The sequence below is a fragment of the Labrenzia sp. THAF82 genome (assembly GCF_009363435.1).
Classification (GTDB): domain Bacteria; phylum Pseudomonadota; class Alphaproteobacteria; order Rhizobiales; family Stappiaceae; genus Roseibium; species Roseibium porphyridii.
The window spans coordinates 4,362,537-4,420,207 of sequence record NZ_CP045354.1 but is presented as its reverse complement, the minus strand read 5'-3'; the positions used below and the strand labels follow the sequence as shown (position 1 = coordinate 4,420,207).

Genomic DNA, 57,671 nt, shown 5'->3' with positions numbered 1-57,671 from the left:
CCGCCCCAGCATGATCGGCTGCATCTCGCCACAGCGCACTGCGGCCAGAAGATTGATTTTCTCGGTGATCGGTGCGCAGCCGGCAACGAAACTCAACGTGTCCTGACCCACCTGATAAGAGGACGGGCACAGAATGTTTCGAAAGCCCTGTGCTTCCGCTGTCTTCACAATCGAGGAGCAATGCTCCCACGAAGAACGCAGATCGCCCTCCGGCACTCCCAGAAACTGATAGTCGTCGGAGCAAAGTGCGGCAAACCAGGAAACTTCCGCTGCATCAAGGTCCGGCGAAGTGACTGGGACTACGGTCATAAAGTGCCTCCCTGGGACTGACCATTTCAACCCTCGGATCCTGCCTTCAAGCGGTTACCGGGGTGTTTTCGTTTGTTTTCGAATGGCTTCATTTTGCCTTCGATTTCTTCTTGCATATCACTCGGTTTGATGTAAATCAATAGTGTATCAATTTTGAAAATCAGGCAACAAAAACGTCATGCCAACTGACTCGCAAACGTCCGGAGCGCTGCCGCTTTATGTGCAGATCAGCGAGCTTTTGATTAGGGATATCGCTGCTGGGCGGCTGATCGATGGAGAGCGGTTGCCACCAGAGCGAGACATGGCGGAAGAGCTTGGGATATCCATCGGCACCTTGCGAAAAGCGTTGGCGGACCTTACGGATAAAGGCTTACTTGAGCGAATTCAGGGCTCGGGGAATTACGTACGTCAAGGAGGCACACAGGAAAGCGTCTATGCGATGTTCCGCCTGGAGCTTTTGTCCGGAGGCGGATTGCCGCGCGCCGACATCCTCACGGTCGACCGCATGCCCAAGCCGGATGAGCTACCAACCTTTGGCACAAGCCGTGAAGGCACGCGCATTCGTAGGCTCCGCTACCTGAATGAGGTCATGATTGCTGTGGAGGAAATCTGGCTTGATGGTGACTGTGGCACGGTGCGACAGGATCTGCTTTCAGACTCTCTCTATCGCTTCTACCAGAAGCATCTTGGATTTTGGATTGTTCGCGCCGAAGACAGGGTGACGATCGGAAAGGTACCGGAGTGGGCTCCGGACGTTTTTTCAAAAACACCTGGAACACTCACTGGATATATTGAGCGTTTCAGCTGGTCCGATAGAGCCAGGCCGGTCGAGTATTCACGAACTTGGTTTGATACGGACAAGGCGCATTACGTACAACGGTTGAAATAGGCGGACGGCAAGAAGCCGCCGGAATTAGGAGAAGGAAATGCCTGCAAAGGTAAGATACGGGGTTATTGGCTGCGGAATGATGGGCCAGGAGCATTTGCGCAATATCGCCCTGCTTGCCGACACGGAAGTGACCGTGGTGTTTGAGCCGGATGCTGATATGGCTCGCGAGGCCGCAGCGTTTGCACCTGGTGCAAAGTTTGTCGGATCCGTTGCCGAGCTTTTGGAAGTGGAAGAGCTTGATTGCATCCTGATCGCGAGCCCCAACCACTGCCACGTGCCCCAGATGGAGGAGATTCGCAAGAAGCGGCCGCTACCATTGCTCGTCGAAAAGCCGCTTTTCACCGACCCGAAAGATCTGGCGGAATTGGAGACCTTCAAGTCGGCCTATCCCGCGCCTGTTTGGGTCGCCATGGAATACCGCTATATGCCGCCGATTGCAGCGCTGATTGAACAGGCTGAGGAAGCGACCGGTGGGATCAAGATGTTGACCATTCGCGAACATCGGTTTCCGTTTCTCGACAAGGTTGGTGCCTGGAACAGGTTCAACAAGTATTCCGGGGGCACCTTCGTTGAAAAATGTTGCCATTTTTTCGATCTGATGCGCCTGATCATGAAAAGCGAACCTGTTCGTGTGATGGCCTCAGCTGGCCAGGACGCCAATCACAAGGACGAGACTTATGACGGCGAACAGCCTGACATACTGGACAACGGCTATGTGATTGTTGATTTCGAAAATGGCTCACGTGCCATGCTCGAACTTTGCATGTTTGCAGAGGGTTCGCGGTACCAGGAAGAAGTGGTTGCGATCGGATCTGAAGGAAAGATCGAAGCATTCGTTCCAGGTCCAGGGCGTTTCTGGCCATCGGATCTTGGCGATCCGCCAGTGCCTCAATTGGTTGTGTCTCCGCGGCAGCCCAAAGGACCGCGCCAGATAGACATTCCAGTGGATCCGACAATTCTCGACGCTGGAGATCACAACGGCTCAACCTTCTATCAGCACGAAGGGTTCGTTGCCGTAGTAAGGGGTGAAAAACAGGCTCCTGAAGTAACGTTGGAAGACGGTCGCCGCGCTGTTGAGATGGGTCTTGCGGCCCAACAGTCAGCGCGAACCGGCCAGGCTGTCCTTCTCATGAGCAACAAGCTTTCCTCGGTCGCCTGTTGATTTAAAGGTGTTTCCTCCGGGGTAACTGCCGGCGTGACGCTGTCACGCCGGCATTTTTATGGATCACCAGCGCGTTGCCGGCAGGTGATCGATGGTCGCGTCTGTACTGAAGCCGTCCCGGCCCCTGCGCATGTTGAGTGCGCGAATCGGCACCTTGTATTCCCTTCCTGTATCCGTTTGCCGGCATTGTTGCTTCCGATAGGCGATGTTTTCCGGAACACCTTTGGTGTTTTGCACCAATACGCAGAAAAGGTCATATCGGCCATTGATCGCGATTTCGCGGCGAGCGCCCTGAGCGACAATGATCTGGCGGTGGCGTGTGAAGCCATTGTCGAACAACAGAAAATTACAGTACTTGGCCGAACCGGCCGGTGTACGCGTGCTCTGGCAAAAGAAGATCTCTGCCTGAGCAGTTGAAGAGGTAAACGGCCAGAATGCGGAGAAACCAAGAAGCGTCAGCAGGAAAACCAACGATCTCTTCAGGTTCTGCATGTCGATACACTCCGTTCGTTTAGTGAGGTCATGTGTTTGAAACGCATCAATTTTAGCTTTCAGACTATGGTCCGCTTCATTGTGCTGTTGTGACGAGCTGGACATTTGGCTCAAGCGATGTGCAGGATAACTATTGGACCGGGTTGCAAAATCTATATTGGCAACTTTGACAATGTGATCTTGTATACCGGTTCCTGCATATTTCGCATTTTGGAGGGCCCTATGCGCAAGTCCTTATCCGTTCTTTTATCTTCTGCATTGGTATTTCAGACGGTTTTCATAAATGGTGTTTTTGCAGCTCCGGCCGTGACCACGGCGAACGTGAACTTTCGCCAGGGCCCTGGAACCAATTTCGGATCATTGGGAACATTACCAAATGGCGCGGAAGTCGATCTTCAAAACTGCGACGACAATGGAGCATGGTGTTCGGTAAGCTATAACGGGCAGAACGGTTTTGTCAGCGGGCAATATCTTCAGCTGAGTGAATCTGAAGACACAACAGGGTGGCCAAGATCGTTTCAAACAGATGCCGGTGCAACGTTGGTCCTTTATCAGCCTCAGTTCACCGAGTGGGACAATTTCAAAACCTTGAAGGCGCTTGTTGCAGCCGAATACATTAAAGATAAAGACGCAACGCCCGTTTTTGGTGTGATCGGTGTCAATGGTGATACGGTTGCAGACCCTGAAAAGGGTGTCGTCGATGTCAGCAACATTCAGGTCACCCAGCTGGACTTTTCAGCGCTTGATCGAAGTTCGCTTGGTGACCTTTCGCTGCAGATCGGCAAGATCATGCCAACCGGGACGATCACGGTCAAAGAAGATCGCATTACCGCGGGTCTCGCCGAGTATCAGCGAATGGACGACGTTCAGGGGCTGAACTCGGAAGCTCCACCGATTTTCATATCCAATGAACCGGCCATTCTGGTTCAAACCGAAGGCGAACCAATTTTTGCGCCGGTTAAGGGCGATAAGGGCCTCAGCTTCGTCGTCAACACCAATTGGGACATTTTGCAGATCGACGAAACGAAAGAGCTTTACCTGCGTGATGAAAAATCCTGGTTGAAGACCATGGACGTTTCAGCCGGATGGGAAGCCGCTTCAGAACTTCCGGAATTGATCAAAGCCCTACCGGATGACGACAACTGGAAGGAGACGCGTGAAGCCATTCCCGGTGAAGCGTTTGCGGACAACAAACCGCCAAAGGTAGTTTATTCCGACAAGCCCGCGGAAATGATCGTGTTTGACGGTGAACCGAAACTGGAGCCGGTCGAGGGAACGGATCTTGAATGGGCCTCCAACACCGACAGTGATGTCTTTTTCCTGAAATCCACATCCACCTGGTACATCCTGGTTTCAGGCCGCTGGTTCAAGTCCGCGTCCCTTGATGGGCCGTGGACTTTTACCACTCAGGACATGCCTTCCGATTTTCAGAACATTCCGGAAAATGCGCCTTACTACTCCGTGCGGTCTTCAATCCCAGGCACTTCGGAAGCCTCCCAGGCACGGCTGAAGGCCAGCATTCCGACGACTGCGCGTGTCGAAGTGGGTTCGGTGAGTGCGGATGTCGCCTACGCGGGAGACCCTGAGTTTGAGCCGATCGAAGGCACATCCATGTCTTATGCGGTCAACACCAACGAACAGGTGATCCAGGTCGGTGCCAAGTATTATGTGCTGCAAAACGGTGTCTGGTTTGTCAGCGATAATCCCGATGGCCCATTTGTCGTTGCAACTGCCGTTCCAGATGAAATCTACACAATTCCGCCTTCCTCGCCGGTTTATAACGTGACTTATGTTCGGGTCTATGAAAGTGAACCCAACGCGGTGTGGTACGGCTACACTATGGGATACCTGACGGGCTTTCTTGCCTGGGGCGTCTTCGTTTACGGAACAGGGTATTACTACCGTCCATGGTGGCGCCCGGGCGTACGCCCCATTTATTTCCCACGACCGGTTACCTACGGAATTGGTGCGTTTTACAATCCGGTACGCGGGACCTTCGGGCGCTACGGCTATGCGTATGGACCACGCCGGGGCATTGCCGGAGGCGGGATCTACAATCCGCGCACTGGAGGTTATATCCGGGGCGGCGCCATCAGTGGCCCCCGCGGCAGCGCCGGTTTCATAAGCGCCTATAATCCACGCACCGGTAACCGGATTGTTGCCGGTGGCGCCAGGGGAATATACGGCTCTTGGGGCGGTGCGGTCGTCTCGGGACCGCAATGGTCACGGACACGAGACCTCCAGGCAAACGCCGCCCAGCGCTGGAAGCAGGACGGCAATCTTGGCCGGGCCGCCAGTTTCGACAGGCGCAGCGATGTGTTTGCCGGGCGCGACGGGTCGGTCTATCGGCGCGATGGAGAGAACTGGAAGAAGTTCGAAGGCGGCCGCTGGGGTGATGTTGCTGCACCGTCACGCGAAAACTTGCAGGACAGGCTTGGAGACCTCGGCGCTGGAGCTGCTATCGGTGCCGGTGCGGGCGCAGCGATAGCAAACCGACCTGCTGGCGACAGGCTCCAGAACCGCCCTAATGCGGGCAATCGCCCCAACGTCCAAAGACCCGCCAACCTTCCCGCAGGACAAAGACCGAATGTCCAACGGCCTGCCCAGCAGCCCAATGTTCAAAGGCCGGCCCAAAGACCCAATGTCCAGCGTCCCGCGCAGCGGCCTCAGCAGAGACCTGCTACGCGCCCGGCGCAAAGGCCTCAGCAGGCACCGGCGCACCTGAACCGGGATCGCCGAGCGAGAGATGCGGGCAACCGACAGGTCAATCGCCAACGCAATGTGCAACGGTCCAGGCCGCAGCAGGCGCGTCCGCAACAGGCGCGCCCGCAGCGCGGTGGCGGCGGACATCGCCGTGGCGGAGGTGGCCGTCGTCGTTAAGGCGATCCTGGTTGAAATGAAGCAGCCGATGTTCTCCGGGACGTCGGCTGTTTGCGTTCGTGTTGCCATTACAAAGACTTAATTTGCTTACGTAACGTAGCATGCCCACCTCATGCGCACAGGCAGTTTACTGGACGCAAGAGAGGAGCGGAGAAATGGCGGAGCCTGCCAGAGCAACGCACGGCATGATTGACTACGACTTGAATTCCGTCGATCAGATCAAAAACATCGAAGAGCACGAGACGCTGCTGCGAGAATACGCAGGCAAGACGCAATCCTTGAACGAAGTGCCCGCCATTGCCGACTTTGGCTGTGGGCCCGGATTGGGGTCTCTTCGCACTGTGCGTCCCGTTCTTGATGTGTGGCGAAAAGCGCCACCTGCGCAACGGGTTTCAGCCTGTTTTGTAGATCTGCCCGGCAATGACTGGTCGGCGTTGAGAAGCCGATTGTTTGGGCAAGACGGCATAGTTTCCAAGCCAAATCCGCCGCAAATTCAGCTCGTTGCGCGTGACTTCTACAAGGAGATTTTTCCAAAAAACGCGCTCTCACTATCGACTGCGTTTTACGCGACACACTGGCTCAGCAGGCCTCAAACAACTTTTTCGCCGGGCACTTTGTGGTTTCATGAGTTGCCTGCGCTGGCCTATGCGGATCTGAGACAGAAAGCCCTGAACGACTTTGCCCATTTCGTGAAAAACCGAATGCACGAACTTGCGACAGGTGGTCGCCTGATCGTGTCAACGATGGGATCGGTTGCCGACAGGAACACCAGGAATGGGGTTGCTCCTTCGAGAAGCATCCTAATGCCCTTCGCAACCGAAACGGCCTACGCGATGGTCAAGGATGGTCTTCTCGAGCAGTCTCTGGTCGATAATTTCGTCGTAGCGGTCTGGTTCCTGACGGCAGATGATGCCCGTTCGGCTATTCATCAGGCTATGTCGCAGGGAACGGCTTGTGACATTGAGCATCTGGACATCAAGTTCAGCGATGGTCAGGATGCCGATCCCTTAGGCGGTCTTTTGATGACACCGCACCTTTATGCTCGAAAAAAGACCAAGGCTGCGCGCGCCGTACTTCACAGCACGTTGAAGGCGCATTTGTTCACGCCGTCGAGCGACACGCCTCTTGAAGCGGCTCAACTGGCGGAGATCTTTTACGAGCGCATGGAAAGGGCTATCTGGGCCGACGCTTGCAGAGGGCCAAATCGACGGCACCTTGAGAAAAAAACCATCCTGACCGTCGTCTTGAAGAAAACCGAACACTCCTGACGGGCCAGAGAACGACTAAATCGGAAGATCGCGGGCGTCCGCGATCGCTTCCATGGTCATGTAAGATGTGACGGTGTCGAGATCGATCTTGTCGATAAGGCGTTGATAGATTCGGTCGAAGGCATTCATGTCCTCCGCAACCACTTTCAGCATGTAGTCGTAGTCCCCGGCGATTCGATAGAAATCGATCACGTTCGGGATCGACGCGACTTCATCGCGGAAGGTCTTTAGCCATTCCTTGGAATGGTGACGTGTTCGGATCATCACGAACACAGTAAGATTGAGACCAAGCCGGGCAGGGTTCAGACGCACGGTATGCCCTTCGATAAGTCCGCTCTCGTGCAAGGCCTTCAGTCGGCGCCAGCAGGCATTTTGGGAAAGGCCAACCTCGTCAGCAAGTTCCCTTTGCGAAAGACGCGCTTCACGCTGCAATGCCCTGACGAGCGCACGATCAATTTGATCTAATTTTTTCTCCATATCGGGTCAATTGACACAAATTTGGCAGAATAACAATCTCATTAGGTGAAGAAAACAAACCTTGATGGGTCGTATGATCTGAGAAATCGGATTCGGAGCACATAATGACCCAAACAAGCGAAACAGCGCTCGATTGCTTCAAGAACGAACTCAAGGGTGACGACCTCATGGATCGGCTTCGGGCCGGTCTGATTGGCGAAGGGACAACCATTTCAGGCCCGTTCGGCGAACGGGAAATGATCTATGCAGACTATGTCGCGTCCGGGCGCGCTCTGCGTCAGATCGAGGATTTCGTCCTTGAAGAGATACTGCCTGTCTATGCCAATTCTCATACAGAAGCGTCTTATTGTGGCAGTGCCATGACGCGTATGCGTGGTGCAGCACGCTCTGAAATCGCAAGGATTTGTGGCGCGAACGAACACTATGCCACTGTTTTTTGCGGTTCGGGTGCAACGGCCGGTTTGAACAGGCTGGTCCATCTTCTTGGCGTGTCGGCTGCAGTCGAAGAAGGTCATCGTCCGCTGGTCGTCATCGGCCCCTATGAACATCACTCAGACATTTTGCCTTGGCGCGAAAGCGGAGCCGAGGTGGTCGAGGTTTCTGAAGCTGAAGATGGCGGTCCGGACCTCCATGACCTGGAAACCTTGCTGAAAAACGCGGGACCGGACCGGTTGATTGTCGGTGCCTTTTCAATGATGTCGAATGTCACCGGTATTGTGACCGATAGCGACGCGGTCACACGCGTCCTAAAGAAATACGGCGCGCTCAGTGTCTGGGACTGCGCAGGTTCAGGACCTTACCTTCCGATCGACGTCAATGCCGGGCAGGAAACGCAGATAGACGCCTTGGTGGTCTCACCACATAAATTCATTGGTGGCCCCGCAGCCTCTGGTGTGATGATCGTGCGCAAGGCTGCAGTCTCGCTGGGCACGCCTGTTTTTCCAGGTGGCGGTACGGTCCGTTTCGTATCTCCCTGGCAACACGATTACTGCGAGGAAATTGCCGTCCGCGAAGAAGCCGGAACGCCCAACGTGGTGGGAGACATTCGCGCCGCACTTGCATTTCTCGTCAAAGAGGCAATCGGGCAAAGCTGCATGGATGAGCGCAATGCGGTGGCGCGCGCGAAAGCGCTTTCGGCCTGGCGGCACAATTCGGCGATTGAAATTCTGGGGAATCCGAACGCTAGGCACGCGCTTCCAATTTTTTCCTTCCGCATCAGGGATACCGAACGTGGTGGCTACATCCACCAGCAACTGGTTACAAGGATGCTGTCTGATCTTTACGGTATTCAGGCACGTGGGGGCTGCGCGTGCGCCGGACCTTATGCCCACCGCCTTCTGGGCATAGACAGGGACGAGTCGGAATTGCTGAGAGCAGGTATTCTGTCCGGTGAAGAACTCAAAAAGCCCGGCTGGACAAGACTCAACTTTTCCGTGCTGATGAGTGACAAAAAGACTGACGCAATCATCGCAGCAGTTGAGGAACTGGCACTCAATCCTTACCCGGCCGCTGACTCTTACAACTGTGATACGACCACCGCGCGCTTTAAGGCTGTGCGGGACGCTGCATAAAGGAGACCATATGTGCCGCTGGGCCGCCTGGAGTGGAGTTCCCAAATATCTGGAGGAAGTGATTTGCGACCCGCAGCATTCCCTCATCGACCAAAGCCGGAATGCGCTTTCCTGTAAGACGGCAGTCAATGCGGACGGGTTCGGAGTCGCCTGGTATGGCGACCGTGAAACGCCATGCCTCTACAAGGATGTGCGCCCGGCCTGGTCGGATCCGAACCTTCTCCAGATCGCCCGTCACGTTCGCTCCGGACACTTTCTGGCGCATGTGCGTGCGTCTACAGGTACCGCAACAACGCGCGACAATTGCCATCCCTATACCTTCGAGCACTGGACATTCATGCACAATGGCCAGGTTGGCGGATACGACACCGTTCGGCGACGCCTGGACAACATGATCCCGGATGATCTTTACCGCCACAGGGCAGGGGGCACGGACAGTGAAAGTCTGTTTTTGATCGCTTTGGCCTATGGTTTGAAACTGCATCCTCGGGCCGCAATGGCGCGAACGGTGAGCGAAGCCGAAGCCGTCTCCAAATATGCCGGAACCGCGCCGCACATGCGATTTGCATCGGCCTGGTCGAATGGCGAGACCCTTTATGCAGCGCGCTATGCATCGGATCGATTTGCCCCGACGCTCTATTACCGGGAGTTTTCAGACGGCGTCATGGTTGTGTCCGAACCGCTCGATGAAGCACCAAATTGCTGGGTGGAAGTCCAGCAAGGTCACATGATCGAGGTAAAAAATGGGACGGTTACTGAGATGGCGTTTGTAAGTGACGAGGAACTTGCCGAAGTTGCCGCCGTTTAGCTTTCTATCCAATGCCAGGCGATTTCAATTTCATTTCTGTCAAAGTGTTTTTCCTCGATCCCGACCAGCTTTGCAAAAGTCGCATCGACGGCAACCAGGGTTGCCAGCATCTTGCTGTCAGTCACGATAGCAATCTTGTTGAGATGCGCCAGGTGAGTGAGCATCCATCTGATGTCGGCAGCCGCCGCCTCAAATGACGTGCCAACATGGTCACCGAGCGTGACAAGTATGCTGATCTTGTCATGTGCCTCGATCAGCTCTTCAGCCTTGGCGATCAGCTCTTTTTCTTGAGCGATGTCTACTTTTCCGGATATCTCGACACCAAGGACAGGGCCCAGGCTGCGGGGCAATACTGAATACATGTCGTTTTCTCCGGATGTGATGGTCAATCGATCCTTTCACATCAGCTTAAGGGTCCACAATCCGGTTGTCCAAGACCCAGAAATGCATGTGTTCGCTTCACGAAGTCTTCTCGCCACGGAATTGCATTCAGGTCCTGGATGCGGCGTTCTGCAGATCCTCCATAATCTGTCGTGTGCCTTTGTCCACCAAATCTCGTATTTGCCGGGTCAGCGGAGAAAAATCCGTACGTTCACGTCCATAGGTGAGATTGAATTCGTAAAAGATCACGTCTCCCGGGGGCATCAGGAGATGCTGGAGCATTGTTTCCAGCTTGTCGAAAGCCTTGGCCAGCTGAGCCTCTGCGGTTTCTGCAGCCGCATATTCCAACCAAAGAGCCATAAGATGGTCTCGCATGTCTTTGGGCAGCGGCGCACAGAGCGTTTCAAAGTCGCGCCTTTCCCGTTCCTGTCTGTCGTCATCCTGTCTTTGGGACGGAGCCGGAACATCTCCGGAAATGGCTTCGCCAAGGTCATGGATGAGGCACAGTTTTATCAGTCTTTGAAGATCGAGCCCTTCAAGCTCGCGCTCGAAAACAAGCACCATGAGTGCAAGCCGCCAAGTGTGTTCAGCTGTGCTTTCCGGTCGTTTCTTTCGCGTGGTGCCTGACCGCAGCGTGTCTTTCAGTTGCTCTGCGGCCTGGAGAAATGACAGCAGGCCCGAAAGTCGGTTGGCATCCATTCGGGAAAGAGGTGAAGCTTTGTCAGCAGGAATGATTTGATCGGTCATATGCGCAGTTTAGCGCTGAGCACCCGTCCCAACGAGAGCCTGAATAATTTATGCGGCTCTCGACGATTCTTCTCTGACAAGGCGTGCGAAGCTGCCGTCTGACAACTGAAGCCTTGAAATCCGGATTTGGCTTTCCGGAATGGACATCTCCGGAAAATCGGCAGCTTCGGTCCAATAAACAACGTCATCGTTGAGCGGTTCGAACCAACCAAAGTCGGCCAACCGGTGCTCAACACTGCGGATGCCGTCGGTCGCAAATCGCCAGAGCGGGCGGTGGAGAAACTCCGAGACAGGCGCGCGCCATTCCCGCTCCCGAGCAGGCGACATGGCCAAAAGCCGGTGTGTGAGATCGCAAACCAGGTGAACGGGCTCGCTCGACCGGGACACCAGATGCAAAAGAGCATTGTCGGCCGCACTGTCCGCGCGTGCGCGCAGGAGTGTCGTAATCCTTAGGCAGTCTTTGTGGTTTGGGTGAGACCGGCCGCTTTCCCATCGCGAAATGCGGCTTTGGGAAACACCCAGCTCGTGTGCCAGAACGTCCTGCTTGATGCGATTCAGCACTCGCCAACGACGGAGCGACAAACCCAAGCTGGAAGGTAGAACGGCCGGAACGTTTTTCATTCAGCAAAGACTACATGCTATTGGCCCAAAAGGGGAGGCTTACTTGCCTTTGTCCTGGTCTCTGTAAGCGCGGCTGGAAACTTGGACGGAGTTTCCGTCCGGATCTTTGGCGTTCGAAAAAGAATAGCCGTCAGCTTTGTGAACGGGGCCGAACTTCAAGCCCTTTTTGTTGGCCTCTTTCCTAAAAGCCTGCACATCCTCGACATCGAAAACAAGTTTGACGGACGCTTGGCCGAGCTTTTGGGCCTTGCCAGCCCGATGAAGCAGCAAGTGCGCGCCCCCATTTTCCGGCACCAGTTCTGTCAATCGGTCCGTTGGGGTTCTCACGACCTTGAAGCCGAAAAAGAAAGAATAAAAGCACGCACTGATGTCCACATCGCGCACATAAAGAATGATGCGGCTGAGACTGATTGCAACAGTGGGTTGCGTGTTCTGCATGGTGTCGAGATCATGCGTACTCATTTTCTGAGTTCGCCCTGTGTGAAGGCAATCGAAGGATCTGAAGAGTGCTCGACATTTTCCCCTGGTACCGTGACCCAGGAATGCTTGCGGTGCTCGTAAACCGAAAAGCGTGGTGAGGGAAATTCAGGATCTGCAAACGCACCCACCGGAATTGCGATAACGCCGGGCCAGCCTTCAATTACAAAGGCAAGTGTGGAGCCGCATTTGGGGCAGAACCTGTAGGTCGCTACATGCTCGCTGTCACATTCCCGCTGCCATTCGGAGAAATTTCCTTTTATCAGCACCTTGTCGTCGGGCCAGCGAGCTTGAACGGCGAACACACTGCCCGTTCTCTTCTGACATTCGAGGCAATGGCAAGCCGAGATACGTACCGGATGACCCTCGCACTCGGCGCGCAATTGCCCGCATCTACAGGTCGCAATTCGTGTCGCCATCAAGTGCCTCCCATAAAGTTTACCGTTCAGCAAAGCACTCGCAGGGGAGGCGTTCAATATGGCTTTTTTCGAAGAGACCTATCGATATTTTTCAATAAACGCGTCGATCGCCAGTTTTCGGAAATCCGGCAAGCGCTGCTTGAGCGTTTCATGGCTCCAGTCCCACCAGGCAATTTCCATCAGAGCGTCGGCCTGTGCCTCTGTAAAACGTCGCTTGATCGGCTTTGCGGCAACGCCGCCTACCACCGTGTAGGGTGCCACGTCCTTTGCGACCACGGCACCCGCCGCAATGATGGCGCCGGTGCCAACGCGGACGCCGGCAAGAACGGTGGCATTGTGACCAATCCAGACGTCATGTCCTACGGTGACCCAGTCGCTCTTACGCCATTCGAAGAAATCGGCATCGTCCTCGCCAAGTCCATAGGCTGCAGCGCGATAGGTGAAGTGATGCTGAGAGGCTCGCCAGGTCGCATGGTTGCCTGGGTTGATGCGCACACGGCGCGCAATTGAGCAAAACTTGCCGATAGTTGTCCAGACGACATCTCCTTCTTGAACGATGTAGGAATAGTCATCCATTTGGCTTTCGCGTATTTCAGTTCGCGCACCAACTTCCGTCCATATGCCCAGCTCGCAATTCGTGACGCTCGCTTCAGGATGAATGTTAGGGGCCTCGTTCAGGGACTGTTTTTTAGTGGGTGCGGACATTTGATCTCCATCGGCTCAAAAGTGGTTGAGAACCCGGGTTTAGTCTTTGCGCAACAGGTCTTGGTGACAGTTTGATGACATTGCCATGACCCTTTTCGTTTCTTCGGAGACGGTTTTTCCAAATCGGATTGATGTTTGACACCGGATATTTCCTTCAGAGCGGATGGTGAGCTCCGGAATGGCAGCCCCTATCAGTAAAGTGGATCAAAGCGCGAAGGGTTTGAGCTTGCTGCGGGTTTTCGGTGAGGCAGGTGTGATTGAGCGTTGCGCGATCATGCATGTCATTGATCTGTCATAAATTTTTGACGTTTCAATCAAATAGCTGTCATCCCTTTGTAATGATCCAGTGGCTCTTGTGCGCCGGGCACCACAGGACAAAACGAACAGGGTCGGCGCGTGATTCAGTTTCAGGAAGTTACCAAGACCTTCGGGTCTCGGACCGCTGTCAACAAGGTCAGCTTTAATATCGATGAGCCGCAAATGGTCGGCATCATTGGGCGCTCGGGTGCCGGCAAGTCGACCTTGCTTCGCATGATCAATCGCCTGACCCCGGCAACCTCAGGGCAAATTCTGTTTGACGGGCGCGACATCTTAAACCTGACGGGTGGCATGATGCGCCGATGGCAGCGCGATTGCGCGATGGTGTTCCAGCAATTCAATCTCGTGCCTCGTCTGGATGTGGTGACCAATGTGATGCTGGGCCGGTTGAATGGCCACGGCACAATCAAAAGCCTCTTTAATGTTTTCAGCCCGGACGATGTGAACGACGCTCTTGCAGCTCTTGACCGCCTCGGCATCGCGCAGGAAGCAACAAAAAGGGCTGAAGAGCTTTCCGGCGGCCAGCAGCAACGTGTCGCGATCGCACGTGCTCTCATGCAAAGCCCGCACATGATCCTTGCGGATGAGCCGATTGCCTCGCTTGATCCGATGAACGCCAAGATCGTCATGGATGCCCTGCGCGAAATTCACGAGCGGGACAACAAGATCGTCATCTGCAATCTCCACACACTCGATACCGCACGAAGTTATTGCGACCGGGTCATCGGTATGCGCGACGGCTTCATCGTCTTCGATGGCGCGCCGGCAGCGCTGACAACGGCTGTTGCTCGCGAAATTTACGGCGCGGATGAAAGTTTCAACGAAGCGGCAACCTCCACCGCTATCGATGCCGGCGAGACCGGCTCACAAGAATCCGCCGGTGCGATGACCCCGGCGGCAGCGGCGGTCTGAACCGTCTGCGAACCTTTTAAACGTCATCGAGATTGAGAACTCTCAGGGAGTGTCCCAAATGAAAATCGTTTCCAAAGTCGTTGCGCTTGCTGCTGTCAGCATGATCGCATTGAACGCCGCTGTTGCAGGTGCTGAGGAAATCACCGAATTCCGCATCGGCATCCTTGGCGGAGAAAACGCCTCGGATCGTCTGCGCGCTTATGAGTGCCTGGAACAGAAAACGGCAGATTTGCTTGGTGTTCCAGTCAAGCTGTTCGCACCAGCTGATTATAACGGTGTGATCGAAGGTCTGCTCGGCGGAAACCTCGACATGGCATGGCTGGGCGCTTCGGGCTACGCCAAGGTTTTTCTGACAGATCCGGAAGCTGTTGATCCGGTTCTCGTCAAAGTCAATGTCGACGGCGGTTACGGCTACTATTCAATCGGCTTTGCACGCGTCGACAACGAGATCAACTCGCTGGAAGACATGAAAGGCAAGGTGTTCGGTTTTGGTGATCCAAATTCCACCTCCGGTTACCTGATCCCCTCGATCGCGATCCCCCAGGAAGGTTACTCCATGGAGAAGGGCGCGTATTTTGGCGACGTCGTCTTCACGGGTGGTCACGAGCAAACCATCGTTGCCGTTTCCAATGGTGACATTGACGCCGGTGTGACCTGGGCTGACGGCCTGGGCGAATGGGAAGATGGCTACAATTCCGGCGCTTTGCGCAAAGCTTCTGACGCAGGTTTGGTCGACATGACCGAAATGCGGGAAATCTGGCGTTCGCCGGTGATCCCGGAAGGCCCGATCGTTCTCTCCAAGAAGCTGCCGGAAGACGTAAAGGTCAAGATGACCGGTCTTGTCGCTTCTATGAACTCGATCGATCCTGACTGCGCCTACAACATTGCTGCCGGTGAAACCAAAGGTTTTATGCCGATCACGCATGAGGCCTATGCGAACATCATCGAAGCTCGCAAGGCGAAAAACAAAAACTAATCGGTTCTTCAGAACCAAATCGCGGGCCGGATAACGGCCCGCGTCTTCTCACGTTGCCCTCAAAGGAACATGGTCATGGCCGTTGCCGCCCTCGAGCAGGAAATCCTGTCGCTGCGCAAACGTCGCCAACTCTATTCGCTCATCGGATTGTTGCTGGTCGTTGCCGTTGTTGTTTCCGGATATTCAAAGTCCAACGAGATGAATTCCGGCGGTTTTCTGCAGGGTCTTTCCAAGTTCTTTGACTATCCAGGTGAAATTGTCGCCGAAGCGTGGCAGTCCGGGCCGGCGTTTTTCTCCCTGATCCTGACATTCGTGCCAGCGATGCTGGAAACACTCAACATCGCAGCTGTTGCAACGTTGATTGGCGGCGCGATGGCCGTGGTCCTCGCTATGGCATCTACCCGCAATGTCGACAGTTGGGGACCGCTCATTCCCGTGGTTCGCCGTCTGATGGACGTGATGCGCGCCTTTCCCGAATTGATCATCGCCCTGTTCTTGATTTTCGTTCTCGGCTCCAGCCCGGTTCCGGCCATGATCGCCGTCGCCTTCCACACCGCAGGGGCGCTCGGCAAGCTGTTCTCGGAAGTGAATGACAACATTGATCGCAAGCCAATCGAAGGGTTGTCCGCCTGCGGTGCAAGCTGGCTCCAACGGATCCGGTTTGCTGTCATGCCGCAAGTCGCGCCGAACTATCTCAGCTATTTCCTGCTGCGACTTGAAATCAATGTGCGCGCGTCGGCAATTCTGGGTTTCGTCGGCGCAGGGGGTATCGGCCAGGAGTTGCGCCGGACAATAGGCTGGGGCCAGGGTGCCGGTGACGAGACAGCAGCCATTTTCGTTCTGCTGTTTCTCACAATCATGATGATTGACCAACTGTCCTCCTACCTTCGCGGCAAGCTTGTCGGCGCAGGCCGGGCGCACTGAGGAAGTTGAAGATGGCTTACGAAACGTTCAACGAACCGGTATTTGATCGCAACACGGTGTTTCAGACAGTCCGCCGCAGGGCATGGATTACCGTGGCCGTGCCGGTCGCCGTTTGTCTTTACCTTGTGTACACATGGTTTGCGTTCGGCGTCCCGCAGCTACTGTCCAAAGCCCAGCCCGAAAGGGCTGCCATTCTGGCGACTGACTCCGTCGCCTATAAGGTTCATGTTACCAAGCTTTTGCGCCGCGACATTATGGAAGTCGCCATTGAAGGCGAACGCCGTGCGACCTACGAGAACGAGGATCTGCCGGACTGGGTAAAAGTGCACGGAACCGACGCTCTTGTTGATCTCGGCCAGGGGTATGAGATCGCGATTGCAGGCAAGGTGATGGAATTCACGGTGCCGGACTACGGTACGATCAGGGTGACCGCTACACAAAGCGGTGTGAAGACCGAACTTCCGCCAGGCCCTATCCCGGACTGGATCAAGGACGATCCGAAAAAGTTCGATGCCCGCCCGACATTGGACAGGCGCGTTCAGGTCACGCGCACCAAGATAGAAGTTCACAACTATTTTGGCGGATGGGAGAACTTCTGGTTTCCATTCCACTCAGAACTCTACGGACTGTCCTTCAGCCAGCTTTGGGCGATTGCCTTGTCAAACGAGCGGATCGATCCTTCGCAGTCGAACATGTCTCTGATCATGCATGACTTTCTGGGTAATCCCGATTGGCAGCATGGCGAGGTTTTCATCGCATTGTTTGAAACCATCATGATGGCCGTGCTCGGCACTTTGACGGCAGCCTTTTTCGGCCTGCCGCTGGCCTTTCTCGCTGCCCGGAATTTCACGCCTTCCAAGATCCTTCGTTTCGGTACCCGTCGGCTGTTCGACTTCCTGCGGGGGATCGACATGTTGATCTGGTCGCTGATCTTCATTCGTGCATTTGGCCTTGGTCCGCTCACAGGTGCTCTGGCTATTGCGTTCACTGACACCGGGTCTCTCGGAAAGCTCTTCTCGGAAGCGCTTGAAAATATCGACAACAAGCAGGTGGAAGGTGTGCGCGCAACGGGCGCCAGTCAGATACAGCGCTACCGGTTTGGCGTGATCCCGCAGATCCTGCCGGTCTTCGTTTCACAGGTCCTCTATTACCTTGAGTCGAATACCCGTTCGGCAACGGTTATTGGTGCTCTTGGAGCAGGGGGCATCGGTTTGATGCTCGTTGAAACCATGAAAACTTCCCGAGACTGGGAAAACACAAGCTATATCATCATCTTGACGATACTCGTTGTGATCATCATGGACCAGACATCAAGTTGGCTCCGGCGAAAGCTGATCGAAGGCAAATAGTCAGATCTTGGGACCAGAAAGGGGACAAGCCGTCCGCCTGATGACGTTGGTTGCCCTGATTTTGCTTGAAAACTGTTCTTCGCATCTTTTTGCCGCATTTCCGTCGCGCTACCGTGGCAGCGTTCCCTTAAGGAATCAGAGCTGGCGGAGCGGGCTATGCAGCAAGGTTTTTGGAAGACGTGGACTAGTGCGGCTGTCGGAGCCGGAATACTCATGATGGGAACGACCGTCTCTGCGCATGCGATTGAGAGCTGTGTCGCCTCCCTCAAAAAACAGGCTGTTTCTGCCGGTGTTAAGCCGGAAATTGCCGAGCGCATGCTTTCCGGTGCCAACTACGATGAGAAAGTCATCCGCTTTTCCACATCACAGCCGGAATACAAGACCGAGATCTGGGACTACATGGCGTTTCTGGTGGACGCCAAACGGATCGACGACGGAAAGAAAAACCTCAAAAAACACAGCAAAACGCTGTCAGCAATCGAGAAAAGATATGGCGTCAACCGTCACGTCGTTCTTGCCGTTTGGGGCATCGAAAGTGACTATGGTCAGTTCAGAGGAGATTTTTACACTCCCCATGCACTGGCGACACTGGCGTGCGCCGGTAAGCGGCGTCAAAAGTATTTCCGTGGCGAACTGATCAAGACATTGCAGATTGCGTCTCGCGGGGACGTGCCGATCAACGACTTCAGAGGATCCTGGGCAGGTGCTTTCGGCCAGACACAGTTTATGCCGAGCACATACAACAGTCTGGCAGTGGATTTTGACGGGGACGGCCGAAAGGATCTCGTGAATTCCGTACCCGATGCATTGGCATCGACGGCTAATTTCTTGAAAAACGCTGGTTGGCGTGACAGCCGACCGTGGGGCATCGAAGTGAAGGTGCCGAGCGGGTATTCCGGTCCGTCGGGCCGCAAGAAATATGCGTCATTGGCAACCTGGAACAAACGCGGTTTGACAAGGATAGATGGCGGCAAACTGTCCGGCAAGCTGGAGGCAGCTCTCATCCGGCCGGCTGGCACAAAGGGCCCTGGCTTCCTCGTCACGAGGAATTTTCGTGCACTGCGATCTTATAACGCGTCTACATCATACGGCATGGCGATTGCCTTGCTGTCGGAGCTCGTTGCCGGTGGTGATCCGTTCAAGACACCTTGGCCCACAAACAATCCCGGATTGTCGAGGGCACAGCGTCTGGATCTTCAGAAGCTCTTGAACAAAAACGGCTTTAATGTGGGTGAGGCCGACGGAAAGGTTGGTCCGGCCACTCGCGCCGGTATCCGCAAAGCCGAGGCTAAATACGGTATGCCCGTCACGGGGCGGCCATCCTGGAACGTCTACTATGCGCTTGGCGGACGATAGTCCAAAGCGCTTGTTCAACGCTTAAACGAATTGCCTTGTTGCGCTGCAGTATTTTGCAACGCAATATTGCGCCGGAAACTTGGAGGTTTGCCATGTCCGGTCGGATATTGACAGTTGCGCAACAAAAAGGCGGCTCGGGAAAAACCACGCTGGCGGCTCACCTGGCTGTTGCCTTGGCAAAACAGTCCGGTGAACCGGTCGCAATTCTGGATGTAGACCCGCAAGGATCACTTGGGACCTGGTATGAAGCCCGCGAGGAGGCTCACGGCGAGGATGAGACCGGACTGGAATTTCGGACAGCGTCCGGATGGGGTGCGCGCAGGGAGGCGAGGTCTCTCGCAAGATCGCACGGCTATGTCATCATCGATACTCCGCCCAAGACTGATACGGACGCTAAACCGGCCATAGACGCTGCTGATTTTGTCATCGTTCCGATACAGCCGACGCCGGTAGACCTTTGGGCAACGTCACAGACAATAGATCTGGCAGCCAGGGAAGATACGCCGGCCTTGCTCGTGCTCAATAGAGTGCCGCCGCGTGCTTCGCTGACAGGCGAGATGGCCGAGGCGATAGCAGAATCGGGTTACGACACACTCAATGCCCGTCTCGGGAACCGAACGGTTTTTGCATCGGCAATGGGCAGGGGATGTGCGGTGACTGAAGATGCGCCGAGCAGTAAAGCTGCACAAGAAGTTGCGTCATTAATTGAGGAACTTGTCGACAGGATCGGCTGACGCGGGCCTCATCAGTCATCACTCTTCGAAAATATGCCTTGTCCTTGTCACGTTCCGGTGCCTTGATAGAGGAAATTATAGGCCCCGGAGGATTGGCCATGTCTATTTTTTCGCTTGTTTTTAAACATAAACTTCTGAATTCAAACAAAGATACTGCCCGCATCTGCACTGCCGTTTTGGCAGCGACGTTGCTCTTTGGCGGATTGCACCCAAATGCAGCAAGTGCCCAGGACAGGCGTATCGTCACAATCGACGATGCTGACTTCTTCGGCAGCGATTACCGAACGGTCAAGGATGTTGACCTGGAAGGCTGCAAATCGGCGTGCCTGAAGGACAATCAGTGCCGGGCTTTTACGTTCAACACGTCTGCCGGCTGGTGTTTCCTGAAGACTGATTTCGGAGAACTCCAGAGTTTCTCAGGTGCCATCGCAGGACGCGTGGTGGCAGTACAGGCACCACGAGCCGACATGAGTGCCGATCGGCGGGCGGAACTGAATTTCGTGCCGGAAGCTCAGCTTGAGAGCGCAAAAACCTATTCGCTTCAAATTGTAAACTCGGTTCGCGGCAATGGCCAAAGCGCGGACGTGAACCGACGCAACGGACTTGCAGCGCTGAACAACCGGAACGGTGCACTGGCGGAGAGCGATTTTTTGCAGCTATTGTTGCTGGAACCGGGTGACTACGAAGGCTGGACCAGCCTGACAACGGCACTTCTGCTGCAGAATCCGGACGATTGGCAGACAAAAGAGACCAAGCAAAAGAATGCGATCTCGGCAGCGATCAATGCGTATCTGCGTTCTGTCAGCTCTAATGAAAGGGCGTTCTCGCTCGACATCCTGAGCAGGGCATTTGAGCGCCGCAATGAATTCAAGACTGCAATCAAAGCCCTTCGTGCGTCTTTGGCACTCGAGGAAAACGCCAATCTGCGCCGTCGTTACGACGACCTAATTGCCAAACATGGCTTCCGGATTGTCGATCATGTGGTTGATTCCGATAGTGTGACACCGAGGATCTGCCTGGTCTTTTCGCAAAAGCTGGCCCTGGGTGAAGACATGAGCCCGTATGTCAGCGTGATCGGTGAAGGGACTGCTTCCATTGAGGCGAACGACAATCAGATCTGTGCTGACGGCCTGAAACACGGAGCCAGATACAAAATTACGGCTCGCAGCGGGCTGCCCGCCGCCGATGGCGAAAAACTGGAAAGATCAGCTGATCTTTCCGTTTATGTGAAAGACCGGTCTCCTTCGGTGAATTTCCTCAGCCGTTCCTACGTTCTGCCTGCTGGAGGCAACCCGACGATCCCGATCATTTCGGTCAACACCACCGAGGTTGAGGCATCTGTCTACCGGGTCGGCAACAGGGCGATCGCGGATATTCTGAGAGACAACAAGTTTTTGCGTCAGCTGGATTCTTACCAAGCTGAGCAGATTGAAGATGAATTGGGCGAAAAGGTCTGGACCGGAACTGTCGAGACTGAAAACGAATTGAATGTGGATATCACGACTGCCATTCCTCTTTCGGAAACGGGAATTGAGTTGGAGCCGGGTGTCTACGCGATGACGGCCCGCTCGAAACTGGATCTCCAGAACCGTTGGAGCGCTCTGGCAACACAGTGGTTTCTGGTTTCCGATCTCGGATTGACGGCTTTGAGTGGCGACACTGGCGTGGCCGCCAACATTCGTTCATTGACCACGGCTGCCGCACTTGAAGGCGTCAAGGTTCGTCTGCTTGCCGTCAACAACGAAATCCTGGGTGAGGAGGTCACCAACGCAGACGGATTTGCCGAGTTTGAAGCAGGAATGACCCGCGGACGTGGCGGTCTTGCACCGGGCGTTCTGGTCGCGGAGACGGATGACGGGGACTATTCTTTCCTTGATTTGCGCAAACCGGCTTTCGATCTGTCCGACCGCGGTGTCGAAGGCAGACCCGCGCCAGGGCCGTTGGACGTATTCGCCTGGACAGATCGCGGTATCTACAAGGCCGGTGAAACCGTTCATGCGCAGGCGCTCTTGCGCAATGCCAAAGCCGTCGCCCAAGAAGACTTTCCTCTTACCTTTGTCTTCAGTCGTCCGGATGGTGTTGAGCATGCTCGTTTTACCGTCAATGACGGTGGATTGGGCGGACATCTTCAGGACCTGATCTTGAGTGCCTCGGCCCAGCAGGGCATTTGGTCTTGGGAGGTCTTTTCCGATCCCAAGGCAAGCGCACTGAGCCAGGAAACCTTCCTGGTTGAGGACTACCAGCCCGAACGGGTGGACTTCGATCTTGAGACATCGGCAACGGCCTTCAGCCGCACCGAACCGACAGAGGTTTCGCTTGATGCCAAATTCCTTTACGGCTCACCGGCAAGTGGCCAAGCCTTGGAAGGCGATATCATTGTTAAACCGACGCGATCGCTCAAGGCCTTTCCCGAGTACCAATTTGGTCTGGAGGATAGCGAAGTTTATACGCAGCGCCGCAGCCTTCCATCCGGCCTCAAGACCGACGCTGCCGGAAAATTGTCCTTTGACGTGATACTTCCGGAGTTGGCGGACACGACGCAGCTTTATGACGGCCAATTGGTTGCCAGGCTGGTCGAGGCCGGAGGCCGCTATGTGGAACGTGATCTTGAACTTTCTGTCGCGCTCGATGGGCCTCGGATTGGAATCAAGCCGGCCTTCGATGGCGGTGTAGATGAAGGCGGGCCTGCCGATTTCACGGTCATCGTAGTCAGCGGCGATGGCACAGAGCAAAGTGCAGAGGGTCTCACCTGGACGCTTTCGAAAGTTGATCGCAGATACCAATGGTACCGCGTCGACGGCCGCTGGAACTACGAGCCGATCACCACGACGCGTAGAGTATCAAGCGGCTATCTGGACGTCCTTGCAGGACAGCCGGCGCGATTGTCACTCCCGGTTGAATGGGGTGAATACCGCCTCGACATTCAGGGCGGTGGTGACTTGCAGACGTCAACCGCTGTAACGTTCGATGCTGGTTGGTACACTGCAGACGCGACGTCGGAAACGCCGGACTACCTGGACGTCGGCCTTGACAAGAGTTCCTACAGGCCCGGCGACACCGCAAAGCTCAGACTGAAACCGCAAACATCCGGGATTGCTGTCATCAATGTTGTTTCCGGTGGGCTCGTTTCCAGCCGTTCGGTTGAAGTCGATGCGACTGAAACGGAAGTCGAGATCCAAGTCAGCGATGACTGGGGTGCAGGTGCCTATGTCACAGCAAGCCTCTATAGGCCCATGGATCTTGACCAGAACAGGATGCCCTCGCGTTCTATGGGGCTGTCCTGGCTGAAAGTCGATCCAGGTGCACGCGCAATTGAAGTCGAGCTTTCAGCGCCTGATAGGATTTTGCCGGAAACGACATTGGATGTGCCGATCAAGCTGGCTAACCTTCAGTCGGCAACGCAAGCATATGTCACTGTTGCAGCGGTTGATGTCGGTATCTTGAACCTGACTGCTTTCGAAACGCCGGATCCGGAGAGTTGGTATTTCGGCCAACGACGTCTGGGTACGGATATCAGAGATCTTTATGGTCAGCTCATTGACCGCACCGCAGGCACGCTTGGCCGCGTGAGGTCTGGCGGCGATGCCATGGCCTTGCGTCTGGATGCCCCGCCGCCCGATGACGAACCGGTCGCGTTGTTCTCCGGTCTTGTTGAAACTGGTGCGGATGGTGAAGCCACAGTTTCATTCGACGTACCTGCATTCAACGGCGCCCTGAAGCTGATGGCGGTTGCCTGGAGCAAGGACGGCGTTGGCCACGCAGAGCAGGAAGTTGAGGTTCGCTCGCCGGTCGTGATGACTGCGAGCGCACCAGCGTTTCTTGCCCCGGGCGATCAGTCGCGCCTTGCTCTTGAGATAGACAATGTCGACGGCGCGTCGGGCTCTTATGAATTGGAAGTATCTGTTGCCGAGGGATTGGCACTCGAAGGCGGCACTGACCGCCAGACCCGGACCTTCGATCTGGAAACCGGCAAGAAAACCTTGTCGCTTCTGCCTGTGTCTGCCGGAGCGTCACCCATCACGTCAGAAGTCGTTGCCTCACTTACAGGTCCCGACGGCAAGGTTTATGTCAAACGCTTCGGTCTGGACGTGAAGGACACTCAGCCAGAGGTGGTTCGCAGATCGTCGTTTCAGCTGGCCTCTGGCGGCAGTCTGACACTCAGCCCGGATACATTCGACGGTTTGCGCGCCGACACGGTCGATGTCACGCTGAGCGCCGGCGGCGCAGCAAGCATCGATATCGCGGGATTGCTGGCGGCGCTGGACAGGTATCCTTATGGCTGCACGGAGCAGACCACCAGTCGTGCTTTGCCATTGCTTTATTTGAGTGAAGTGGCGGAAGCGGCCGGCCTTGGTGGTGACAGTGCTATCCGGGAACGTGTCGTGAAGGCGATTGCTGCCGTGTTGGCCAATCAGTCGGCATCCGGTGATTTCGGGCTTTGGAACAGCTATGGCGACGGCGACACCTGGCTGGATGCCTACGTCACCGATTTCCTGACCCGCGCAAAAGAGAAAGGCTACCGGGTCCCGGATCTTGCCTTTACGACCGCGCTGGACAATCTGGAGAACCAGCTGGCTTACGCATCCGATTTCCAGGATGGCGGTGAGGGCATCGCGTATTCGCTCTATGTTCTGGCGCGAAACGGACGCGCCTCCATGGGTGATCTGCGTTATTACCTTGATGCCAAGCTGCAAAGCTTTGCTACGCCGCTGGCCAAGGCTCAGGTGGCAGCTAGCCTTGCTCTATATGGTGAGCAGGAACGGGCAGCGACGGGATTTGTCGCCGCGATCTCGGCACTTCCCCGCGAGAAGAAACAGACTTACCGGTCTGACTACGGGTCTATCCTGCGCGACAGCGCAGGTGTCACCGACTACGTGGTCTCGGCGTCGATGGGAGAAAAACTGAAGGAAGATGCATTGGCTGCGCTGAAATCTGCGCAGGCACGAACGGGTGGACGTTCAACCCAGGATATGGCCTGGCTGTTGCTGGCCGCACAGGCATTGAACCAGTCGGCTGAAGAAGCCCGGATTTCCGTAGACGGAGATGAGACGCCCGGTCGATTGGCATGGTCGTTCGCGGGTGAGGCAATCTCCAGCGCTCCCGTCAATGTTACAAACAACGGTGCCGACGAAACTGATCTGCTTGTTTCTGTTGCGGGACAGCCGCTGACGCCGGAACCCGCTGGGGGCACAGACTATGCGGTCGAGCGGAAGATCTATGATCTCAATGGAAATGAGATCGACCCTTCAGCGGTACCCGTAAACACACGTCTTGCCGTTGTCGTCACCGTTCGTGCACTGACCGATCAGCCAGGCCGACTGATGGTGGTTGACCGATTGCCAGCGGGACTGGCGATCGACAATCCTCGGCTCGTGCGTTCAGGCGATCTAGGTGGCTTGTCCTTCCTTTCGATGATTGATCGGCCGGAACACAGCGCATTTTATAGTGACAGGTTCGAAGTTGCGATCGACCAGACACGGCAAAATGGTCAGGAAATGAGTTTTGCCTATCTGGCGCGTGCTGCAACGCCGGGTGAGTTTGCTCATCCGCCGGCGTCTGTGGAGGATATGTACCGGCCGGATCGTCGTGCGGTCACTGCGACAGGCCGCTTCACCGTTCTGGGGCCAACCAGGTGATGAGGCGGTCGGCAGCAAGGCGGTAGCAACATGCCTGGTGTGTTTAACACTCACTATCGGCGAAGCCTGCACACGGCCGGACAGCGGCTTGTCGCTGCCGGAGTCGGCCTTGCGTCCCTGGCGATGTGCGGGGTTTTGAAAGTCCAGGCCGACTATCGCGCCTTACCGCCATTGCCTGCAGTGAGTGACTTGTCGCTTTCCGTTGTCGTGCTGGATAGGCAGGACAGGCTATTGCGGGCCTTCACAAGTCTTGATGACAAATGGCGTTTGCCTGTCGAGCTGGAAAGCATCGACCCGCTTTATATCAAAATGCTGCTCGCATTCGAAGATCAGCGCTTTCACCGGCACCACGGGATCGACGTCAGGGCACTTTTGCGCTCGCTGCTTGCCAGCCTGCGTCAGGGACAAATTGTTTCCGGTGGATCCACGTTGACGATGCAGGTCGCCAGGTTGCTGGACGAAAGACCGACACGGTCATTGAAGCGCAAATACGAGCAGTTTTTAAAAGCCGTACAGCTTGAGCAGGCCTATTCCAAAGAAGACATTTTGCGTTTCTATGCGCTGAGAGCCCCATTTGGCGGCAATCTTGAAGGGGTGCGTGCTGCAAGCCTGACATGGTTCGGCAAGGAGCCGAAGCGGTTGACACCGGCGCAGGCCGCTCTGCTTGTCGCTCTTCCACAGAGCCCTGAAGCCCGGCGACCGGACCGATTTGCTGAAAATGCGATGAAGGCACGCAACAGGGTGTTGAAGCGAGCGTTGGCGGCTGGCGTTCTGACCAAGGACGAAACCGCGTCGGCAATGACTGAGCCTGTTCGCTCCAAACGATACGACATGCCGTTTCTGGCCCCTCATGAGAGCAGGGAAGCAAAAGCTGGAAATCCCGTCCGGTCCGAGCACAATCTGACCCTTGACCGAGATCTCCAGGCAGCACTTGAAAAGCTGGCACGCCGAAAGATCACCGCACTGCCAGCACCCATTTCGTCATCTATTATTGTCGCGGATCACCAAAGCGGCGAAATCGTTGCCCGGATTGGCGCCCCGGATATGCTCAATGGCGGGCGTCTCGGACATGTCGACATGACACGAGCAGTCCGCTCACCAGGCTCGACTCTCAAGCCCTTTATTTATGGCCTCGCATTTGAAGAAGGCATCGGGTTGCCCCAAAGCCTTATTGTGGATCGGGCAATCGATATCAGTGGCTACCAGCCGACAAACTTCGATCAGGCCTATCAAGGCACCGTTACATTGCGGGAAGCTTTGCAGCTGTCACTCAATACTCCGGCTGTTCAGCTGCTCGAGGCGGTTGGTCCTGCACGATTGATCGCGCGTTTGAAGCGCGCGGGCGTTCGTCCTGTGCTGAAAAAGGATGTTGCTCCTGGCCTTGCGATCAGTCTGGGGGGCGTTGGCATCACTCTGAAGGACCTCGCTCAGGCTTATGCAGCCCTGGCCAGAGGAGGGGTTCCCATTGACCTTACGACCTGCCGAATTGATTGTAAGGTGGAAAGCAGCGCTCAGGTGTCACAAAGATTCTTGTCCGGGAAAGCATCCTGGATGGTCAGCGACATATTGACGGGTCTTCCACAGACACAGAGCGCCGAGACTTCACACATCGCCTATAAGACCGGGACGGCTTACGGATACCGGGATGCCTGGGCGGCCGGGTTTGACGGTCGGCATGTTGTGGCGGTTTGGGTTGGCCGCCCGGATGGCACGCCCGTGCCTGGGCAAACAGGCGCATCGGTTGCTGTTCCCATCCTGTTTGAAGTCTTTCAGAAACTGGGGCCAGAAAGGGTTCCGCTCCAAGACGCCCCTGCAGACATTTCCCGGCAAGCGCAAGGCGAAGTTCCTGTTCCGCTACGCTATGCACGATTGCCGGATGCGCAAAACCGGGGTTCTGGAAACGAAGGTCTTCGCATCGCCTTTCCACCTGACGGTGCGGAACTGGACCTGGGGTTTACTCGGAACGAGACGTCAAGTTGGCAAGTCCAGCCGTTGGTGGTGAAGTTGAAAGGAGGCAAGGCTCCCTATTCGGTGCTGATCAATGGACGGCCTTTGCCGGAGAAAATGCAACGCCAGCAGCTGGTCTGGCAGCCGGATGGGCCAGGCTTCACCGAGGTGACCATTTTGGACAGATCAGGTCACAGCGACAAAGTGACGGTTCTGCTTCGGTAGCCTCCGGCGTCGCTCGGTGAGGCGTGAAACCATTTGCGCTGTGAACTGCTGGGGAACCCGATTCTGTTATCTGATTCTGAGGCAGTCGATTTTTCAACGAGGAGATTCGCGAGCCCTCTATTCATGTGGTTCTTGCGGGTAAAGATGGTCTGTTCGACGTGGATTCGATTCCCGGTATTGACCGAAATTCTCGAAAACACTCTGGAGAGTCTGCCCATCGGGACCACGCTTCAGGGGCAGAACCACGCCTATTTCCTAACAGTTCCTAAATTTCAGCACCGATTTTGTGACATTCGCGCAACACCGGTTTTTGAAAACAGGCTCAGAGGGTTGGGGGAACCGCATTCTGTGTTGAACCGCGATGCTGGATGCGTATGGTCACATTTGCGAGCGGCTTCGCGCCGCACTGGTTTGCACACCTCGGACGTCCAACCTCCGGTCGGTAGCAAACACAGACATAATTCGCGGGGACAATGGTGCTTCTGTTTAGTACCGATTGATATGACTGATTGGAGGTCAAAAATGAAACTCTTTAAGGGCATGATGCTCGGCGCTGCTGCAGTTGCTACTGCTGCCACCGCTCAGGCTGCCGATCTTCCGGTTGCTCCGGAGCCGGTCGACTACGTTCGTATCTGTGACGCATACGGCGCACGCTTCTACTACATCCCGGGCACAGAAACCTGCCTGCGTGTTGGTGGCCGTGTTCGTACCCAGTTCATCGTGAACAACGTTCTCGACGATGGTAACTGGGGCACTCGCGACTCTGACGGTTACTCCTGGCGTACACAGGGTTACCTGTACCTCGACGCTCGTACCGCAACTGAGTTCGGTACTCTGCGTGCCTATGTTGAGCTGTCTCAGCGCGTAGACAACGACGTCGAAACCTTCGACTTCGGTTCCACTTACATTCAGTGGGGCGGCCTCACCGCTGGTTACCTCGGTTCTAACTTCGACATCTTCACTGGTCAGGTTTTCGTCGGTGTTGTTGGTCGTGACTGGTCCGATGAAACTCTGAACCAGATCGCTTACACTGCAGCTTTCGGCAACGGTTTCTCCGCTACGATCGCTCTTGAAGATCAGGCTGGCCGTCAGGTCGGTTCCTACGGCGGCACCCGCATGCCGGACGTCGTTGCTGCTCTTGGCGTTTCCCAGGGCTGGGGTTCTGCACAGCTTTCCGGTGCTCTGCACCAGGTCTACCCGAGCACAGCTGCTGCTCACCAGACTGGCGCAACCAACAACGGTGCTGACGATCAGCTCGGTTGGGCAATCGGCGCTGGCGTGAAGTTCAACCTGCCGATGATCAACTCCGGTTCGAACATCTACTTCCAGGGTTTCTATGCTGACGGCGCTCTGTCCTACATCGGTGCAGGCAGCACTGAAGGCGGCGTGACTGTTTCTGACTTCGGCGCAACTAGCGGTACTTCCACTGGTTACTCTCTGTCAGCTGGTGCATACGTCCAGGCAACTTCCACTATCGGTCTTGCACTCGACGGTTCTTACATGGACGTCGACCAGGCTAACGGCTTCACCGACTTCTCCCGTTGGGCGATCGATGGTTCCGTACAGTGGGAGCCGGTCTCTGGCTTCGTAATGGGTGCAGACGTTGGTTACTCCAACACTGACCCGAACACTGGTTCCGATGTTGACGAACTCCTCTTCGGTGTTCGCCTGCAGCGCACCTTCTAATCAACCCTCTCTTGAGGTTTGATGAGAAACCCGGCGGAAACGCCGGGTTTCTTTTTGTTTGAATGTTTAATTGAAAAACCGGTCTCTGCAGATTTCTTCCGGAGACACTGTGTTGAGTGGCGGACCATTGCTACTTAGTCCTGCCGACCGGTCTTGAACTCAGATCGAACTCAAGAACTCTGCGATGGTCTCATGGGTGTCAGTCTCCCAGAGGACCGGGGCGTGTCCCTGACCCTTGATCGTTTTAAGTTGAGAATTGGGATGCATGTCGATCATGCGTTTACACGTTTCGGCGCTCAACAGATCTGAATGCTCACCCCGCAGGATCAAAACAGGTCGGTCCGTAAGATTGTCATAAAGAGGCCAGAGATCGGGGACCGGTGCGGCATCGTCCAAACTTGCAAACTGGCGCGCAAGTGCCGGGTCATAATCCATGACAAACGAACCATCGTGCTTGGAAGCCAGTTGCGCGGCCATTTTCAGCCAGTCATCCTTCCCAAACACTGGAAATTGTGGCCCAAGTGTCCGGGTCAGCGTCTCAGCAATGCCATCAAGAGTGGCACAGGACATGTTGTGACCAAGAGTTGCCGCAATCCGGTGGATTGCGCGCATCTCGATATGCGGACCAATATCATTAAAAACCACTGCCGCCATTCGATCTGCCGGGTAACGCAGGCCCAAAACAAGCGCATGAAGGCCACCGCGCGATGTTCCGAACAACGCGAACCGTTCTAGCTTGAGATGGTCAATGGCGGCATCGATATCCTTTTCCTCTATCGGGAGAGCGTAGTTTTGCCAATCCGGATCCCAATCGCTTTTGCCGCGCCCTCGATAGTCGAGTGCGATAACGCGATGTCCTTTTCTTTGAAGGAAATTGGAGATCTCATTGAAATCTCTCGTATTTCTAGAGAGACCCGGCAGGCAGAGAACTGGTATCGGTGTTTTGTTCGCTTCATTCGCGTTATGTGATGCTGGCCATTCTCTCCCAGCGAGGGTCAAACCATCATGGCTTTTCCAGAAGAATTCACTCGTCTGAGGCAACTGATCACTATTCTCGCCGGTCGGTGCTTCTTGCGGCACGAAAGCCATGAGCGTCTCCTCAAAGGTTCTCAATTCTGTTTGCCGCGAAAGATAATGACCTTTCAATGCGGTTGCCAGAAGACAAACGGAAGATCGCAGCCGGAGTTCGCTATTTTCAGACGAAATGCCGCTTTGATTTGCTCCGGTCAGAGGTGGGGCTTTTGATCATTTGGAATGTTGTCGAGACTTTTAGATCGCCTGTCGCGTTGGAAGTATCCGGTTGCAGCAAGAAAAGTCGTTTTACGAGCTGGGAATGGTGCAGCAAGCATTGCCCGATGACCTGCAGATGAGTATGTTGCGCCTCCATTCAAGACAGTAAGTCTAAAATCTGAAAAGTCTGACCAGACGGTTCAAGAGGAAACAGAAATGTTCAAAGGCTCCATTCCAGCACTGATTACACCCTTCAAGGATGGAGTACTTGACGAGAAACGGTTCCAGGACTTTGTAGATTGGCAGATTTCTGAGGGCTCTTCCGGTCTCGTGCCTGTTGGTACAACTGGTGAAAGCCCGACGCTGACCCACGAAGAGCACAAGCGTGTAATTGAACTCTGTGTTGAAGCAGCATCTGGCCGCGTTCCCGTAATGGCGGGGGCCGGGTCTAACAATACGACTGAAGCGATTGATTTTGCGCAGCATGCCGAAAGGGCCGGCGCCAATGCAATCCTTGTCGTAACACCATATTACAACAAGCCAAATCAGGCCGGATTGAAAGCACACTTCAAGGCTGTCAACGATGCTGTCGGCATTCCGATCTTCATTTACAACATTCCGGGTCGCTCCATCATCGATATGACCCCGGAGACAATGGCAGAGCTCTTTGAAACCTGCGAAAACATCAAAGGTGTCAAAGACGCGACCGCGGATATGGCAAAGGCGAGTCGCCAACGGCATTTGTGTGGACCGGAATTCGTTCAGTTGTCCGGCGAAGATATTTCAGCATTGGCATTCAACGCTCATGGGGGCGTCGGCTGTATTTCCGTAACCGCCAATGTTGCTCCGCGAATGTGTGCTGAATTCCAGGCAGCCACGCGCGCAGGTGACTATAAAAAAGCCTTGGAACTGCAGGACCGCTTGGCTCCACTACATCGCGCTTTGTTTCTGGAACCGAGCCCGGGTGGGTCGAAATACGCATTGTCGCTGCTTGGCAAGATCGACGAGGAACTTCGTCTGCCGCTTGTTCCGATCTCGGAAAGCGCGAGGACCGAAGTCAGAGATGCAATGGCGCATGCAGGCTTGATCAACTGATCGGACGTAACAGACAAGGTGCAGCGCACCTGGAAAGAACAAAATGGCTCCGAAAAAGGGGGACGTTCCGGGACGGACCATTATCTCCGACAACCGGAAAGCCCGTTTCAACTTTGAAATAGAGGACACGCTGGAAGCTGGCATTGAGCTGAAGGGCACGGAAGTCAAATCCCTGCGCAACGGCAAGGCGAATATTGCCGAATCCTACGCGGCTGAATATGGCGGAGAGATTTGGATCTACAACGTTTATATTCCGGAATATCTTCAGGCCAACCGTTTCAATCACGAGCCGCGTCGTCCGCGTAAGCTATTGTTACACAAGCGTGAAATCGGGAAGCTTGCAGGAGCGGTTCAAAAAGAAGGCAAGACCATTGTCCCGCTCAAGCTTTATTTCAACGACAAGGGCCGGGCGAAGCTTGAACTGGCCCTTGCGCGAGGGAAGAAGCTTCATGACAAGCGCGAGACTGAGAAAAAGCGCGATTGGCAACGCGAAAAGTCTCGCCTTATGAAGAATTTGGGCTAAGCGACACTTCTTTTTTGAACCTCAGGATCGCAATCGAGTCTGTGTGCAACCTGTTATCAGCCTGAGGATAAGCTGTGAATGGTGTGTGACTTTCCTGTGGTTTGTCACTTTTACCTTCAACCGGCAATCCTGTTGAAAGCTTGTGGTTTGTGCCAGAACTTCCACGACTTGTGTGATTGATGCCTATCTAAGCCATCAAGCTTGTTAGGATACTGCGTTTCTGGTGGGAAATTGTGACTGGTCTTCGGCTGTTTCGGTCCACCTGCACATGGACGAAACGCCCGTGCGCAGCCGTTTCGCTGGCGTCGCCCGAAAACAGACCGATCCTGAAAACCACAGAACTTCCGCCAAGTTTTTCGATCTTGAGACCTACGGAGACCTCATTAGGGAATGTGAGTTCGGAAAAATAGTGGCATCCAGTCTCGACGACCAGAAAGATCTCGGAACTGTTTACCGGATCCAGAAGGCCATTGGCCACGTACCAGCCATTCACAGCAGTGTCGAAGAAGCTCAAATACTGGACATTGTTGACATGGCCATAGATGTCCACATCCATCCACCTGGTGGGGATTTGTTGAAAAGCTTTGAAATCTGAACGGTTTAATGAGACGGGGCGGGCAACTTGTGGAGGGATACCTGTCGTCATAGGGCGGCCCTATAGATCTCAAAAGCGTCTTTTTCAGCGATGTCGCGCGGGTTATTGATCAGGAGCCGCGTTTGTTTCATGGCATCACGTGCCATCTTGGGAAGGTCATCTTCGCCGATGCCAACGTCGCGCAAACGGGTTTGAAGTCCGAGTTTTTCTGACAGGTCGGCTAGCCTTTCCGCAAACTCGTCTGCGCAGTTCGACGGATCATCGATAAGGGCAAGATCGGGAAACAAGACGGGTGCAATTTCAGCGTAAACCTTTGCAGCAACTGGATTATTGTACTTCAGGACATGCGGCAGCACCAGTGCGTTTGAAAGACCGTGTGGGACGTGAAAGGTTCCACCGATCGGGTAGGCGAGGGCGTGTACGGCGGCCACCGGCGCGTTGGCAAATGCCATGCCCGCGAGCATGGAGCCGAGAAGCATCGCACCACGAGCGCTCTCATTTTGTGGCGAAAAAACCGCTGTTTCGATATTGGCTCCCAAAAGTCGCAATGCTTCGACCGCAAGTGCCTTGGAAACAGGATTATTGTTTGCAGATTTCGAGGCATAGGCCTCAATGGCATGCACCATGGCATCTATACCCGTGGCTGCCGTCACCGGGCCGGGCAGTCCGCGTGTCAAAAGCGGATCAAGAACGGCAATGTCTGGCAACAGGACCGGTGACACGACGCCGCGCTTTTCCTCATCGCCAACAGTGATGATCGAGATTGGTGTTACTTCGGAACCTGTCCCCGCTGTTGTCGGTATCAGGATAAGCGGCAAACGTGGTCCCTTGGCATTTCCAATGCCCCAGGCCCCATCCAAATCCTCATTGCTGCCGGCAAGGAGCGCAACGAGTTTGGCAACGTCAAGGGACGAACCGCCGCCAAAGCCGATAATGGAGGTCGCTCGATGCCGTTTTGCCGCCTCCACGGCCTCATCGACAAGTGCTCGCGGTGGATCGGCGGCAACTTTTTCAAACCGTCCCAGGTCGCGGCCGGTTTTAACAATTGCGCGCTCACAAGGGCTTTGCAGACCAAGAGACAGGATCCCCGGGTCCGTGACAAGGAAAGGACGTTCACCAAGGTATTCGGCAGCGTGGTCTGTCAGTCGTTCCGCGGATCCGTTTTCAAAGACGATGCGTTGGCTGGTGTTGAAAGTGAATGCACCGATCATTGTTTCCCTCATCTGACAGAGAACCGAAGATTGCCCCCCAAAAGGCAATTCGTCGAGGGGCCAAGGACCAGACTTTAGATGAAGTCGGACGGTTCAGGGATGCATGCGAGCCCCTTTTGAGATTTTGTCTGCAATTTTCCTGTCGGTGTGAAAGGCAATCCCCACAACATTGGCGTTGTCTGGCGAGAATTTCGAGAACACCTCCCTGTTGGCGGTGTCGTGTCCCGTTGCAAACATCTCTTCGACATAGAGGCTGGAGGAAACGTCTCGATTCAGCGCGCGCTGCTGTATCTTGGCAAGTGTTTCCGCGTCTGCGCAAAGCACAATGATCGGCTGGACGCTCATTGGATAATAGACATTATTGGCAGCATCGCGATAGTTTTCACCAATGATTTCAGCCTTGGCGGAGGCAATACCGGTCGCCAGAAAAGCGGTGACATTCAGCTTTTGCCAAACGGCAAGGTCATCGCGAACAACAACGACAAATTTGGTTTCGAACATGAGCACAAACTCCACGTTGGGGTATCAAGAAAACAACACGGCCCAGACCCTAGATGCGGGGCTGGGTGCAGGTCTTGAACGTTTGTGCAACACGCCGGGAGACGGAATAACATCAGCGCCACCTGAAGCCGGTATTGAGCGCATTGAAGCACGGTTTCAAGGCAATGGATTTTCTCCGCATCGCCACGACACTTATGCGATCGGTTTGACCATCAACGGCGTGCAAACATTCAACTATCGGGGAGAGGGGCAGGCATCCTTGCCAGGTCAGGTCATTGTCATTCACCCTGACGAACTCCACGATGGCGGAGCTGGGAATGAACAAGGCCTGCGTTATCGAATGATTTATGTTCCGCCCGAAAAGATCTCAGACGCGCTCGCAGCGGGCCGGGACAGCGGACTTCCCTTCGTTTCTTCACCAGTTCTGACCGATATTGAGTTTCGACGGGATCTTGTCGAGGCCCTATCCGATATCGAGTGTGAAATCGGAGACTTGAAACGTGACTGCTTGCTTGCCGATCTTGCTGCCTGTCTGAAACGGCATGCAGACAACGGAAAGTCTAACAGACCGGCAGTGCTTGACCACAAAGCCTTGAAGGAATGCAGCGACTTGATGAAGGAGTGCTGCGATCAGGACGTGACACTGGCCGACCTTGAAGCGATCACGCAAATCGACCGATATTCTCTTGCCCGCCAGTTTCGCCGTGCCTACGGCACCAGTCCGCATCGCTACTTGGTCATGCGACGTCTGGATCGGGTGAAGCTTAAATTGCAGAAGGGCGAGAAGCTTGCCGATGCTGCTGTTGGCAGCGGATTTTCCGATCAAAGCCACATGAACCGACACTTCAAGCGTGCCTTCGGCATGTCTCCGGGCGAATGGCGGCGCCTGCACGCCGCCGCTGGTCAAACTTTATAGTTTGTTTGGACCGAACTTGTTCGACCGTGGGAAGCCGGTGGGCGGCAATCGGCCAGCGTTCCCGCGTTCTCCGCGCCAATCCGCAAGTTCATCGAGAGATCGAGTGAAGCTCCGTCCGGAACTGTCTGTCCAGGTCAGTCCCTGTTCGGCGCTGAAGACGCGCAAGTCGGAGATGTTTCCATCCCTGTAGCGCTGTAGCCGCACTCCGCGTCCACGGCCCATCTGCGGTATCTGCGCCAAGGGGAACACAAGCAATTTGCGGTTTTCACCTATGACGGCAACCTGATCTCCAGTTGCTTCGACACACAACGAAGCCTCAGCCGGTGTAGAAAGGTTCAATACCTGCTTGCCTTTGCGCGTGTTGGCAATGACGTCATCTTCACAGACAACAAATCCGCGCGCTTCGTTGTTGGACAACAGCAGGTTCCGCCCCGCCTTGTGAACAAACGCGTTCACAACATCCTGCGCTTCGTCCATTTCAACCATCAGACGGATGGGTTCGCCATGGCCGCGACCGCCAGGAAGCCGGTCTGCACCAAGGGTAAAGAACTTGCCGCCCGTTGAGAAAACCAGGATCTTGTCCGTTGTTTCTGCATGGAACGACAGCTTCAGATTGTCCCCCTGTTTGAAGGACAAGCTCGACAGGTCCGTCTGGTGGCCTTTGAGCGCGCGTATCCAGCCCTTCTCGGAGATAATGACGGTGATCGGTTCCTTTTCAATCATCGCCTGTTGAATATCGACAAGGTCGGCTTCCGGTGCTTCGGATTTGTCCGTGCGCCGCCGACCGATCTCGGTCTCCGGACCATAAACCTTGGAAATTTCGGAGATTTCCTTGGATATCTTGGTCCACTGGCGAGCGTCGGAACCGAGCAGTTTCGACAGCTGGTCCTTTTCCTCGGTGAGCTTGTCGTGCTCCTTGCGGATTTCCAATTCTTCCAGCTTGCGCAAGGATCTCAGGCGCATGTTCAAGATGGCTTCAGCCTGAACATCGGTCAGTTCGAACGTTCTGATCAGCTCAGCCTTGGCATCATCCTCTTCACGAATGATGCGGATCACTTCATCAAGATTCAGATAGGCAATCAAATAGCCTGCAAGGACCTCAAGTCGGTGATTTATCTGACCGAGCCGGTACTCGGAACGGCGTATCAGCACGACTTTGCGATGGTCCAGCCATTCACGAAGCACCTGCTTGAGGCCCATGACCATCGGCACCTTGCCCATGGACAGAACATTCATGTTCAACGAAAAGCGGTTTTCAAGGTCGGTGAGCTTGAACAGGGATTCCATCAGCAGATTGGCATCGACGTTGCGAGACCGTGGAACCAGCACGACACGAATGTCTTCCGCCGACTCGTCACGAACATCGTCCAACAACGGAAGTTTGCGTGCCGTCAGCAGCTCGGCGATCTTCTCTATGAGGCGAGATTTTTGGACCTGATAGGGAATTTCTGAAACCACGATGACCCATTGGCCACGTCCCAGATCCTCAACTTCCCAACGCGCCCGGATTCGGAAGCTTCCTCGACCGGTGGCATAGGCTTCGCGAATGGATCCCTGGTCCGACACAAGCAGACCACCAGTCGGAAAATCAGGCCCCTTGATGAATTCAAGAAGCTCGTCGACTTCCGCCTTCGGGTTCTTGATCAGGTGCTGGCAGGCTTCGCAAAGTTCATAGGCATTATGCGGCGGGATCGATGTCGCCATGCCGACCGCGATGCCTGAAGACCCGTTTCCAAGCAGGTTCGGGAACCCGCCGGGCAGAACGATAGGCTCCTTGTCTTCGCCATCGTAGGTTTCCCGGAAATCAACAGCGTTTTCGTCCAGGCCATCAAGCAACCTCTTCGCCGTGTCCGTCATTCGGGCTTCGGTGTAACGCATCGCAGCCGCGTTATCGCCGTCGACATTGCCGAAGTTGCCCTGACCGTCGATCAGCGGATAACGCTGCGCAAAGTCCTGTGCCAGCCGGACAAGTGCGTCATACACAGCCTGGTCACCATGGGGGTGGTATTTACCGATTACGTCGCCGACCACACGTGCGCATTTCTTGAAACCGGCACCCGGGTCCAGCTTCAGGAGCCGCATGGCGTATAGAAGGCGTCGGTGAACCGGTTTCAAACCGTCGCGCACATCCGGCAGTGCCCTGTGCATGATGGTCGAAAGGGCATATGCAAGATAGCGCTCTTCCAGCGCGTCTTTCAGATTGATGCCTTCGATTCCGCCGCTTGGTGGAGGTGTCGTCTCTTTTCCCATATTCGCTTGCTAAACCTTTCCGCCAACCGGTGCAATTCGATTGCGGATGTTTGCAGCCACGAATGGCGGATTTTCAACGGAAATCGAACGTGTAGTGAGCAAAAATGTACAATATCTCTGTTCGACCCAACTATACCCGAAGCCTTTAGATCGACTTGGCTTCTGTCTGTTTGCTGGAACTGCAAGTCAGGCGACTTGCCGGGGGGTAAATATTCATTCAACCAGGTGGAGAGGAGCGTGATTGATGCTCTCTGGTTGAAATTTCGCTGACATTGAATACATCGAACTGGCCACGTTTCACACTGCCCCGTTCATGATTTTAACATTTGAATTCAAGGAGCTGAAATTGACCCGATCTGTGAAGACACTCCTTTTATCAGGATTGGTCCTGGGGGTTTTGGCGCTGATAACCACAGCGTTTTTCTCGACAAGTTTCTACTATTTGCGCGCCAAACCTTTTGAAACACCTGCAGGCAGCATGCGCCCGACGCTTCAGCAAGGAGACAGCTTTCTTGTCAGCCAGATCTTTCCAATCATTGGTGAAAGATATGCACCCGAGCGTGGAGACATCGTCGTTTTCCGTCATCCTCAGAATCCGGCCGTCACATATGTAAAGCGTGTGATTGGCCTGTCGGGTGAGCGCATCCAGATGAAAAAAGGGGAAGTCTATCTGAACGGTCAGCCCTTCGAGCGGCAGCAAACGGAAGCGATTGAAGAAAAGTCCAGAGATGGAAAAGTTTCAATGGTTCAGACCTACCGCGAGACCTTGCCCAACGGGAGATCACATGAGGTCATTGACCTTGAGGTTGACGGCAGGTTCGACGAAACACCGGAATTCGATATCCCCGAGGGGCATTTGTTCGTGCTGGGTGACAACCGGGACAATTCGATAGATAGCCGCATGCAAGGTCATTTTGGATTTGTACCGATAGAAAATGTCACCGGCATCGCCCGGCATGTCTATTTCTCAGGTCCCGAAGACGGGTTTGTTTGGCGCTCCCTGGAGCAGAACTGAGATAGGTCTGAGAAAAGCCCTATTGAAAATTCCAGGGAAAGTCGGCGCGAAACCGTTTTTCCAACGCTCCGACCAGCATGTCACGCGTACCGCTGTCTTCACCGTTTCGCTCCATCAGGTGTCGGTTCAGGAAAAAGCCTGTCAGTTCAAACCCCTCCGTCACGTCATGCCAGGTCAGTTCGCTGCCCGTCTGTCGCTGTCCATCCAGTAGGAAGGAGGGCAGTGGCAAAAGCTTGTCATGATAGGGGAGGCCGGCCTGCCGACTGACTGCGCGAGCCGATTTTGGTGAGACATAGACGAGGTCTTCCTGCGTGCCGTTTGCCGCGCACGATGTAAGATCCAGGCCAACACCAAGATCGCGAAGCAGCTCGAGCTCGAATCGGATGAGCAGTGCCGCAGCGGCGTCTGAACTCTCCAAATGATCAAGAACAACAGCTAAGGCTGAATAGAGCTTCGGATAAGGATGGCGTTCAGGCAATAGCCTGAGCAGAAATGCAAGGTGCTGAAGAGCCGTGAGGCCAACCGAGTTTGTCATGAGGTCTCCAGCTCGCAGAGCGTGAGGCTCAATCTGGAATTGACCCAAATGATCGGAAAGACGTGCTTTCCAGGTCAAATCCAGCTCGTTTCCAGGCTGCAGCATGGGGCGGTGGCGTCTGGATCGTCCACCGCGCACCAGGCCGAGGTGACGTCCCCGGTCCAGCGTCATGACTTCCAGAATGATGTCGTTTTCACCATGTTTGCGGGTGGTGAGAACCACGCCGCGTCCGCTCCACTCCACGTCTCAGGTCCCGTGCTTGGATGACAATCGATACCGGATCTGCTTTGCCGATCTTCGCGAAATTCGGTCTGAATGCCAGTTATTTCGGAAATTCCAACCCCATTTCGCGGTAGCGTTCCGGGTCATTGGCCCAGTTTTCGCGTACCTTTACAAACAGGAACAGGTGCACAGGCGCATCGATGATCTCAGATAGTTCTTCGCGCGCGGCTTGTGAAATTGCTTTGATCGTTTGGCCCCGCTTGCCGAGTACGATGCTCTTCTGGCTGTCACGCTCCACATAGATCGTTTGTTCGATACGTGCAGACCCGTCCTTTCGAGTTTGCCATTGTTCCGTCTCCACCGTGGAAATATAGGGCAGCTCCTGGTGCAGGCGTTCAAACAGCTTTTCACGCGTGATCTCTGCCGCAAGGATCCGCAAGGGCAGATCAGACGGTTGATCTTCGGGATAGAGCCAAGGTCCTTCCGGGACTTTGGACGCAAAATAGTCAAGTATCGCGTCTGTTCCGTCGCCGGTCAGCGCTGAAACCATGAAGGTTTCTTCAAACTCGATGTATTCGTTGGCCATTTGCGCCAGGTTGAGCAGTTTTTCCCGCTTGGCAATGTCGGTTTTGTTCAGAATCAGAACCTTCGGGGCCGGCTGGTTCCTCAGGCGCTTCAATATGTTCTCCACTTCTTCATCGATACCCTTACGAGCATCGATCAAAAGCGCAATGACGTCCGCATCCCTTGCGCCACCCCAGGCGGTGTCGACCATGGCTCGGTCAAGGCGCCGTTTGGGTTTGAAAATACCGGGAGTGTCAATGAAGACCAGTTGGGCGGAGCCGTGCATGGCCACTCCGCGCACGATGGTACGCGTCGTTTGGACCTTGTGAGTAACGATTGACACCTTGGTGCCGACGAGCTGATTGATCAGGGTTGATTTGCCCGCATTCGGGGCTCCGATCAGGGCAACGAAGCCCGCTTTCGTGTCGGCCGGCATGTCGGCCAGAGGTTCTGGAAGCGGCATGTCAAAACGGCCGCTCGGGGCAACGAACCCGTTGTCCTCATCGTCCGGATCGCCGTTGGTGTTCTCATCGCTCACGGTGTCATCATTCCTTCCAGACGCCTTCACGGCGCAGAACGGCCTCGGCCGCATTCTGTTCGGCAAGCCTCTTTGAACCGCCTTTGCCTTCCCCTGGTGCCAGACCCTGAACGATCACGGCAACGGTAAAACTGGGAGCATGGTCAGGGCCATCCCGGCCGATCACGTCATATCGAGGAGTTGGCAGACTTTTGGACTGTGCCCATTCCTGCAATGTCGTCTTCGCATCTCTTAGCGGACCGGACCAAGATAGCATACGCGGTTCCCAAAGGCGTCTGACGAAGTCCTGGGCGGACTCAAATCCACCATCCAGATAAATAGCAGCGATCACCGCTTCGCAGATATCAGCGAGCAGGGCGGTTTTCTTGCGCCCGCCTGTCTGTGCCTCGGCAAGCCCGATGCGCATTGCGTCACCGATGCCGAGCTCCTGCGCGATTTCGGCACAGGTCTCTCGCTTGACCATATGATTGAAACGCCGTGCAAGTTCACCTTCATCAGCTTTTGGAAAGTGCTGATGAAGCATGGAGGCAATGGCAAGGCCAAGAACCCGGTCGCCCAAAAATTCCAGTCGCTGATAGCTGCCCGCGACGGTTTCAGAGGGATTGAGCGCACTGGCATGCGTCAGGGCCACTCTCAGAAGTTCCAGATCCTTGAAGTCGTACTCCAGGGCGGATTTCAATGCTGAGATTGGGTTCTTCGGTTTTAGGGTCATGCGGTTTGACAGAAATCCGGACTAGAGGGTCCGGCCAATCCGCTCCCAACGCACGCTCCAGGGCCAGGTCCAGATCTGCCAGGCAGGGGTTTTGTCTTTGATGGAAAAGAACAGGATTTCCGCACGGCCCATGAAGTTTTCGATCGGCACGTAACCGACCTTGCTAAGTACACGGCTGTCGACGGAATTGTCGCGGTTGTCGCCCATCATGAAGTAATGGCCTTCCGGGACCTTGTATTCGCGCGTGTTATCCAGCTGGCCGTTAGTGGTCAGGTCCAGAGTGTCGTAGGAAACGCCATTCGGCAACGTCTCTTTGAAACGCGGTACCCGGCGAACGGCACCCGACTCAGACTGCTCGATATAGTCGTCAATGCGCTCGCGTTTGACCGGTTCGCCGTTGATGTGAACAACACCTTCCAGCACCTGGATTGTATCGCCAGGCAAGCCGATAACCCGTTTGATGTAGTCGATGGATGTGTCGGTCGGTAGTTTGAAAACGGCCACATCGCCACGTTCGGGATCAGCCGACCAAACGCGGCCCGGGATTGGTACCAATCCCAGCGGGAACGAATATCGGGAATAGCCGTAGCTGTATTTGGACACAAACAGGTAGTCGCCAATCAGCAAAGTGTCCTTCATCGATCCGGATGGAATGTTGAACGGCTGAAACAAAAATGTGCGCACGACAAGGGCAAGCAGAAGCGCCTGGACGATCACCTTGATGGTTTCGCCAACGCCGCTTTCCTTCTCTTTTTTGTTTTCGGTCACGCTCATAATATCCCTTAAAATACTTTCCGTTGATCCGGAGGGCGACGCTGCAATGCTGCGCGACTTTTAGCTGTTCACGTCTGCGGAAGCAATGCAGGCGAGGGCGCTATGCCCAACGCCTTTCAGTTTGATCCTGGTTGGGGTGGTTCAGGCCAGTCCCGGGGCCATGCGGAAATGACGACGAAGGCCTGCGCCAACGGAAAATCATCCGTGATTGTGAGATCGATAGTCGTTTTGAAGCCTTCAGGTGTCATCGCGGCAAGCCGTTCGGCTGCCCCTCCCGCCAAGGCAATTGTCGGCTTTCCCGATGGCAGATTGACCACACCCATTTCCCGCCAGGCGACACCCATGCGGATGCCACTTCCCAACGCCTTGGAGCAAGCCTCCTTGGCAGCAAAACGCTTGGCGTAGGAAGCGGCTCTCTCTGCGCGCTTGTCAGATTTGGCTCGTTCAATATCGGTGAAGACCCGATTGGTGAAGCGTTCGCCAAAACGGTCCAGTGTTTTTTCGATCCGACGGATGTCGATCAGATCGCTACCAATGCCCAAGATCATGTTTCTTGATTTCCGTCCCTGAGGGGTATCGGCAAAAAGTGGTGCATGCGGGGCCTGGAATCAAGCGCCGCCATCTTCTTCCAGCGTGCGTCCGGGCGCCGGGAACAGCTGTTCGCCGCGCTCGGCGAGAATGCGTTTGCGCCGGCGCTGGTAGACCTCGACGCTCTTATAGACAATCACATAAGATACCGAACCGATGACCAATCCGAGCGGGACGCCACCAATGAACATCGGTTTGAGCATTGGCCAAAGAGAATCGAGCGATTTTTCAAAAAGCCCATGTTGAAACTGCTGATGGACATGCGCAGGATCTGCTTTGGGTGCGCGTCCGTGCAGGATCCATTGACCGATCTTGAATGTGAATGCCCAGATAAACGGGAAAGTAATCGGGTTGCCGATTGAGGTACCTAGAGCCGCTGCAATCAAATTGCCGCGAAGAACCCAGGCCAGGCCGAAAGCCGTGAGGAAGTGGAACCCAACCAAAGGCGTGCAAGAAGCAAAGGCACCTGCGGCGAACCCGATGGCAATTGCGTGTGGGGTCGCGGTCAGACGTAAAACCCGTTTGCCGAAATACTTGGTAGAACGTGACCAGCTGTTCCGTGGCCAGACGGCAACGCGCAATCGCTCTATGCGTGTTGGTATTTGTCTTCGGCGGAACAGCATTGTGTAGGCTTCGTCTCCGTTACTTTTTACTTCAGCTCAGTCCGCGACTGCCTGGTTTGACCGCGGGCAGGGCTGCCAGTTCCGGAGGCAGGTTATCCGGTTCGTAAACAGGCACCTTATATTCCGTTAGCGCAATTAGAGGCACGGATGTGTCCGCCTCGCCTGCAGAGCGGTCGATCAGGCAAGCCACTGCAACCACTTCAGCACCAAGAGCTTTCAGTGAGGTTACCGTCTCGCGCACTGAAAGGCCTGTTGTGACGATATCTTCGACAATAACCACTTTTGCACCCTTCGGAAGGTCAAAACGGCGTAAGCGAAATTCGCCATCTTCACGTTCCACCCACATTGCAGGGACGCCCAGGTGACGAGCTGTCTCATAACCGGGGATAAGGCCGCCAAGTGCAGGTGAAATAATGTAATCAACCTGTCCAAGCCCTGAGGACCTGATTTTGTCAGCCAGTGCCTTGCACAACGTCTCGGTCTTGTCCGGATACATGAATACCCGCGCCTTTTGCAGGTAGACCGGACTGCGAAGCCCGGACGTCAGAATGAAGTGCCCTTCCATGTAGGCACCTGCCTCGCGAAACAAGGACAAGACTTCGTCGCGTGTCATTAAGCTGATCCTCGGGTGTAGCGTGCTAGCCGTTTACGCGGTTGACGCTGGAAACATTCGGTTTGGAACGCAATTGGTTGATAATCCGGTTCAGGTGCTTCAGATCCCAGACCTCCAGGTCAATGAGCATCTGATGAAAGTCGCGCGCGCGCTGTACCATCTTGACATTGTCGATATTCCCGCTGTTCTCACCTATCACCTGGGCGATTGTCGCCAGAGACCCCGGTTCATTGGCAGCAGATATGTCCAAACGGGCCGGAAACCGCTCTGGATTGTTGAGGTCGATATCCCAACGCACATCTACCCAGCGTTCCGTCTGGTCATCAAATTCCTTCAATGCCGGCGACTGTATCGGATAAATGGTCAGTCCCTCCGACGGGGTCAAGATACCAACGATACGGTCCCCCGGAACAGCGCCGCCATCCGGTGCGAAAGTAACGGGAATGTCACCTGATAGGCCTCTTATCGGAAGGGCGGGACCTTCGCCGGGATCATCCGACTGTTCGGCGGTATTTTTGTCTGCTGCAAGGGCATCGGGGGGAATGCGGAACTTCAGGCCTTGACCCTGCTTGAGCCCGAACCAGCCTTCTTCAGTCAATGGCCCCGAAATGGCGACCCGTTCGTCCTGATAGTCCGGATGCGCCGACTTGAGCACCATTTGGGCGCTGAGGTCTCCTCGACCGACAGCAGCCAGCAGGTCGGCGACGCTGGACTGATGATGCTCCGCAAGGACAGCTTCCAGAAGATCCTCCGAATAGGCCTTGTCGGCGCGAGCAAAAGCCCGTTTCAAAATGTGCTCGCCCAGAGCGCCATATTGTTTGCGAACCGATTCCCGGGTTGCGCGCCGAATGGCCGCCCTTGCCTTGCCCGTGACGGCGATCGCCTCCCAGGCAGGCGGTGGTGTCTGAGCCGGTGAGCGGATGATCTCCACCTCGTCGCCGTTTCTAAGCTCGGTGACGAGCGGCATGATCTTGCCGTTCACCTTGCACCCGACGCAGGTGTTTCCGATCCCCGTGTGAACGGCGTAGGCAAAATCGATTGGGGTTGCACCTCTGGGCAGAGCGATCAGGCGGCCTTTCGGCGAAAAACAGAAGACCTGATCGTGGAACAGTTCGAGCTTTGTATTTTCCAGAAACTCTTCCGGCGTATCTCCCTGCGCAAGCAGTTCAGTCGTCCTGCGCAACCATTCGAATGCTCGGCAGTCTTCCGTATGGCGGGCAATGTTGCGGCCGCCGAACTCACCGTCCTTGTAAAGCGCATGTGCCGCAATGCCGTATTCGGCGACACGATCCATCGAAATCGTTCGGATCTGAAGTTCAACGCGCTGGCGGGACGGGCCGACAATGGTTGTGTGGATCGAACGGTAGTCGTTTTGCTTTGGTGTTGAGATGTAGTCCTTGAACCGCCCTGGCACGGTTGGCCAGGTGGTGTGGATCACGCCCAGTACGCGGTAGCAGGCTTCAACGGTTCCGACGGTGACCCGAAACCCGTGAATGTCGGAGAGCTGTTCAAAGCCAATCGCCTTGCGTTGCATCTTTCGGAAGATCGAATAAGGCCGCTTTTCCCTGCCGCGGACTTCCGCTGCCATGCCTCGTTCGCTCAGGCGTTCGGTCAGCGTGGTTTCAATGTCCTTGATCAGTTCGGCATTGCGGTCGCGCAGGTCGCTCAGCCGGCTGGTAATCGTCTCATAGGCTTCAGGGTTGAGCGTGTGGAAGGCAATGTCTTCCAGTTCCTCACGCATGTCATGCATCCCCATGCGACCGGCGAGCGGCGCATAGATTTCCATGGTTTCTTCGGCAATCCGGCCACGCTTGTGTTCCGGCATGTGCTGAAGCGTGCGCATGTTGTGCAAACGGTCTGCCAGTTTGACTAAGAGCACCCGTACGTCATCGGCAATGGCAAGCAACAGTTTGCGGAAGTTTTCCGCCTGTTTGGCCTTTTGTGAAACAAGATCGAGCCGCTTGATCTTGGTCAGGCCTTCAACAAGTTTGCCGATTTCCTCGCCAAAGAGAGAATCGATCTCGGATCGCGTCGCATCCGTGTCCTCGATCGTGTCATGCAACAAGGCGACAGCAATCGTTGCGTCGTCAAGGCGCAGATCGGTCAGAATGGCCGCGACTTCAAGAGGATGGGAAAAATAGGGGTCGCCCGATGCACGCATCTGGGAGCCATGTTTTTGCATGGCATAGACGTAAGCCTTGTTGAGCAAGGCTTCGTCAGCTTCCGGATTGTAACGCGTAACCCGTTCAACGAGTTCGTATTGACGCATCATGGCCGCAACCGACCCTGGAAACCGGCTGAGACTTCAGCAGGACAAAGAGAAATACGTGCAAAGCGCGGGCTGCAGCCAGCCGCGCTTCGAACGAGCTTGAGACGTGAAATCAGACGTCGTCGGTCCGCTCTGGCGGAACCAGGCCTTCCAGACCGCGCAGAAGATCTTCTTCTGACATGCGGTCGAATTCAACAGCACCGTCATCGACAGTGTTCACCTGAGTCACCTGCTGCTGTCCAGGCGCAGGCACCACCGGTACGGCTTCCGCTTCCGGCTCGTCCACTTCCACAAATTTCTGCAGAGAGTGGATCAGGTCTTCTTTCATATCTTCCGGGCTGACGGTCTGCTCGGCGATCTCGCGAAGCGCGACAACAGGGTTTTTGTCGTTGTCACGGTCGATGGTCAGCGGCGAACCGCTGGAGATCATGCGAGCCCGGTGCGCAGCCAGCAGCACCAGCTCAAACCGGTTTTCGACCTTGTCGATGCAGTCCTCGACGGTCACGCGCGCCATTCGACGTCTCCATAAGCTTTAGGAACTTGAAGAACCAGCGTATAGTAGTCGCGTTTAGAAAAAGCAACCCCTTGTCAATTCTTGGAAGCGGAAGCTTTTGTTGACGTTACGGATGGTCAATTTTGGCTGAGTTTTTGTCGATTTTTTGAGAGTGTCTCTCGCTTTTGCATTGCGGCACTCCAATATTATAGTGTAGGGCACTGGCAGGCCCTTAACTAAAGAATCAAAAGGCCGGTGGGAAAACAAAACAATAAGCTGTTTGACGTTGCCTTATACGTAGCATCTCCACAGCAAAATATGCGCTGATTGATGACGAAATCTGGCGGAAAGTGCCTGGCTGCGGGAAGCCCGGCAGATGACGACCTCTTACCTATCTGCGCATATGACTTGGAAAGGTTTCAAATAAAATGTTTGACGCTCGTGAAAAGGTTGCCTTGTTCATTGATGGGGCCAACCTCTATTCCACTGCCAAGGCTATCGGCTTCGACATTGACTACAAGCGGCTGCTGAAAGAATTCCAGGGGCAAGCCTATCTTCTGCGCGCATATTACTACACCGCGTTGATCGAGGATCAGGAGTATTCTTCGATCCGGCCTTTGATCGATTGGCTTGACTACAACGGATACAAGGTCATCACGAAGCCTGTGAAGGAATTCGTCGACAGTGCCGGCCGTCGCAAGGTCAAAGGCAACATGGATATCGAGCTCGCCGTCGATGCGATGGAACTCGTGGATTCCGTCGATCATGTTGTGCTGTTCTCTGGTGATGGCGATTTCCGTTCGCTCGTTGAGGCCCTGCAGCGCAAGGGCCGCAAGGTCAGCGTTGTCTCAACCCTGAAGACACAGCCGCCGATGATCGCCGACGATTTGCGCCGCCAGGCGGACCATTTCATTGATCTTGCCAATCTTGCCAACAAGATCGGCCGTGACCCGTCAGAACGTCCGGTACGCCCGCAAGCTCCGGCGCATCTGGATGACGAGGACGAAGAAGACGACTACTGAGGTCGGGTCTGCCTTGACGATGAATTTGCAGAACAAAACTCACGGGCCGGTCGATCCTCCTCTGGATTGTCCGGCTTGTCCGCGTCTGGTGGAACTTCGTGAGGAGCTAAAAGCCACGCACCCCGACTGGCACAACGCGCCTGTCATTTCGTTTACATCTGAAAAGCCCCGCCTGTTGGTCATCGGCCTTGCGCCCGGCATGAAAGGCGCCAACTGCACCGGACGGCCTTTCACGGGTGATTACGCCGGTGATCTTCTCTATAAGACCATGCTTGATTATGGCTTTGCCGAAGGCACCTATCTGGCGCGGCCTGATGATGGTCTGCAGCTGAGGGACGCCATGATCACCAATGCGGTGCGCTGCCTGCCGCCGCAGAACAAGCCGACAGGCGCGGAAATCAAAACGTGCCGTCCCTATCTGTTGTCGACATTGGCCGCCAATCCTTCCATTCGTGCTGTTCTTGCACTGGGCCGGATTGCCCATGAGACCTTTCTGACGGCGCTTGAGCTGAAACGGTCCGCCTTTCCCTTTGCGCACTGCGCGGAGCATAGCTTGCCAGACCATGGCATGACGCTCTTCGACAGCTATCATTGCTCGCGATACAACACGAATACAGGCCGGCTGACGGAAGAGATGTTCCGTTCTGTCTTTGACAAGATCCGAAATCAGATCCCCTGATCCAATTGAGCCTTTGTTCTCGAGTGAGCACAAAAGCTGCGAGACCAGGCAAGGTGCCAGGCGGTGTACCCCGGAACTCAGTTCAGACTGGCGCTAGCAGGCAAAGTCTTGACTGTGTCGCTCTCAAGGTGCGCCGCGATGGAAAAAGGGCAGAACCTCATTCGGCAGTGTGCGGGGCCTTTTTGTAGTCTTCTGCATCCGCAATCGCCCAGCCATTGGGTCCCAAATGCTCCTGAGGCTTGAAACGCGCCTTGTAGGCCATCTTTTCAGATCCTTCGACCCAGTATCCGAGGTAGACATAGGGAAGGTGCAGCTTTCGTGCGCGTTCAATATGGTCGAGGATCATGTAAGTTCCGAGCGCTGTGTCGGCGTGGTCGGGGTCATAGAACGAATAGACCATCGACAGGCCGTCGGAGAGCTGGTCGCTGAGAGCAACCCCCAGAAGCGGACCTTCACCAGTGCCTGTAATGAAAGAATTCGGTCCCCGCTTTCGATACTCGATCAGTAGCGTGTCGACATGGGTATCTTCCACCATCATTGCGTAGTCGAGAACGCTCATTTCGGTCATGCCGCCGTTCTCGTGGCGTTCTTCCAGGTAGTCGCGAAAAAGATCGTATTGCTCGGCAGACGGGCTGGGCGGCAGCCGCGCTCCGACCAGGTCTGAACCCGATTTCCAAACCCTTCGGAAAGAGCGGCTCCATTTGAAGTCGTCAACGCGGACGCGCACGGAGACACAGGCCTGACAGCGCTCACATGCAGGTCTGTAAGCAATATTCTGGCTGCGACGAAAACCGCCTTGAGTCAGGACTTCATTGAGAGCCGGTGCGCCATGGCCAACAAGGTGGGTGAAGACCTTGCGCTCTTGTTTTCCCTCAAGGTAGGGACAGGGCGCAGGTGCTGTAAGATAAAACTGCGGATGATCTGTTGGGTGCCGTGTCACCGTGTTGTCCCGCGATGCCTCAAAATATGTCCCTGATCTGTTGTCTTACAATCCATAATACCATGGAGCCACCAAAGAGAAGGTCAACCATAAAATAATAGCCAGTGGCGTACCAGCCCGCACAAAGTCAGCAAAACGATAATGACCGGGCCCCATGACGATCAGATTGGTCTGATAACCGACCGGTGTTGCAAACGAGGTGTTTGCCGCGATGATCAGACAAACAACAAAGGCTTCAGGTGGCTGGCCGATCTGCTCGGCAAGATTGATCGCAATGGGCGTAAAAAGGACAGCCGCAGCATTATTCGACAGAAAATTCGTCAGTATCATAACAATGAAAAACAGGGCCGACAGCACGACAGATGCCGACGCGCCCTCCAGAACCTGGACGAGACCGGACGCAATCGCGACCGCACCACCAGTGCCTTCCAGGGCAACGGCTCCTGCAAGAGAAGCTCCGACGAGCATGAAGATCCGGCTGTCGATGGCACGCATGGCCTGGCGAATGTTCAGGCAGCCTGAGGCGATCATGGCAAACGTGCCGGCGACTGCCGCGGTTACAATGGGAACGATGCCAGTAGCCGCTAGCGCGACGACGATTGCAAAAATTGCAAGAGCCCGAGGAGCATAGCGCCGCCTTGGCACCTCGGTGGTCGACCAGTCGAGCAGCAGCACATCCCTGTTGCCGCGCAGTCGCGCGATCTCGTCCTCGTTTCCAGCGACCAAAAGGACATCGCCGGCTTCCAGACGGATATCATTCATGGCCATACGGGGCATGCGGCTGCGCCGTTGAATGCCCATTACCAAGCAGCCGGTTTCCGAATAGAACCCGGACTGTGGCAAGGTTCTGCCCATCAGCCGCGATGCCGGAGCGACAACCACCTCCGACAAACTGATCGACCCGGGCTGAGCCGCCGAGATCTCGCGCTCGGCACTGCTCGGGGTTTCGCTGTCGGTCTCCAACAATGGCTGGCGGCGGGCAAGCGCATTTGCGAGCGCCGCACGCGTCGCTGCAACAATCACCGTGTCACCGGGGGTCAGCACGACATTTTCAAAGGGTGGCAGAATTGGTTTTTGACCACGTTGAACCAGTCGGACCGTCATGTCCTTGAGCTTGGGAAACATGCCGGACACGGATTCGACCCCAACCAGCGGATGGCCATGAGTGATCTCGATCTGAGCAATGAACTGCTTGCCCGACGTTGCCTGAAACTCCTCTGCCATTGTTTTGCGAGCGCGCATGAGATGCGGCATCACAAACAGCACATAGATGGCACCTGTCCCCGCGACGATCATTCCGATGGGCGTGAAGCTGAAGAAGGTCAGCTTCAGATCGGACGTTTGAGCCGCATAATTTGCCACCAGCAGGTTGGTCGAGGACCCGATCAGTGTCGTCATGCCACCAAGGATGGCAATGAAGGAAAGCGGCATCAGCACCCGGGCAGGGGACTGCCCGACGGTTGCAGCAACGGCCGTCAAAATGGGCAGGAACATCACCACGACCGGCGTGTTGTTCAAAAACGCACTCAGAACGGCAACAACGATCAGAATTGGAATGGCGGCGCGTGCCGAATGGCCCCGTGACATCTGGACGATAATTTTTGCAGGGCCTTCCAGCGCGTCGGTCTGAAACAGTCCCTGACCGATGATCAAAAGGCAGATAACGGTGATAAGTGCCGGATTGGCGAAACCGGCCAGAAAGTCCGCCGTTGTGATCGGATCGCCTTCCGGCGATGTGACCGGAATAATCGAAAATATAACGATAAACGCGGAAACGGATCCTAGCGCGATTGTTTCAATCGGATAACGTTCAAGGGCGTAAAGAAAGACGGTTGACGCGATCACCAGAAAGGTCAGCGCCATCGCAATATCAACTGAATGCATTCACTTGCCCAAAGCCATAGTGGCCAATCTATTTAGAGCGACAGTTTAAAACAGCCGGTCGGTCGATTGGAAGGGGACGCTGACCAGAATACGGTTAAAAGTTGCAGGTTCGGTGAGATCCCGCTCACTTAACATGAGGGAATGTCAAATTCTCGATATCAAAGGGAATAACCCCGGTCCTGTCCCGTTTCTCTCAATGACCGCGTCAGAGCGGTCTGACCAGAAGAGGAAACGGACATGGAAAATATCTCACCCGCCCGCATTATGGCAGCAAAGCCCTCATATGCCGTGCGCCGCGTCGACCTGCAAGACTGCGCAGCTGTATCTTCCGCTGACTATAAACCGCAAGCCGGCGACCTCGTTCTGGCTCGCGTCTCCGAAATCGGTTCCCACGGTCGCATCGAGTTGCCAAATGGCCGGAAAGCCAAGCTCAACATCGGCGACGAAATTATCCTGGCCTATGGCAATAGATATGCTCCCGACCAATACGAATCCTATGTTCCAGATAGTCTGGAGCCCTGCCATATGGTTGCGGCCGGTGGCATCGCATCAAAGGCTGTCTCCTGGCACAACAAACTTTCCGGCCCGACTGCAATCGAACCCGTCGGCGTACTTTGTCAGTCAAATGGCCGTCCAGTGAACTTGAACTCTTACGCGTTGCCCACATTGGCCGGGCCAATGCCTTCTGTCGTGCTCGGCGTCTTCGGAACATCGATGAATTCCGGCAAGACGGCAACTGCGGCGGCGCTCGTCAGGGGCTTTGCACTGAACGGCTATCGCGTCGGAGCTCTCAAGATCACAGGAACCGCCGCAGGCGGGGATCCCTGGCTGATGCGCGACTCTGGCGCAAGTGAGGTCCTTGATTTCACGGATGCCGGAATGGCGACCACATTCGGCGTTCCGCTAGATACCCTCGTTGCCTCAACCCGAAATCTTCTGAGAACCCTCAGCAGATCGGATTGTGATCTTGCGGTCGTTGAAATCGCGGATGGCCTGTTTCAGGACGAAACCAGACAGATTGCGGAAAGCAAACTGATCCAGTCCGTCTTCGATGGTGTTGTATTTGCCTCCGGCGACGCATTGGGCGCGGTTGCAGGTGCAAAACAGCTGACTGACCTTGGATACAACGTGCTCGCAATTTCCGGCGCCTTGTTGCGGTCTCCGCTTGCAGCACGGGAAGCTGCTGCAAATCTCGGTCTGCCGGCCTATGACCTGCCGGAATTTCACCAGGCTGAAAAAGTCTCTCAAATCATGGATACCGTGGTATCGCCGCGGTACGCGGCAACCGGATGAGCCAGTTTCAACCGAACACAGGCGAGGGCTTTCCACGATTGTGGAAGCCCCGCCGGACAGCAATGTGCGTGGCTCTTGTAACTGCCGGAATCGCACAGGCGGTTGGTGCAATCGTCCTTTCAGTCAGTGCGAGTTCATTGCTCAGGAAGGACGCTGAACTGTTCGGGCAACCCGTCCTGGCAGTCTTCACACTTGCTGCCTTTTCTGCTCTCGGGCTTTTCATTTTTCAAAACAGGCACGCTGAACGATTTGCGTTGTCTTACGTGCACGAAGTGCGACTGGCCTACGCGCGACACGCTCTTTTGTTGCCCTTTGACGGCAAGGCCCCTGGTGTTGGATTGTCTCTGACCAGGCTCGTCAACGACCTCGGGGCAATCAAATTGTGGCTTTCCAGAGGGCTTTTGGCACTGATCGCCCTTGTTCCAACGGTTGCGACACTGGGCACATGGATTTTTTTGGCAGAACCGACGCTTTTGGTACCGCTTTGTGCCGTCATCGGGATGTGGGGCCTTGCCCTTCTGGCGACATTGCCGCCGCTCAGGCACAGCATACGCCGGTCGAGGCAAAAGCGCGGTGGAATGGCTTTGCTTCTTGGCCGGGCGTTACCTGACCGCTTGCCGTTGCTGCTTCATGGCCGGCTTGAACCGCTTCTGCGACGACTTGCACGGCGTAGTGAGAAGGTTTGCAGTTATCTCATTCAACGCGCGACATGGTCTGGTGTCCTGAAAGCCTGCAGCCGTGCGACATTTCCTGTCGCGGTTGGTTTGTTTGTCGTTACGTCACTGGACAGTGCGGAAACGATTGTTTTGTTCCTGATGTTGTTTTCGTTCCTGGCAACGCAACTCGAGACGGGTGCGGCTGGCATTGAATATTATGAAGCCAACAAAGTTGCCCGTGAAAAGCTGGCACGGGTTTTCGCCCTTACTGCTTTGAAACCTCAATCGAAGGCACCCGGCAACAAGGCAGATTGGCATGCTCCGATCGTGATCTCAGACCTGAGGTTGCCATCAGGTGCTTCTGTCTCGGCGTGGATTGAGCCGACCACCTGCAACGACATTGTGCTGACTGCCCCGGAGGATCGGCATTTTCTTGCGCTTAGCCTGGCCGGTTTAACGGTGTCGTCAGAGCACGGCAGCATTCGCCTGGGTGAAATCGACTATGCGTCTCTGGGTGCCAAGGAGATCTGGAGGGCGGTTGCCTTGGTTTCCCAGGCAAATGGAATTCCGGAAGAAACTGGCGCTAAACAGGCCGCAATACTTGGCATGAAATCCGGTGTCTCTGATGAGGTGCCTGAAAGTCTGTTTGAGATATTTGAACTTCAGTCGGATTGGGACAGCAGGACTGCGGCTCGCCTGTCTGAGGCGGATCGTTTGAACATCAGGCTTGCGCGCGCACTCTTGCGTCAGCCGAAAGTCCTCATCATTCAGGACAGCGGAATTTGCCGGACTAATGCGACCGGCAAAAAGGTTCGCGAACTGGCAGAAGACGCCGGGATGACACTCTTGTTTCTTTCAGCACCAAAGACCGATTGAACAAAAAAACCCTAGCTTCCACAAAGAGCAGAGACCGAAAGCAGCCCCGCACCAAACACGGGGTCGGGGCCGGGTTCCCCCAGGTCTTCAGCGTTTGATTTGAGAAGCTCAAAAACATCATCGACTGAAAGTTCCGGATTGTTCTGACGCGCAACAGCCGCTGCAGCAGAAACAAACGGTACCGCAAATGATGTTCCGGTTTTCCACTTTGCTCCCTTTACCGAGGCGGCCGACCATACATTGACGCCGGGCGCTGCCAGATCGACATAATCGCCTCGGTTTGCCCGTCGATAGATGCGTTTGTTCTTGTCGACCGCTGTTACCGCCAACACTTCAGAGAAAGCTGCAGGGTAAGCGGGTTTGGCGCTTGGGCCATTGTTGCCAGCCGCCGAAATCAAAGCGATACCCCGGTTCTCCTTAATGTCATTGACGGCCAGCGCAAGGACGCTGTTCTCAGGTCCGCTCAGGCTGAGATTGATGACGGAAACCTGCTCTTCGGCGAGCCTGTAAAGAGCATCGACAAGTGTGAAGGCGTCGGCCCTTTCATCCCGTCCGCTTCGGTAGAATGCATCAACGGCGATCAATTCGCTATCCGGCAGCAGGCCGGGTGTGCGCGTCTCGGGTTGTCCGATCAAGATCGCAGCAACAGCGGTTCCGTGACTGGCCTTGGAGGCGGGCCGCTCCTGGTCGGCCAATCGGAATACCTTGATCTTGGCACCCTCGAATGTGGTGTGGTTTTCGTTTAGGCCAGTATCGACCATGCCAATACGGATCCCGGATTCACACTTGTTCGAGAGGTCGGCAACCTGATCTGGCCAGTCTATCAACGTAAAGGCAGCGCAATGCTGGCCGACGCATGTGTTTTCGCCGCGGTCCAGGCGGTAGAAGTGATTGAAATCAGCATTTCCACCTGAAGGTAGCGAGCGTACCGCGTCACGCGCGTCTTCCAGACTGGTGTTGGATGGAGGGCTGAGACGATGAGAGCGGACGGTGCCGCCCGGAACCGAGCGTTCTTCCAAGATACTGAAGCCGTCATCCAGGAGATTTTGCAAGTCCTGCGGCGAGATGTTGAAAACGATGATTTCCGAAGAGGCAAATTGAGGCAGAGGCGCAGCCGGAGCTACCCGTCTGGGTGAAGTCTGTTCCTGACGTTGCCTGTTCTGGCCGCCAAAAAGCCGACGCAATGGAGAGAGGCCTGACGCCGATCCGCTGTTTCGGCTCCCCTGACTGCTCTGACCGCTCCGTTGGTTCTGGCTGTCGTTACGGTCGTCATTGTCATCATCGTCGTCGTCATCGTCGCTATCATCGCTGTCGCTATCTCCCCCATCGCTATCGCTATCATCGTCGTCAGCGTAGGCTGAAGTTAAGAACAGATACGACGCGCTTTCCTGTCTGAAGGCGTCGGTAAGGGGGAGGAAAAATGGCATTGCGACGAACGCAAAAAACAGCTTCTTCATAACGTCACCTTTTCATGCATCGGTTGCGGAATAAACCGCCCGCTTGTTTCGTACTCATAGGAAGAACGTGAAAACGGCTCGAATATTCCGCTCCTCAGGCTTTTAAAATGGTACATGCATGACTGACCCGTTTTGTGGATTATTGATTGAGAAACTGCCGAATTTGAGACGGTATGCTCTGTCACTGTGTCGATCCGGAGACCAAGCTGACGATCTCGTTCAGTCAACTGTCGAACGTGCGTTGAAGGCGAGATCCAGTTTTGATCCCGCAAGCAAGATTGAAGCGTGGTTATTCCGTATTTTGCGAAACGCATGGATCGACATCCTTCGAAAAAACAAGGTTCGGGGCCACGAGCTGGAATATGACGATGCTCCCGAAATTGCAGACAACGTATGTCATCAGGGTGATGCACGCCTGATGGTTTCCAGCGTCATGGCAGCAGTCGAGCAACTTCCCGATGGTCAGCGGGAAGTTCTCCTGTTGGTGAGCGTCGAAGGGCTGAGCTATGCGGAAGTCGCAGAAATACTCGAAGTGCCTATGGGAACAATCATGAGCAGGCTTTGCCGTGCCCGCCGCGCACTCGCAAGCAAAATGGGACTGTCCTCGGAATAAATCGGGTTTCAAACCGTATTCCGAAAGAGTAGAGGCTAACTATGGACCAGAACGAGATGACAGATGAACTCATTATGGCCTATGCGGACGGCGAATTGACGGCAGACGAGGCCGCAAGGGTTGAAGAAGCCCTGAAAACAGACCAGTCCGCGCAGCGCAAGCTTGCCATGTTTCGAGAGACCGCTGACCTGTTGAAGGCCGCGCCAGCTCCGCCAGTACCTGATGATCTGGCCCACCGGATCGACGCGTTGATCGCGGACAAGGACGATGAGCCCGCACCAGCCGAGAAAGACAACGTGGTGCAATTCCGTCGCTTTGGACGCTCGGGATTTGTTCCGACCGCAATTGCGGCCTGCCTGGCGCTCGCAATCGGCCTTGGAACAGGTTATTCGCTCAACCAGCCTGAACCGGCAGGCAAGGGCTCACCCTTTGGCGTTGCTGCGCTTGCAGATCCTGGGATCAAAGGGGCGCTGGCGTCTACACCATCGGGCGAAAGCAGCGTTCTGGCGTCAGGAGCAACGCTCAACCTGATCGCATCCTTCATGGACGAAGCCGGAGTGCTTTGCCGAGAGTTCGATTATGAAGGGGTGAATGGACACTCTGTTGTGTCGGTCGCCTGTCGCGATGGAGGCCAATGGCAACCGAAAATCGCCATTGCTGCCACCGGAGATTCGGCGAACCACTACGCACCGGCGTCTTCGCTAGATGCCCTGGAAGCCTGGTTGAAATCGTCCGGTTTGGGAGATCCGCTCGGCGCCGAAGATGAACAGCAACTCTTGGCCGTGAGATAGATCTCCCGGGTTTCGAAAGCTTAGCCTTGCTGGTGATCACCGACATATTGTTGATGATAGGACGAGTTGATCACCACAACGCCCAGGATCAAGTCATGCAAAAGACGTTTGCGATCCGAAAAAAGCGAAACCAGCAGCACAAGAGGCGTGAGCAGCGATATGGAGAACCAAAAGAGCAATACATGAACGGCCGCCAGCAACGGATAGGGCTTTGCGCCGTACCACAGACGCATCTCGAGGCCCATGGCGCGCATCCCGAGCGTTGAAGCTTGCGGTCCGCCAAGTGTGAAGGCGACATAAAGCAAGGCGACTGCCGCTGGCAGGATCCCGTAGAGCAGGAAGCCGAGGCCAAGGGTGAAAACGCCGAGGAAGAAGACGAGGACGCCGGCACCGAAGGTCAAAAGCGCAATTACAATCACGTCTATACAAAACGCAAATATCCGACGGCTGCGAACACCGGCAAAGAGCTCCGGATTGACCATCGGATCAAAGACGTCCTGGCGTGTGTAATCGGCGGTGCTTGCAGCTGACATTTTCAGGCTCCCAAGAATGTGATGAACCTGATGTGGGGATTGAAGTGTGACTTCGCAAATCTGACAGCAGATTACTATGTGTCGGTCGACGTTCATGTTCAAAGGCAAACAACGCTTGGCTCTTTATCCCGATGTGCCGGGCGCACACAGTCATTTGTGCTTTTGAATCAATCCATTCTGTCGCCGATTTCAAGGTAGCGCACCACAAATCCGCGTTCACGCAAGGCCGCCACAATTCGCTCTCCATGGGGGCGATCGAAGGCCTCGAACGTGACATCGAGGGTTGCGCCTTTGGCCGGCACGTTCAGGAACAGCCTGTGATGTTCCACATCGACAACATTGCCCTGCATGTCTCCTATTACAGTGGCAATTTCACCGAGCGTGCCCGGAC

At 55.1% G+C, this 57,671-nt stretch carries 53 protein-coding genes (2 of these 53 cut by a window edge); 25 read left to right on the top strand and 28 right to left on the bottom strand.

Going from position 1 to position 57,671, the window contains the following annotated elements; translation table 11 throughout:
* Positions 1-309: the start of an LLM class flavin-dependent oxidoreductase gene (locus FIV00_RS20325; RefSeq protein WP_152502466.1), read on the bottom strand. 846 nt of this gene lie to the left of the window's left edge; 309 of the gene's 1,155 nt are visible here — the first part of the coding sequence; its start codon is at positions 307-309; its stop codon lies beyond the left edge, outside the window.
* Between the two features lie 178 nt (positions 310-487).
* On the opposite strand from FIV00_RS20325, the gene FIV00_RS20320 reads away from it, so the two are divergent.
* Both FIV00_RS20320 and FIV00_RS20315 read left to right on the top strand, forming a co-directional pair.
* Positions 488-1,198, top strand: coding sequence for a GntR family transcriptional regulator (locus FIV00_RS20320; RefSeq protein WP_152502465.1), 711 nt, complete (start codon positions 488-490; stop codon positions 1,196-1,198).
* A gap of 37 nt (positions 1,199-1,235) precedes the next feature.
* Positions 1,236-2,360 (top strand): Gfo/Idh/MocA family protein, encoded by a 1,125-nt coding sequence (locus FIV00_RS20315; protein ID WP_152502464.1) that lies wholly within the window; start codon positions 1,236-1,238, stop codon positions 2,358-2,360.
* Positions 2,361-2,423: 63 nt separating this feature from the next.
* Here FIV00_RS20315 and FIV00_RS20310 read toward each other — a convergent pair whose 3' ends face one another.
* Entirely contained in the window at positions 2,424-2,852 is a 429-nt protein-coding gene (locus FIV00_RS20310; protein WP_152502463.1) for a hypothetical protein, read from the bottom strand.
* Between the two features lie 222 nt (positions 2,853-3,074).
* Here FIV00_RS20310 and FIV00_RS20305 point away from each other — a divergent pair, with 222 nt between their 5' ends.
* Together FIV00_RS20305 and FIV00_RS20300 are read left to right on the top strand one after the other, a co-directional pair.
* On the top strand, positions 3,075-5,732 hold the full coding sequence (locus tag FIV00_RS20305) for an SH3 domain-containing protein (protein WP_152502462.1): 2,658 nt from the start codon (positions 3,075-3,077) through the stop codon (positions 5,730-5,732).
* A gap of 155 nt (positions 5,733-5,887) precedes the next feature.
* The gene (locus FIV00_RS20300; RefSeq protein WP_173006078.1) at positions 5,888-7,000 is read left to right on the top strand and encodes a hypothetical protein; all 1,113 of its coding nucleotides are present in this window, start codon (positions 5,888-5,890) and stop codon (positions 6,998-7,000) included.
* Positions 7,001-7,015: 15 nt separating this feature from the next.
* Here the strand turns inward: FIV00_RS20300 and FIV00_RS20295 are convergent, their stop codons facing one another.
* On the bottom strand, positions 7,016-7,477 hold the full coding sequence (locus FIV00_RS20295; protein ID WP_152502460.1) for an Lrp/AsnC family transcriptional regulator: 462 nt from the start codon (positions 7,475-7,477) through the stop codon (positions 7,016-7,018).
* Between the two features lie 104 nt (positions 7,478-7,581).
* Here FIV00_RS20295 and FIV00_RS20290 point away from each other — a divergent pair, with 104 nt between their 5' ends.
* Positions 7,582-9,048 (top strand): aminotransferase class V-fold PLP-dependent enzyme, encoded by a 1,467-nt coding sequence (locus tag FIV00_RS20290; RefSeq protein WP_152502459.1) that lies wholly within the window; start codon positions 7,582-7,584, stop codon positions 9,046-9,048.
* Positions 9,049-9,058: 10 nt separating this feature from the next.
* A complete protein-coding gene (locus FIV00_RS20285) occupies positions 9,059-9,856 on the top strand; it encodes a class II glutamine amidotransferase (RefSeq protein ID WP_152502458.1) in 798 nt (265 codons plus the stop codon).
* Here FIV00_RS20285 and FIV00_RS20280 read toward each other — a convergent pair.
* The 6 genes from FIV00_RS20280 to FIV00_RS20255 all read right to left on the bottom strand — a co-directional run bounded on the left by FIV00_RS20280 (position 9,853) and on the right by FIV00_RS20255 (position 13,206).
* Positions 9,853-10,218, bottom strand: coding sequence for an STAS/SEC14 domain-containing protein (locus tag FIV00_RS20280; protein ID WP_152502457.1), 366 nt, complete (start codon positions 10,216-10,218; stop codon positions 9,853-9,855). The two genes, FIV00_RS20285 and FIV00_RS20280, sit on opposite strands and share 4 nt — an antisense overlap.
* Before the next feature lie 127 nt (positions 10,219-10,345).
* The gene (locus FIV00_RS20275) at positions 10,346-10,984 is read right to left on the bottom strand and encodes an HD family hydrolase (protein WP_247649265.1); all 639 of its coding nucleotides are present in this window, start codon (positions 10,982-10,984) and stop codon (positions 10,346-10,348) included.
* Positions 10,985-11,032: 48 nt separating this feature from the next.
* Entirely contained in the window at positions 11,033-11,605 is a 573-nt protein-coding gene (locus FIV00_RS20270; RefSeq protein WP_152502456.1) for a helix-turn-helix transcriptional regulator, read from the bottom strand.
* A 39-nt stretch (positions 11,606-11,644) separates the two neighbouring features.
* A complete protein-coding gene (locus FIV00_RS20265) occupies positions 11,645-12,016 on the bottom strand; it encodes a VOC family protein (RefSeq protein WP_152504351.1) in 372 nt (123 codons plus the stop codon).
* Between the two features lie 47 nt (positions 12,017-12,063).
* Positions 12,064-12,387: a GFA family protein gene (locus tag FIV00_RS20260; protein ID WP_247649264.1), complete on the bottom strand. Its 324-nt coding sequence runs from the start codon at positions 12,385-12,387 to the stop codon at positions 12,064-12,066.
* Between the two features lie 192 nt (positions 12,388-12,579).
* Positions 12,580-13,206, bottom strand: a complete 627-nt coding sequence (locus FIV00_RS20255; protein WP_152502454.1) for a DapH/DapD/GlmU-related protein — start codon at positions 13,204-13,206, stop codon at positions 12,580-12,582.
* A gap of 396 nt (positions 13,207-13,602) precedes the next feature.
* Here FIV00_RS20255 and phnC point away from each other — a divergent pair, with 396 nt between their 5' ends.
* From phnC to FIV00_RS20210, 9 genes are all read left to right on the top strand, one after another.
* Positions 13,603-14,436 carry a phosphonate ABC transporter ATP-binding protein gene (gene phnC / locus FIV00_RS20250; protein WP_152502453.1) on the top strand — a complete coding sequence of 278 codons (834 nt, stop codon included), beginning with the start codon at positions 13,603-13,605 and terminating at the stop codon, positions 14,434-14,436.
* Between the two features lie 58 nt (positions 14,437-14,494).
* A complete protein-coding gene (gene phnD / locus FIV00_RS20245) occupies positions 14,495-15,412 on the top strand; it encodes a phosphonate ABC transporter substrate-binding protein (RefSeq protein WP_152502452.1) in 918 nt (305 codons plus the stop codon).
* Positions 15,413-15,487: 75 nt separating this feature from the next.
* On the top strand, positions 15,488-16,336 hold the full coding sequence (gene phnE, locus FIV00_RS20240) for a phosphonate ABC transporter, permease protein PhnE (RefSeq protein WP_152502451.1): 849 nt from the start codon (positions 15,488-15,490) through the stop codon (positions 16,334-16,336).
* Between the two features lie 11 nt (positions 16,337-16,347).
* Positions 16,348-17,685, top strand: coding sequence for a phosphonate ABC transporter, permease protein PhnE (gene phnE / locus FIV00_RS20235; RefSeq protein WP_152502450.1), 1,338 nt, complete (start codon positions 16,348-16,350; stop codon positions 17,683-17,685).
* Positions 17,686-17,898: 213 nt separating this feature from the next.
* A complete protein-coding gene (locus FIV00_RS20230; RefSeq protein ID WP_247649263.1) occupies positions 17,899-19,041 on the top strand; it encodes a lytic murein transglycosylase in 1,143 nt (380 codons plus the stop codon).
* Between the two features lie 92 nt (positions 19,042-19,133).
* On the top strand, positions 19,134-19,775 hold the full coding sequence (gene parA, locus FIV00_RS20225; RefSeq protein WP_152502448.1) for a ParA family partition ATPase: 642 nt from the start codon (positions 19,134-19,136) through the stop codon (positions 19,773-19,775).
* A 98-nt stretch (positions 19,776-19,873) separates the two neighbouring features.
* The gene (locus tag FIV00_RS20220; RefSeq protein ID WP_152502447.1) at positions 19,874-25,411 is read left to right on the top strand and encodes an alpha-2-macroglobulin family protein; all 5,538 of its coding nucleotides are present in this window, start codon (positions 19,874-19,876) and stop codon (positions 25,409-25,411) included.
* Positions 25,412-25,441: 30 nt separating this feature from the next.
* Positions 25,442-27,583, top strand: a complete 2,142-nt coding sequence (pbpC, locus tag FIV00_RS20215) for a penicillin-binding protein 1C (protein ID WP_152502446.1) — start codon at positions 25,442-25,444, stop codon at positions 27,581-27,583.
* A 522-nt stretch (positions 27,584-28,105) separates the two neighbouring features.
* Positions 28,106-29,269, top strand: a complete 1,164-nt coding sequence (locus FIV00_RS20210) for a porin (RefSeq protein WP_152502445.1) — start codon at positions 28,106-28,108, stop codon at positions 29,267-29,269.
* Between the two features lie 159 nt (positions 29,270-29,428).
* Here FIV00_RS20210 and FIV00_RS20205 read toward each other — a convergent pair whose 3' ends face one another.
* Positions 29,429-30,358: an alpha/beta fold hydrolase gene (locus tag FIV00_RS20205; RefSeq protein ID WP_152502444.1), complete on the bottom strand. Its 930-nt coding sequence runs from the start codon at positions 30,356-30,358 to the stop codon at positions 29,429-29,431.
* A gap of 357 nt (positions 30,359-30,715) precedes the next feature.
* Between FIV00_RS20205 and dapA the strand changes: the two genes are divergently transcribed.
* Together dapA and smpB are read left to right on the top strand one after the other, a co-directional pair.
* Positions 30,716-31,594 (top strand): 4-hydroxy-tetrahydrodipicolinate synthase, encoded by an 879-nt coding sequence (gene dapA, locus FIV00_RS20200; RefSeq protein WP_152502443.1) that lies wholly within the window; start codon positions 30,716-30,718, stop codon positions 31,592-31,594.
* Positions 31,595-31,637: 43 nt separating this feature from the next.
* Positions 31,638-32,117: an SsrA-binding protein SmpB gene (gene smpB, locus FIV00_RS20195; RefSeq protein WP_152502442.1), complete on the top strand. Its 480-nt coding sequence runs from the start codon at positions 31,638-31,640 to the stop codon at positions 32,115-32,117.
* A gap of 187 nt (positions 32,118-32,304) precedes the next feature.
* On the opposite strand, the gene FIV00_RS20190 is transcribed toward smpB, so the two are convergent.
* From FIV00_RS20190 to FIV00_RS20180, 3 genes are all read right to left on the bottom strand, one after another.
* Complete coding sequence (locus FIV00_RS20190; RefSeq protein ID WP_247649262.1) at positions 32,305-32,673, bottom strand: thioesterase family protein; 369 nt, start codon at positions 32,671-32,673, stop codon at positions 32,305-32,307.
* An 86-nt stretch (positions 32,674-32,759) separates the two neighbouring features.
* On the bottom strand, positions 32,760-33,923 hold the full coding sequence (locus FIV00_RS20185; protein WP_152502440.1) for an iron-containing alcohol dehydrogenase: 1,164 nt from the start codon (positions 33,921-33,923) through the stop codon (positions 32,760-32,762).
* A 93-nt stretch (positions 33,924-34,016) separates the two neighbouring features.
* Complete coding sequence (locus FIV00_RS20180; RefSeq protein ID WP_152502439.1) at positions 34,017-34,424, bottom strand: DUF2000 family protein; 408 nt, start codon at positions 34,422-34,424, stop codon at positions 34,017-34,019.
* On the opposite strand from FIV00_RS20180, the gene FIV00_RS20175 reads away from it, so the two are divergent.
* Complete coding sequence (locus tag FIV00_RS20175) at positions 34,423-35,340, top strand: AraC family transcriptional regulator (RefSeq protein WP_152502438.1); 918 nt, start codon at positions 34,423-34,425, stop codon at positions 35,338-35,340. The genes FIV00_RS20180 and FIV00_RS20175 overlap by 2 nt on opposite strands.
* Here FIV00_RS20175 and parC read toward each other — a convergent pair.
* A complete protein-coding gene (gene parC, locus FIV00_RS20170; RefSeq protein WP_152502437.1) occupies positions 35,335-37,590 on the bottom strand; it encodes a DNA topoisomerase IV subunit A in 2,256 nt (751 codons plus the stop codon). The genes FIV00_RS20175 and parC overlap by 6 nt on opposite strands.
* A 346-nt stretch (positions 37,591-37,936) precedes the next feature.
* Here parC and lepB (FIV00_RS20165) point away from each other — a divergent pair, with 346 nt between their 5' ends.
* Positions 37,937-38,605 carry a signal peptidase I gene (lepB, locus tag FIV00_RS20165; protein ID WP_173006077.1) on the top strand — a complete coding sequence of 223 codons (669 nt, stop codon included), beginning with the start codon at positions 37,937-37,939 and terminating at the stop codon, positions 38,603-38,605.
* A gap of 19 nt (positions 38,606-38,624) precedes the next feature.
* Here lepB (FIV00_RS20165) and recO read toward each other — a convergent pair whose 3' ends face one another.
* From recO to rpoZ, 9 genes are all read right to left on the bottom strand, one after another.
* On the bottom strand, positions 38,625-39,362 hold the full coding sequence (recO, locus tag FIV00_RS20160) for a DNA repair protein RecO (RefSeq protein ID WP_247649261.1): 738 nt from the start codon (positions 39,360-39,362) through the stop codon (positions 38,625-38,627).
* 100 nt (positions 39,363-39,462) lie between these two features.
* Positions 39,463-40,389 (bottom strand): GTPase Era, encoded by a 927-nt coding sequence (era, locus tag FIV00_RS20155; protein ID WP_173006254.1) that lies wholly within the window; start codon positions 40,387-40,389, stop codon positions 39,463-39,465.
* A gap of 82 nt (positions 40,390-40,471) precedes the next feature.
* Complete coding sequence (gene rnc, locus FIV00_RS20150; RefSeq protein ID WP_152502433.1) at positions 40,472-41,176, bottom strand: ribonuclease III; 705 nt, start codon at positions 41,174-41,176, stop codon at positions 40,472-40,474.
* Between the two features lie 21 nt (positions 41,177-41,197).
* On the bottom strand, positions 41,198-41,950 hold the full coding sequence (gene lepB / locus FIV00_RS20145) for a signal peptidase I (RefSeq protein ID WP_152502432.1): 753 nt from the start codon (positions 41,948-41,950) through the stop codon (positions 41,198-41,200).
* A gap of 116 nt (positions 41,951-42,066) precedes the next feature.
* Positions 42,067-42,498 carry a holo-ACP synthase gene (gene acpS, locus FIV00_RS20140; RefSeq protein WP_152502431.1) on the bottom strand — a complete coding sequence of 144 codons (432 nt, stop codon included), beginning with the start codon at positions 42,496-42,498 and terminating at the stop codon, positions 42,067-42,069.
* 60 nt (positions 42,499-42,558) lie between these two features.
* On the bottom strand, positions 42,559-43,161 hold the full coding sequence (locus FIV00_RS20135) for a DUF2062 domain-containing protein (RefSeq protein WP_152502430.1): 603 nt from the start codon (positions 43,159-43,161) through the stop codon (positions 42,559-42,561).
* A gap of 31 nt (positions 43,162-43,192) precedes the next feature.
* On the bottom strand, positions 43,193-43,774 hold the full coding sequence (gene pyrE / locus FIV00_RS20130) for an orotate phosphoribosyltransferase (protein WP_152502429.1): 582 nt from the start codon (positions 43,772-43,774) through the stop codon (positions 43,193-43,195).
* 25 nt (positions 43,775-43,799) lie between these two features.
* Complete coding sequence (locus FIV00_RS20125) at positions 43,800-46,046, bottom strand: bifunctional (p)ppGpp synthetase/guanosine-3',5'-bis(diphosphate) 3'-pyrophosphohydrolase (protein WP_152502428.1); 2,247 nt, start codon at positions 46,044-46,046, stop codon at positions 43,800-43,802.
* 109 nt (positions 46,047-46,155) lie between these two features.
* On the bottom strand, positions 46,156-46,557 hold the full coding sequence (gene rpoZ, locus FIV00_RS20120) for a DNA-directed RNA polymerase subunit omega (protein WP_152502427.1): 402 nt from the start codon (positions 46,555-46,557) through the stop codon (positions 46,156-46,158).
* Between the two features lie 407 nt (positions 46,558-46,964).
* Between rpoZ and FIV00_RS20115 the strand changes: the two genes are divergently transcribed.
* Positions 46,965-47,558 carry an NYN domain-containing protein gene (locus FIV00_RS20115; protein ID WP_152502426.1) on the top strand — a complete coding sequence of 198 codons (594 nt, stop codon included), beginning with the start codon at positions 46,965-46,967 and terminating at the stop codon, positions 47,556-47,558.
* Positions 47,559-47,577: 19 nt separating this feature from the next.
* The gene (locus tag FIV00_RS20110; protein ID WP_152504350.1) at positions 47,578-48,237 is read left to right on the top strand and encodes a uracil-DNA glycosylase; all 660 of its coding nucleotides are present in this window, start codon (positions 47,578-47,580) and stop codon (positions 48,235-48,237) included.
* Positions 48,238-48,394: 157 nt separating this feature from the next.
* On the opposite strand, the gene FIV00_RS20105 is transcribed toward FIV00_RS20110, so the two are convergent.
* Positions 48,395-49,177 (bottom strand): arginyltransferase, encoded by a 783-nt coding sequence (locus FIV00_RS20105; protein ID WP_152502425.1) that lies wholly within the window; start codon positions 49,175-49,177, stop codon positions 48,395-48,397.
* Positions 49,178-49,222: 45 nt separating this feature from the next.
* Positions 49,223-51,061, bottom strand: coding sequence for an SLC13 family permease (locus FIV00_RS20100; RefSeq protein ID WP_152502424.1), 1,839 nt, complete (start codon positions 51,059-51,061; stop codon positions 49,223-49,225).
* Positions 51,062-51,298: 237 nt separating this feature from the next.
* On the opposite strand from FIV00_RS20100, the gene FIV00_RS20095 reads away from it, so the two are divergent.
* Both FIV00_RS20095 and FIV00_RS20090 read left to right on the top strand, forming a co-directional pair.
* On the top strand, positions 51,299-52,354 hold the full coding sequence (locus FIV00_RS20095; protein ID WP_152502423.1) for a molybdopterin-guanine dinucleotide biosynthesis protein B: 1,056 nt from the start codon (positions 51,299-51,301) through the stop codon (positions 52,352-52,354).
* 68 nt (positions 52,355-52,422) lie between these two features.
* Positions 52,423-53,886, top strand: coding sequence for an ABC transporter ATP-binding protein/permease (locus FIV00_RS20090; RefSeq protein WP_152502422.1), 1,464 nt, complete (start codon positions 52,423-52,425; stop codon positions 53,884-53,886).
* 11 nt (positions 53,887-53,897) lie between these two features.
* Here FIV00_RS20090 and FIV00_RS20085 read toward each other — a convergent pair whose 3' ends face one another.
* Positions 53,898-55,343, bottom strand: coding sequence for a S8 family serine peptidase (locus tag FIV00_RS20085; protein WP_152502421.1), 1,446 nt, complete (start codon positions 55,341-55,343; stop codon positions 53,898-53,900).
* 118 nt (positions 55,344-55,461) lie between these two features.
* On the opposite strand from FIV00_RS20085, the gene FIV00_RS20080 reads away from it, so the two are divergent.
* Both FIV00_RS20080 and FIV00_RS20075 read left to right on the top strand, forming a co-directional pair.
* Positions 55,462-55,956: an RNA polymerase sigma factor gene (locus FIV00_RS20080; RefSeq protein WP_152502420.1), complete on the top strand. Its 495-nt coding sequence runs from the start codon at positions 55,462-55,464 to the stop codon at positions 55,954-55,956.
* A 41-nt stretch (positions 55,957-55,997) separates the two neighbouring features.
* Positions 55,998-56,747: an anti-sigma factor gene (locus FIV00_RS20075; RefSeq protein ID WP_152502419.1), complete on the top strand. Its 750-nt coding sequence runs from the start codon at positions 55,998-56,000 to the stop codon at positions 56,745-56,747.
* 20 nt (positions 56,748-56,767) lie between these two features.
* On the opposite strand, the gene FIV00_RS20070 is transcribed toward FIV00_RS20075, so the two are convergent.
* Positions 56,768-57,280 carry an RDD family protein gene (locus FIV00_RS20070; protein ID WP_152502418.1) on the bottom strand — a complete coding sequence of 171 codons (513 nt, stop codon included), beginning with the start codon at positions 57,278-57,280 and terminating at the stop codon, positions 56,768-56,770.
* Positions 57,281-57,447: 167 nt separating this feature from the next.
* Positions 57,448-57,671, bottom strand: the 3' portion of a protein-coding gene (locus FIV00_RS20065) for a threonine ammonia-lyase (protein WP_152502417.1). It continues 1,024 nt past the right edge of the window; the window shows 224 of its 1,248 coding nt (coding positions 1,025-1,248); its start codon lies off the right edge, out of view — the gene reads right to left on this strand; it ends in the stop codon at positions 57,448-57,450.

Excerpts from the sequence above, each read along its gene's own strand:
- FIV00_RS20275 (WP_247649265.1), bottom strand. The coding sequence starts at position 10,984 with ATGACCGATCAAATCATTCCTGCTGACAAAGCTTCACCTCTTTCCCGA.
- FIV00_RS20135 (WP_152502430.1), bottom strand. The coding sequence starts at position 43,161 with ATGCTGTTCCGCCGAAGACAAATACCAACACGCATAGAGCGATTGCGC.
- lepB (WP_152502432.1), bottom strand. The coding sequence starts at position 41,950 with ATGAGCGTGACCGAAAACAAAAAAGAGAAGGAAAGCGGCGTTGGCGAA.
- parA (WP_152502448.1), top strand. The coding sequence starts at position 19,134 with ATGTCCGGTCGGATATTGACAGTTGCGCAACAAAAAGGCGGCTCGGGA.
- FIV00_RS20295 (WP_152502460.1), bottom strand. The coding sequence starts at position 7,477 with ATGGAGAAAAAATTAGATCAAATTGATCGTGCGCTCGTCAGGGCATTG.
- FIV00_RS20190 (WP_247649262.1), bottom strand. The coding sequence starts at position 32,673 with ATGGATGTGGACATCTATGGCCATGTCAACAATGTCCAGTATTTGAGC.
- pyrE (WP_152502429.1), bottom strand. The coding sequence starts at position 43,774 with ATGACACGCGACGAAGTCTTGTCCTTGTTTCGCGAGGCAGGTGCCTAC.
- FIV00_RS20100 (WP_152502424.1), bottom strand. The coding sequence starts at position 51,061 with ATGCATTCAGTTGATATTGCGATGGCGCTGACCTTTCTGGTGATCGCG.
- FIV00_RS20085 (WP_152502421.1), bottom strand. The coding sequence starts at position 55,343 with ATGAAGAAGCTGTTTTTTGCGTTCGTCGCAATGCCATTTTTCCTCCCC.
- phnD (WP_152502452.1), top strand. The coding sequence starts at position 14,495 with ATGAAAATCGTTTCCAAAGTCGTTGCGCTTGCTGCTGTCAGCATGATC.
- pbpC (WP_152502446.1), top strand. The coding sequence starts at position 25,442 with ATGCCTGGTGTGTTTAACACTCACTATCGGCGAAGCCTGCACACGGCC.
- FIV00_RS20175 (WP_152502438.1), top strand. The coding sequence starts at position 34,423 with ATGAGCACAAACTCCACGTTGGGGTATCAAGAAAACAACACGGCCCAG.
- FIV00_RS20185 (WP_152502440.1), bottom strand. The coding sequence starts at position 33,923 with ATGATCGGTGCATTCACTTTCAACACCAGCCAACGCATCGTCTTTGAA.
- rpoZ (WP_152502427.1), bottom strand. The coding sequence starts at position 46,557 with ATGGCGCGCGTGACCGTCGAGGACTGCATCGACAAGGTCGAAAACCGG.
- FIV00_RS20125 (WP_152502428.1), bottom strand. The coding sequence starts at position 46,046 with ATGATGCGTCAATACGAACTCGTTGAACGGGTTACGCGTTACAATCCG.
- FIV00_RS20110 (WP_152504350.1), top strand. The coding sequence starts at position 47,578 with ATGAATTTGCAGAACAAAACTCACGGGCCGGTCGATCCTCCTCTGGAT.
- FIV00_RS20070 (WP_152502418.1), bottom strand. The coding sequence starts at position 57,280 with ATGTCAGCTGCAAGCACCGCCGATTACACACGCCAGGACGTCTTTGAT.
- FIV00_RS20210 (WP_152502445.1), top strand. The coding sequence starts at position 28,106 with ATGAAACTCTTTAAGGGCATGATGCTCGGCGCTGCTGCAGTTGCTACT.
- FIV00_RS20095 (WP_152502423.1), top strand. The coding sequence starts at position 51,299 with ATGGAAAATATCTCACCCGCCCGCATTATGGCAGCAAAGCCCTCATAT.
- FIV00_RS20255 (WP_152502454.1), bottom strand. The coding sequence starts at position 13,206 with ATGTCCGCACCCACTAAAAAACAGTCCCTGAACGAGGCCCCTAACATT.
- dapA (WP_152502443.1), top strand. The coding sequence starts at position 30,716 with ATGTTCAAAGGCTCCATTCCAGCACTGATTACACCCTTCAAGGATGGA.
- FIV00_RS20180 (WP_152502439.1), bottom strand. The coding sequence starts at position 34,424 with ATGTTCGAAACCAAATTTGTCGTTGTTGTTCGCGATGACCTTGCCGTT.
- FIV00_RS20205 (WP_152502444.1), bottom strand. The coding sequence starts at position 30,358 with ATGGCTTTCGTGCCGCAAGAAGCACCGACCGGCGAGAATAGTGATCAG.
- FIV00_RS20315 (WP_152502464.1), top strand. The coding sequence starts at position 1,236 with ATGCCTGCAAAGGTAAGATACGGGGTTATTGGCTGCGGAATGATGGGC.
- FIV00_RS20285 (WP_152502458.1), top strand. The coding sequence starts at position 9,059 with ATGTGCCGCTGGGCCGCCTGGAGTGGAGTTCCCAAATATCTGGAGGAA.
- FIV00_RS20280 (WP_152502457.1), bottom strand. The coding sequence starts at position 10,218 with ATGTATTCAGTATTGCCCCGCAGCCTGGGCCCTGTCCTTGGTGTCGAG.
- FIV00_RS20300 (WP_173006078.1), top strand. The coding sequence starts at position 5,888 with ATGGCGGAGCCTGCCAGAGCAACGCACGGCATGATTGACTACGACTTG.
- phnE (WP_152502450.1), top strand. The coding sequence starts at position 16,348 with ATGGCTTACGAAACGTTCAACGAACCGGTATTTGATCGCAACACGGTG.
- FIV00_RS20290 (WP_152502459.1), top strand. The coding sequence starts at position 7,582 with ATGACCCAAACAAGCGAAACAGCGCTCGATTGCTTCAAGAACGAACTC.
- phnE (WP_152502451.1), top strand. The coding sequence starts at position 15,488 with ATGGCCGTTGCCGCCCTCGAGCAGGAAATCCTGTCGCTGCGCAAACGT.
- rnc (WP_152502433.1), bottom strand. The coding sequence starts at position 41,176 with ATGACCCTAAAACCGAAGAACCCAATCTCAGCATTGAAATCCGCCCTG.
- parC (WP_152502437.1), bottom strand. The coding sequence starts at position 37,590 with ATGGGAAAAGAGACGACACCTCCACCAAGCGGCGGAATCGAAGGCATC.
- acpS (WP_152502431.1), bottom strand. The coding sequence starts at position 42,498 with ATGATCTTGGGCATTGGTAGCGATCTGATCGACATCCGTCGGATCGAA.
- FIV00_RS20305 (WP_152502462.1), top strand. The coding sequence starts at position 3,075 with ATGCGCAAGTCCTTATCCGTTCTTTTATCTTCTGCATTGGTATTTCAG.
- FIV00_RS20230 (WP_247649263.1), top strand. The coding sequence starts at position 17,899 with ATGATGGGAACGACCGTCTCTGCGCATGCGATTGAGAGCTGTGTCGCC.
- FIV00_RS20270 (WP_152502456.1), bottom strand. The coding sequence starts at position 11,605 with ATGAAAAACGTTCCGGCCGTTCTACCTTCCAGCTTGGGTTTGTCGCTC.
- FIV00_RS20080 (WP_152502420.1), top strand. The coding sequence starts at position 55,462 with ATGACTGACCCGTTTTGTGGATTATTGATTGAGAAACTGCCGAATTTG.
- FIV00_RS20220 (WP_152502447.1), top strand. The coding sequence starts at position 19,874 with ATGTCTATTTTTTCGCTTGTTTTTAAACATAAACTTCTGAATTCAAAC.
- FIV00_RS20115 (WP_152502426.1), top strand. The coding sequence starts at position 46,965 with ATGTTTGACGCTCGTGAAAAGGTTGCCTTGTTCATTGATGGGGCCAAC.
- smpB (WP_152502442.1), top strand. The coding sequence starts at position 31,638 with ATGGCTCCGAAAAAGGGGGACGTTCCGGGACGGACCATTATCTCCGAC.
- FIV00_RS20310 (WP_152502463.1), bottom strand. The coding sequence starts at position 2,852 with ATGCAGAACCTGAAGAGATCGTTGGTTTTCCTGCTGACGCTTCTTGGT.
- FIV00_RS20075 (WP_152502419.1), top strand. The coding sequence starts at position 55,998 with ATGGACCAGAACGAGATGACAGATGAACTCATTATGGCCTATGCGGAC.
- era (WP_173006254.1), bottom strand. The coding sequence starts at position 40,389 with ATGCCGCTTCCAGAACCTCTGGCCGACATGCCGGCCGACACGAAAGCG.
- FIV00_RS20320 (WP_152502465.1), top strand. The coding sequence starts at position 488 with ATGCCAACTGACTCGCAAACGTCCGGAGCGCTGCCGCTTTATGTGCAG.